This is a genomic window from Nocardiopsis coralliicola (assembly GCF_054779695.1).
Genome location: NZ_BAAGXT010000039.1, coordinates 1 through 57,671, shown reverse-complemented (window position 1 = coordinate 57,671; position 57,671 = coordinate 1). Strand labels below are relative to the sequence as shown.

The 57,671-nt window shown below is 73.9% G+C and carries 44 protein-coding genes and 1 pseudogene (1 of these 45 running past the window's edge); 31 read left to right on the top strand and 14 right to left on the bottom strand.

Annotated elements, in window-relative coordinates; all coding sequences use genetic code 11:
• Positions 1-24 carry the final stretch of a cupin domain-containing protein gene (locus ACYVGT_RS21855; protein ID WP_460861553.1) on the top strand. It extends 1,194 nt beyond the left edge of the window, so 24 of the gene's 1,218 nt are visible here — the last part of the coding sequence; its start codon lies beyond the left edge, outside the window; it ends in the stop codon at positions 22-24.
• A gap of 580 nt (positions 25-604) precedes the next feature.
• Here the strand turns inward: ACYVGT_RS21855 and ACYVGT_RS21850 are convergent.
• Positions 605-1,480: a 4'-phosphopantetheinyl transferase family protein gene (locus ACYVGT_RS21850; RefSeq protein ID WP_460861547.1), complete on the bottom strand. Its 876-nt coding sequence runs from the start codon at positions 1,478-1,480 to the stop codon at positions 605-607.
• Positions 1,481-1,582: 102 nt separating this feature from the next.
• Here ACYVGT_RS21850 and ACYVGT_RS21845 point away from each other — a divergent pair, with 102 nt between their 5' ends.
• From ACYVGT_RS21845 to ACYVGT_RS21835, 3 genes are all read left to right on the top strand, one after another.
• The gene (locus tag ACYVGT_RS21845; protein WP_460861544.1) at positions 1,583-1,783 is read left to right on the top strand and encodes a hypothetical protein; all 201 of its coding nucleotides are present in this window, start codon (positions 1,583-1,585) and stop codon (positions 1,781-1,783) included.
• A 96-nt stretch (positions 1,784-1,879) separates the two neighbouring features.
• A complete protein-coding gene (locus tag ACYVGT_RS21840) occupies positions 1,880-2,683 on the top strand; it encodes a DeoR/GlpR family DNA-binding transcription regulator (RefSeq protein ID WP_460861542.1) in 804 nt (267 codons plus the stop codon).
• A 76-nt stretch (positions 2,684-2,759) separates the two neighbouring features.
• Entirely contained in the window at positions 2,760-3,530 is a 771-nt protein-coding gene (locus ACYVGT_RS21835; RefSeq protein WP_460861539.1) for a polyprenol monophosphomannose synthase, read from the top strand.
• 293 nt (positions 3,531-3,823) lie between these two features.
• Here ACYVGT_RS21835 and ACYVGT_RS21830 read toward each other — a convergent pair whose 3' ends face one another.
• The 3 genes from ACYVGT_RS21830 to ACYVGT_RS21820 form a co-directional block, all read right to left on the bottom strand.
• Positions 3,824-5,317, bottom strand: coding sequence for an MFS transporter (locus ACYVGT_RS21830; protein WP_460861535.1), 1,494 nt, complete (start codon positions 5,315-5,317; stop codon positions 3,824-3,826).
• Positions 5,318-5,935: 618 nt separating this feature from the next.
• On the bottom strand, positions 5,936-8,503 hold the full coding sequence (locus ACYVGT_RS21825) for an ABC transporter permease (protein WP_460861533.1): 2,568 nt from the start codon (positions 8,501-8,503) through the stop codon (positions 5,936-5,938).
• A gap of 3 nt (positions 8,504-8,506) precedes the next feature.
• On the bottom strand, positions 8,507-9,277 hold the full coding sequence (locus tag ACYVGT_RS21820) for an ABC transporter ATP-binding protein (protein ID WP_460861531.1): 771 nt from the start codon (positions 9,275-9,277) through the stop codon (positions 8,507-8,509).
• A 380-nt stretch (positions 9,278-9,657) separates the two neighbouring features.
• Here ACYVGT_RS21820 and ACYVGT_RS21815 point away from each other — a divergent pair, with 380 nt between their 5' ends.
• Together ACYVGT_RS21815 and ACYVGT_RS21810 are read left to right on the top strand one after the other, a co-directional pair.
• Entirely contained in the window at positions 9,658-11,100 is a 1,443-nt protein-coding gene (locus tag ACYVGT_RS21815) for a sensor histidine kinase (protein WP_460861529.1), read from the top strand.
• Positions 11,101-11,330: 230 nt separating this feature from the next.
• On the top strand, positions 11,331-11,978 hold the full coding sequence (locus tag ACYVGT_RS21810; protein ID WP_460861525.1) for a response regulator: 648 nt from the start codon (positions 11,331-11,333) through the stop codon (positions 11,976-11,978).
• A gap of 168 nt (positions 11,979-12,146) precedes the next feature.
• Here the strand turns inward: ACYVGT_RS21810 and ACYVGT_RS21805 are convergent, their stop codons facing one another.
• Entirely contained in the window at positions 12,147-13,418 is a 1,272-nt protein-coding gene (locus ACYVGT_RS21805) for a heparan-alpha-glucosaminide N-acetyltransferase domain-containing protein (RefSeq protein ID WP_460861522.1), read from the bottom strand.
• 364 nt (positions 13,419-13,782) lie between these two features.
• On the opposite strand from ACYVGT_RS21805, the gene ACYVGT_RS21800 reads away from it, so the two are divergent.
• Both ACYVGT_RS21800 and ACYVGT_RS21795 read left to right on the top strand, forming a co-directional pair.
• Positions 13,783-14,433, top strand: a complete 651-nt coding sequence (locus ACYVGT_RS21800; RefSeq protein WP_460861517.1) for a TetR/AcrR family transcriptional regulator — start codon at positions 13,783-13,785, stop codon at positions 14,431-14,433.
• A 291-nt stretch (positions 14,434-14,724) separates the two neighbouring features.
• Positions 14,725-16,041: an MFS transporter gene (locus ACYVGT_RS21795; RefSeq protein ID WP_460861513.1), complete on the top strand. Its 1,317-nt coding sequence runs from the start codon at positions 14,725-14,727 to the stop codon at positions 16,039-16,041.
• 119 nt (positions 16,042-16,160) lie between these two features.
• On the opposite strand, the gene ACYVGT_RS21790 is transcribed toward ACYVGT_RS21795, so the two are convergent.
• On the bottom strand, positions 16,161-17,804 hold the full coding sequence (locus ACYVGT_RS21790) for a glycoside hydrolase family 10 protein (RefSeq protein WP_460861509.1): 1,644 nt from the start codon (positions 17,802-17,804) through the stop codon (positions 16,161-16,163).
• 217 nt (positions 17,805-18,021) lie between these two features.
• Here ACYVGT_RS21790 and ACYVGT_RS21785 point away from each other — a divergent pair, with 217 nt between their 5' ends.
• The 4 genes from ACYVGT_RS21785 to ACYVGT_RS21770 all read left to right on the top strand — a co-directional run bounded on the left by ACYVGT_RS21785 (position 18,022) and on the right by ACYVGT_RS21770 (position 21,773).
• Positions 18,022-19,062: a phosphotransferase family protein gene (locus ACYVGT_RS21785; RefSeq protein WP_460861505.1), complete on the top strand. Its 1,041-nt coding sequence runs from the start codon at positions 18,022-18,024 to the stop codon at positions 19,060-19,062.
• Positions 19,063-19,236: 174 nt separating this feature from the next.
• On the top strand, positions 19,237-19,941 hold the full coding sequence (gene fabG / locus ACYVGT_RS21780) for a 3-oxoacyl-[acyl-carrier-protein] reductase (RefSeq protein WP_460861503.1): 705 nt from the start codon (positions 19,237-19,239) through the stop codon (positions 19,939-19,941).
• A 110-nt stretch (positions 19,942-20,051) separates the two neighbouring features.
• Entirely contained in the window at positions 20,052-20,816 is a 765-nt protein-coding gene (fabI, locus tag ACYVGT_RS21775) for an enoyl-ACP reductase FabI (RefSeq protein ID WP_460861500.1), read from the top strand.
• A gap of 204 nt (positions 20,817-21,020) precedes the next feature.
• Complete coding sequence (locus ACYVGT_RS21770) at positions 21,021-21,773, top strand: SDR family NAD(P)-dependent oxidoreductase (RefSeq protein ID WP_460861498.1); 753 nt, start codon at positions 21,021-21,023, stop codon at positions 21,771-21,773.
• Between the two features lie 187 nt (positions 21,774-21,960).
• On the opposite strand, the gene ACYVGT_RS21765 is transcribed toward ACYVGT_RS21770, so the two are convergent.
• Positions 21,961-23,601, bottom strand: a complete 1,641-nt coding sequence (locus tag ACYVGT_RS21765) for an AMP-binding protein (protein ID WP_460861495.1) — start codon at positions 23,599-23,601, stop codon at positions 21,961-21,963.
• Positions 23,602-23,820: 219 nt separating this feature from the next.
• Between ACYVGT_RS21765 and ACYVGT_RS21760 the strand changes: the two genes are divergently transcribed.
• From ACYVGT_RS21760 to ACYVGT_RS21750, 3 genes are all read left to right on the top strand, one after another.
• Positions 23,821-24,672, top strand: coding sequence for a helix-turn-helix transcriptional regulator (locus ACYVGT_RS21760; protein WP_460861491.1), 852 nt, complete (start codon positions 23,821-23,823; stop codon positions 24,670-24,672).
• A gap of 116 nt (positions 24,673-24,788) precedes the next feature.
• A complete protein-coding gene (locus tag ACYVGT_RS21755; RefSeq protein WP_460861490.1) occupies positions 24,789-25,100 on the top strand; it encodes a Uma2 family endonuclease in 312 nt (103 codons plus the stop codon).
• 20 nt (positions 25,101-25,120) lie between these two features.
• Positions 25,121-25,360 (top strand): hypothetical protein, encoded by a 240-nt coding sequence (locus tag ACYVGT_RS21750; RefSeq protein ID WP_460861488.1) that lies wholly within the window; start codon positions 25,121-25,123, stop codon positions 25,358-25,360.
• A 67-nt stretch (positions 25,361-25,427) separates the two neighbouring features.
• Here the strand turns inward: ACYVGT_RS21750 and ACYVGT_RS21745 are convergent, their stop codons facing one another.
• Both ACYVGT_RS21745 and ACYVGT_RS21740 read right to left on the bottom strand, forming a co-directional pair.
• Positions 25,428-25,844, bottom strand: a complete 417-nt coding sequence (locus ACYVGT_RS21745; RefSeq protein ID WP_460861487.1) for an SSI family serine proteinase inhibitor — start codon at positions 25,842-25,844, stop codon at positions 25,428-25,430.
• Positions 25,845-26,012: 168 nt separating this feature from the next.
• Positions 26,013-27,140, bottom strand: coding sequence for a baeRF2 domain-containing protein (locus tag ACYVGT_RS21740; protein WP_460861485.1), 1,128 nt, complete (start codon positions 27,138-27,140; stop codon positions 26,013-26,015).
• Between the two features lie 260 nt (positions 27,141-27,400).
• Between ACYVGT_RS21740 and ACYVGT_RS21735 the strand changes: the two genes are divergently transcribed.
• The gene (locus tag ACYVGT_RS21735; protein WP_460861483.1) at positions 27,401-27,733 is read left to right on the top strand and encodes a DUF2795 domain-containing protein; all 333 of its coding nucleotides are present in this window, start codon (positions 27,401-27,403) and stop codon (positions 27,731-27,733) included.
• Between the two features lie 116 nt (positions 27,734-27,849).
• On the opposite strand, the gene ACYVGT_RS21730 is transcribed toward ACYVGT_RS21735, so the two are convergent.
• The gene (locus ACYVGT_RS21730) at positions 27,850-30,042 is read right to left on the bottom strand and encodes a helix-hairpin-helix domain-containing protein (protein ID WP_460861481.1); all 2,193 of its coding nucleotides are present in this window, start codon (positions 30,040-30,042) and stop codon (positions 27,850-27,852) included.
• A 515-nt stretch (positions 30,043-30,557) separates the two neighbouring features.
• Positions 30,558-31,508, bottom strand: a complete 951-nt coding sequence (locus ACYVGT_RS21725) for an aldo/keto reductase (RefSeq protein WP_460861479.1) — start codon at positions 31,506-31,508, stop codon at positions 30,558-30,560.
• A 384-nt stretch (positions 31,509-31,892) separates the two neighbouring features.
• Between ACYVGT_RS21725 and ACYVGT_RS21720 the strand changes: the two genes are divergently transcribed.
• The 4 genes from ACYVGT_RS21720 (at position 31,893) to ACYVGT_RS21705 (ending at position 35,659) form a co-directional block, all read left to right on the top strand.
• A complete protein-coding gene (locus tag ACYVGT_RS21720) occupies positions 31,893-33,083 on the top strand; it encodes an undecaprenyl-diphosphate phosphatase (protein WP_460861476.1) in 1,191 nt (396 codons plus the stop codon).
• Between the two features lie 52 nt (positions 33,084-33,135).
• The gene (locus ACYVGT_RS21715) at positions 33,136-33,909 is read left to right on the top strand and encodes an MSMEG_4193 family putative phosphomutase (protein ID WP_460861473.1); all 774 of its coding nucleotides are present in this window, start codon (positions 33,136-33,138) and stop codon (positions 33,907-33,909) included.
• Between the two features lie 203 nt (positions 33,910-34,112).
• Positions 34,113-34,685: a DUF3090 domain-containing protein gene (locus ACYVGT_RS21710; RefSeq protein WP_460861469.1), complete on the top strand. Its 573-nt coding sequence runs from the start codon at positions 34,113-34,115 to the stop codon at positions 34,683-34,685.
• Between the two features lie 134 nt (positions 34,686-34,819).
• Complete coding sequence (locus ACYVGT_RS21705; RefSeq protein WP_460861551.1) at positions 34,820-35,659, top strand: SCO1664 family protein; 840 nt, start codon at positions 34,820-34,822, stop codon at positions 35,657-35,659.
• On the opposite strand, the gene ACYVGT_RS21700 is transcribed toward ACYVGT_RS21705, so the two are convergent.
• Positions 35,547-38,093, bottom strand: coding sequence for an HAD-IC family P-type ATPase (locus ACYVGT_RS21700; protein WP_460861467.1), 2,547 nt, complete (start codon positions 38,091-38,093; stop codon positions 35,547-35,549). The two genes, ACYVGT_RS21705 and ACYVGT_RS21700, sit on opposite strands and share 113 nt — an antisense overlap.
• Before the next feature lie 453 nt (positions 38,094-38,546).
• Between ACYVGT_RS21700 and ACYVGT_RS21695 the strand changes: the two genes are divergently transcribed.
• From ACYVGT_RS21695 to ACYVGT_RS21685, 3 genes are all read left to right on the top strand, one after another.
• A complete protein-coding gene (locus ACYVGT_RS21695) occupies positions 38,547-38,756 on the top strand; it encodes a hypothetical protein (RefSeq protein ID WP_460861465.1) in 210 nt (69 codons plus the stop codon).
• Between the two features lie 124 nt (positions 38,757-38,880).
• Entirely contained in the window at positions 38,881-40,113 is a 1,233-nt protein-coding gene (gene mshC, locus ACYVGT_RS21690; protein WP_460861462.1) for a cysteine--1-D-myo-inosityl 2-amino-2-deoxy-alpha-D-glucopyranoside ligase, read from the top strand.
• Between the two features lie 440 nt (positions 40,114-40,553).
• Positions 40,554-40,988, top strand: coding sequence for an ABATE domain-containing protein (locus ACYVGT_RS21685; RefSeq protein ID WP_460861459.1), 435 nt, complete (start codon positions 40,554-40,556; stop codon positions 40,986-40,988).
• Positions 40,989-41,072: 84 nt separating this feature from the next.
• On the opposite strand, the gene ACYVGT_RS21680 is transcribed toward ACYVGT_RS21685, so the two are convergent.
• Positions 41,073-41,921: a PAC2 family protein gene (locus ACYVGT_RS21680; protein WP_460861455.1), complete on the bottom strand. Its 849-nt coding sequence runs from the start codon at positions 41,919-41,921 to the stop codon at positions 41,073-41,075.
• A 306-nt stretch (positions 41,922-42,227) separates the two neighbouring features.
• On the opposite strand from ACYVGT_RS21680, the gene metH reads away from it, so the two are divergent.
• From metH to ACYVGT_RS21640, 8 genes are all read left to right on the top strand, one after another.
• Positions 42,228-45,692 (top strand): methionine synthase, encoded by a 3,465-nt coding sequence (metH, locus tag ACYVGT_RS21675; RefSeq protein ID WP_460861452.1) that lies wholly within the window; start codon positions 42,228-42,230, stop codon positions 45,690-45,692.
• Between the two features lie 293 nt (positions 45,693-45,985).
• On the top strand, positions 45,986-47,755 hold the full coding sequence (locus ACYVGT_RS21670; RefSeq protein WP_460861451.1) for an ABC transporter substrate-binding protein: 1,770 nt from the start codon (positions 45,986-45,988) through the stop codon (positions 47,753-47,755).
• A gap of 299 nt (positions 47,756-48,054) precedes the next feature.
• Complete coding sequence (locus ACYVGT_RS21665; RefSeq protein WP_460861449.1) at positions 48,055-49,866, top strand: ABC transporter substrate-binding protein; 1,812 nt, start codon at positions 48,055-48,057, stop codon at positions 49,864-49,866.
• Positions 49,867-50,053: 187 nt separating this feature from the next.
• Positions 50,054-50,569 carry a cellulose synthase gene (locus ACYVGT_RS21660; protein ID WP_460861445.1) on the top strand — a complete coding sequence of 172 codons (516 nt, stop codon included), beginning with the start codon at positions 50,054-50,056 and terminating at the stop codon, positions 50,567-50,569.
• Positions 50,570-51,377: 808 nt separating this feature from the next.
• Positions 51,378-52,403: an ABC transporter permease gene (locus ACYVGT_RS21655; protein ID WP_460861441.1), complete on the top strand. Its 1,026-nt coding sequence runs from the start codon at positions 51,378-51,380 to the stop codon at positions 52,401-52,403.
• A gap of 71 nt (positions 52,404-52,474) precedes the next feature.
• Positions 52,475-54,229, top strand: a complete 1,755-nt coding sequence (locus ACYVGT_RS21650) for an ABC transporter substrate-binding protein (RefSeq protein WP_460861438.1) — start codon at positions 52,475-52,477, stop codon at positions 54,227-54,229.
• Positions 54,230-54,331: 102 nt separating this feature from the next.
• Complete coding sequence (locus ACYVGT_RS21645) at positions 54,332-55,345, top strand: ABC transporter permease (RefSeq protein WP_460861434.1); 1,014 nt, start codon at positions 54,332-54,334, stop codon at positions 55,343-55,345.
• A gap of 76 nt (positions 55,346-55,421) precedes the next feature.
• Positions 55,422-57,281: a dipeptide ABC transporter ATP-binding protein gene (locus ACYVGT_RS21640; RefSeq protein ID WP_460861432.1), complete on the top strand. Its 1,860-nt coding sequence runs from the start codon at positions 55,422-55,424 to the stop codon at positions 57,279-57,281.
• Positions 57,282-57,419: 138 nt separating this feature from the next.
• Here the strand turns inward: ACYVGT_RS21640 and ACYVGT_RS21635 are convergent.
• A pseudogene (locus ACYVGT_RS21635) lies at positions 57,420-57,671 on the bottom strand (hypothetical protein); the annotation flags it as partial.

Here is a 57,671-nt window from a genome sequence, read left to right as displayed (position 1 = left end):
CACCTCGTCACCCTGCGCGGCTGACCCGTCCGCCTCCGGCCCGTGGCCACATCTGACCGCACCACATCGCGCTGCGGTAACGCCACCACTCCACCCGGGTCGCCTCTTGTGGCCCCCGCACAGGCGGGGATGGACCAGCCCGGGACGGCAGCGCGTTCATCGCGCCGAGGTGAGCCCCCGGATGAGCCGGGGACGCAGGCGGTCCGCGTCGGGCGTGATCGTGACCCCGGCGGACCGGACGCGATCTGCACGTTGACGACACCGAGGACGTGACGCCGGCGTAGGCGGGGATGGACCGCGGGTTAGGCAGCGGTGCTCGGTGAGTGCGGCGCATCCCCGGCAGGCGGGTACGGACCCGTCCGGTGGGCTGCCGGAGCCGCGGCGCGGGTGAACCCGTGCGGCCAGGGGAGGGGCCTCACCGCTCGGGGGCCGGAGAGTCGCGGTGTGATTCCCGCGCAGGGGTGATCGGCCGTCCGGACCAGCCCCGTGGCGGCGCTCCCGGCGTGCACCCAGCGCGGGGGACTGCGCCAGCTCATCCGCGAGGCCCGGGACGGGCCGTGCCCCCGCGCAGGCGGGATGGGCCCCGGGCGGTCGTCCGCGACGGTTACCCGCGCCGTGTGCCCCGCTCAGGCGGGGACGGGCCGTCACCGTTGCGGCGGGGACCGCGGGAGTCCCCCGCAGGAGAGGGGCGGCCGCTCTGCAGGGGTTCCGGCGGTGCGGGGCCGGCGGCCGTCCCGGGGGCGGGGCCGGCCAGGAGCTCCGCCGCGTCGTGCGCCGCCACGGTGACGTCGGCGGGGGTGAGGACGGCCAGCGCGGCGCGGTGGCGGGGGCCGGCGTCGAGGGGGTGGAGGCGGACGGTGCCGGCCGGCGGCGCGGACGGGGTGGTCCAGGAGCGGACGGCCGGGGGGAGGTGCGGCGGGGCCAGCGAGACACCGGTCAGGCCGGCGTAGACGCCTTCGCCGGTGGCCTTCAGCAGGGCCTCTTTGCGGGACCAGTAGTCGAAGAAGGCGGCGGGGCGGAGGTCGGGGCCGACGGCGGCGAGGTCGGCCTGCTCCTGCGGGGTGAGGACGGCTGCAGAGAGCCCGTCGAGGTCGCGGCCGGGGGCGATGTGCTCGACGTCGACGCCGACGCGGGCGCCGCGGGCCAGGGCGACGGCGACGCGGTCGCCGGAGTGGCTGAGTGAGACCTCGATGCCCGCCGCCGCACCGGTCGGCCGCGGTTTGCCGTGCGGGCGGCCCTCGGTGCCGGCGCAGTGCGGGCAGTCCAGGGCGAAGGTGACGCCGGCCGGCGCGGTGCCGGACGCGGCGCCGACCGCGAGGCGCAGCAGCGCGTGGCCCACGGCGTAGCGGTCGCGGTCCGCGGCGAGGCGGAACCGGGCGTGCCGCTCGCGCTCGGCGGGGTCCAGCAGCGCAAGCAGGTGCGGCGCCGCCAGCGCAGGCGTCGCCCACCACACGTCGCAGTGCACCGTTTCGGCTTGCATCGTCCCATTGTGCTGCACCGGAGCGGCATACCGGCCCGCCCGGACAGGTGTAGACCAGGAGCGGGGCGGGAATTCGTCAACTGACCCCGTAAGGAGGCCCCCGTGTCCCTCATGGTCCTCTTCGGTTTCGGCTCCCTCGCCGTGCTGGTGCTTCTCGCGGCCCTGTTCACCGGCGCGATGGTGCTGAGTGCCCTGCGGGAGCGCTCGCAGGCGCCCGCGCACCCCGCCCGCCCCTCCGACGATCCGCCCGACGACGCGGCGATCAGCGCCGCGTTCCAGGCCCACGGAGTCCATATCCGCTGACCCGCCGGTAAGGTCGCCGCAGTGCCATCGCGCTGCAGGTCCCCAGGGCCGGCCCCGGGCGGTGCGCACGCCGGCACCGCGAGGCAGGGAGGACCCATGGGCGAGGACGGCCGTGCCGCGTTCGCGGCCGAGCGCCGCGGGCGCATCCTGGAGCTCGTGCGGGCCAACGGCGCCATGGCGCTGCGCGACATCGCCGGGCAGGTCGGCGCCTCCGAGGTGACCGTCCGCCGCGACGTGCGCGCGCTGCAGGCCGAAGGGCTCATCGACCGCCGCCGCGGTGGCGCCGCCCTGCCCGGCCGCCTCGGTCCTGCCGCGGCAGACGCTCCCGCCGACGGCAGCTCCGCCGCCAAGCGCGCCATCGCCGCGGCAGCCGCCCGCCTGGTCAGCGACGGCGAAACCGTCGCGCTGGGCCCCGGGACCACCGCCGAAGCGCTCGCCTGGGAACTCACCGGCCGCCGGCGGCTGACCGTCGTCACCCCGTCCCTGCCGGCCGCGGCGGTCCTCGCCGAAGCGCCCGGCGTCGACGTGGTGATGCCCGGCGGCACGCTGGACGGTGCCGCCCGCTCGCTGGTCGGCGCGGCCGCTGAGCAGTTCCTCGCCGGACTGCGCGTGCACCGGGCGTTCCTCTCCGGCAGCGGCGTCACCGCCGAGCGCGGCGTCAGCCACCCCCGCGCCGCCCTGGCAGCCGTGGACCGGGCCCTCGTCGCCGCCGCCGAGGAGGCCGTGGTGCTCGCCGACGCGTCCAAGGTCGGCGCGGACACCATGGTGCAGACCATCCCGCCGGAGCAGATCGCCCATATCGTGACCGACACCCGCGCCGATCCCGAAGTGCTGATGACCTTGGAGGACACGGGCACCCTGGTCCATGTGGCGGTTCTCGACACCGACCGTGGAGAATGACCCCTTCGGCGGCCGACGCGCCGCGGACCCGACGGACCGCGCCGCCGCGGCGGCGCTGGAATCAGGAGGCCCGACCATGCCGACCCCGGTAGCCCTGCCCGACCCGTGGGCGCAGGCGAAGGTGAACGTTGTGGTGCCCACCTACAACGAGGCCGACAACCTGCCGGTCCTCGCCGCCGGGCTGCTCGGCCTGGGCCTGCCGAACCTGCGCGTCACCGTCGTCGACGACGACTCGCCGGACGGAACCGGCGAGGTCGCGGAGAAGCTCGCCGCCGAGCATCCGGGCCGTGTCGCCGTCGTCCACCGCACGGTCAAGGACGGCTTGGGCCGCGCCTACGTCGCGGGCATGGAGCGGGCACTGGCCGACGGCGCCGACCACGTCGTGCAGATGGACGCCGACCTCAGCCACCCGGTCGGCTACGTGCCGCAGCTGCTCGGCACCCAGCTGTCGACCGGTGCGGGCGTGGTCATCGGCAGCCGCTACGTGGCCGGCGGCAGCCTCTCGGAGCGCTGGAACCTGCGCCGCCGCCTGCTCAGCGGATGGGCCAACACCTACGTGCGGGCGATCCTCGCGATGCCGGTGCACGACGTCACCGCCGGCTTCAAGATCTGGACGGCCGACGCGCTGCGCGCCGTCGACCTGCAGTCGGTGCGCAGCACCGGGTACAGCTTCCAGGTGGAGATGCACTTCCGCGCCTACCGGCGGGGGCGCAAGATCGTGGAGATCCCGATCCACTTCGAGGACCGGCAGGAGGGCGTCAGCAAGATGGACGTGGCCGTCCAACTGGAGTCGGCCCTGCGTCCGTTCCGCCTGCGCGCCGACGAGCGGTCCGCCCGGCGCGGCTGACGGAGAGCGGCCGCCCCTGGTGCGCCTCGCCGAAGCCCCGGCGGGCTCGCGGCGCGCGGAGGCGCAGCGGGGCCGCGCTGCCCCGCGGCGCCCGCCCGGAAGCACGGAGGGTGCGGTAGCGCCGGGCCCGGCGTGCGCCGCTGGTGGCTGTCTCCCGGCCGGTCAGGCTCACCGCCGGGGCTGCTGCTGCGCACCGGTGGGGTACAGGTGTGCGCGCTTGCGCGGGGAGCGGTGCCGGGTACCGGGCGGATCGCTGTCTCCGGCCAGGATGGGAGCGGGGTGGGCAGCGGTGGTCAGTCCCGGCGGGCGGGGCCCGCCTGGGAGCCCGGGCACTGGGACAGCGGCGGGCCGGAGACGCCGCAGAACATGCGGTCCAGCTCCGCGGGGCGGGGCCGGCCGCGTTCGCGCAGCAGGAAGAAGGCGAGGATGCCGCCGCCGGTGCTCACCGCGGCGATGATGAGCATCGCCGGTCCGAAGCCGCCGCTGACGCCGGCCGCGCCGCTGACCCCGGCCGCCGCCGGGACGGCCGCCACGCCGATCAGCTGCGCCGCTCGGGCGAGGGTGTTGTTGACGCCGGACGCGATGCCGGCGTGCCGCTCCGGTGCCGAGCCGAGCGCCGTCGCGGTGAGCGGCGCCACCGCCGTCGACAGCCCGAGGCCCACCACGAGCACCCCGGGCAGTACCCCGGTCAGATAGTCCGAGTGCGGGCCGATCCGTGCCAGCAGCACCATGCCCGCCGCCACGAGCAGCGGGCCCAGCGTCATCTGCACCCGCGGGCCGATCCGCTCGGCCAGCCGGCCCGACTGCCCGGACAGCGCCAGCATCAGCACCGTGATCGGCAGCGAGGCGGCGCCGGCCTGGACCGCCGAGTAGCCCAGCACCTCCTGCAGGTAGAGCACCAGCAGGAACAGCAGCGGCCCCAGCGCGCCGTACATCAGCACCGTCACCAGGTTGGCGCCGGTGAACCGCGCCGAGCGGAAGATGTCCAGCGGAAGCATCGGCTGGCGCTCGCGCCGCTCCACCATCGCGAAGCCGGCCAGCGCCAGCACGCCGATGGCCGCGGTGACCGCGACCGCCGGCCCGGTCCCCGGTGCGCCCGCCTCGATCAGCGCGTAGGTGATGCCGGCCAGGGCCAGCATCGCCAGGAGCGCGCCGCGGTAGTCGAGCCGGTGCGGTGCCGCTTCGTCGCGGGTCTCCGGCAGGTGCCGCCATGCGATCCAGAGGACGGCGGCCGCGAGCGGCAGGTTGATCAGGAAGATCAGCCGCCAGGAGCCGATGTCGACCAGCCAGCCGCCGACGAACGGCCCCACCGCCGAGGCGACGCCGGTCAGCCCGGACCAGGCGCCGATCGCGCGCGAGCGGTCCTCTTTGCGGAAGCCGGCCTGGAGGATCGCGAGGCTGCCCGGTGTCAGCAGAGCGCCGCCCACCCCCTGCAGTACGCGTCCCGCCACCAGCAGCTCCAGTGTCGGCGCGAACGTGCACAGCGCCGACGCGGCCGCGAACCAGGCGACGCCGGCGGCGAACACCTTCACCCGGCCGAAGCGGTCGGCGAGCGATCCGCTGAGCAGGATGAGCGCCGACAGCGTCACCATGTAGCCGTTGGCGATCCACTGCAGCCCGGTGATGCCGGTCCCTAGGTCGGACTCGATGGCCGGCAGCGCCACGTTGACGACGGTGGAGTCGAGGAAGGCCATGCCCGAGCCGAGCACCGTCGCCGTCATCATCCACCGCGCCGCCGGTGTCCCCCAGGCGATCCCGCCCGCCTGCGGCGGTGCCCCCTCGGCCATACCGCACCTCTCCCCGAACGCTCCGCCGAGCGGGGCCTGCGCGTGCCCGCAGGCCGTCCCCCTACCGTACGGGCGGAGCCGGCCGGCGCCCGGGAGCGCGCTGCTGTGTCGGATGCGGCGGGCGGCGGCCGGCCTGCCGCGGCGGTGCGGAGGATGCACCGGGTCCGGCGCCGGAGCGCGGCCTCTCCGGGGCAGGGCCGGTGCTGGACCGCGTGTCCGCACTGCGCCCCGGAAGCCGGGCCGCGGGCAGTCCGCACGCAGCGGCACCGCAGGACCCCGCAGTTCGGGGAGCATCCCGATGGCGCACCGCTGCTCACCGCAGCCGCGGCAGCACTGCGTGCCGGGGGCGGACGGCCGGATCCCGCGGCGCACCGCTGCGGTGCCTCGGCCGGAGGGGTACGGCCTGCTGCTCGGCCCCCCTCCCGCGTTCTTCCCGCCCCGCCCGCGGCTCTCGCGCCCAGCCGCGCACAGCGCCGGCAAGGCCGGCACCGCCGCCGGAGGAGCCGCACTCCGCAGCACCGCGGGGCGGCGCCGTTCCCGGCGCCGCCCCGCGGCCGTGTCGTCCTCCAGTTCTCTGCTGCCTCGGCCCGCACCCCTCAGCGGACCGGGCCAGCTGGGTCACTCCGCTGCGAGCGACCCGCTGATCGACGTGCGCGTCGCGGTGCGCGCCGGCAGCAGCGACGCAAGGAGTCCCGCGACGACGGCCACCGCGACGAACGCCGCGATCTGGCTGGCCGGCATGCCCGGCATCATGCCGGGCAGCACCGACGCCGCGGCCGCCCAGCCGAACGCGATGCCCAGCGCGACGCCCAGTCCCGCGCCGATCAGGCAGAGCAGCACCGCTTCTATACCCAGCATCCGGCGCAGCTGGCGGCGGGTCAGGCCCATGGCGCGCAGCAGCGCCGATTCGCGGCTGCGCTCCAGCACCGACAGCGCCATCGTGTTGGCGATGCCGAAGACCGCGATGAGCACCGACAGCCCGAGCATCGCCGCGATGGCGACGAACGCGATCCCCAGCATGTCGTCGAACTGGCTGCGCATCTCCACCGTCGAGTCGACCATCAGCATCGGTTCGTCCTCCACGGACGCGTACACCGCGTCGCGCAGGTCGGCCGGGTCGGCGCCGTCGGCTCCCTGCACGCCGATCTGGCGCGGGCCCTCCACCGAGGGGAACGCCTGGTCGAAGTCGTCCGGCGCCATCGTCAGGCCCCACAGGAAGCCCATGTCGGCCAGCACCGCGGCGACCTCGTACTCGCGCACGCCGTCCTCGGTCGCCACCGGGATGGCGTCGCCGACGCCGCGCCCGCCGCCGTAGCCTTCGGTCACGGCGACCCGGCCCGGACCGACGTCGGCGAGGTCGCCGTCGAGCACGTCGACGCTGATGTCGGTGCCGAGGTCGGCGCCGTCGACGGTGCGCACCGGCATCGCGCCGGCGGCGTCGTCGGTGTCGATCGAGCTCTCCCGGATCTCCAGGACGCGTCCGGTCTCCGGAGCGGAGCGCAGCTCGCCGGCGATATCCCCGGGCAGCGGCTCGCCGTCCTCGGCGTCCAGCGGCATCGACACCTGGTAGTCCACCGGGAACTGCTCGTCCAGCTGGTGGTCGAGCGTCCGCTCCAGGGAGGCGCTGACCACCGCGTAGCCGGTCATCAGGGTCGCGCCGACCGCGAGCGCCACCATCGCGGTCGCCGAGCGCCGCGGGCTCCGCCGCGCGTTGTCGGCGGCCAGCATGCTCGGCACGCCCGTGCGGCGCAGCAGCGGCGCCACAGCGGCGACGCAGCCGCGCACCAGCAGCGGCGCGAGGAGGACCACGCCGACGAAGGCGACCAGGCCGGCGCCGACGGTGACGACCATTGCGAGCGGGTCGGGGGAGAACTGCAGGCCGAGCGCCACGAGCCCGGCCGAGACGGCGAGGACGAGCCCGCCGGCCACCGCGCGCAGCCAGCTCGAGCGCTTCTCCATGCCCTCGGCGGTGGCGCTGGTGCTCAGCGCCGCCAGCGGGGCGACGCGGGTCGCCCGCACCGCCGGGACCAGCGCGGACACCAGCGTCACCAGCATGCCCACGGCCAGCCCGGCGGCGACCGGCGCGGCGCTCACCACCAGGTCGGCCGCTACGGCGCCGTCCCCGGCGGTGTCGAGTATGCGCCCGCCGCCGAGCCGCACCGCGGCCCAGGCCAGGCCGATTCCGGCGGCGATCCCGACCAGGGAGCCGGCCAGGCCGATGGCGGCGGCCTCCACCAGGACGCTGCGGAACACCTGCCCGCGCCGGGCGCCCACGCAGCGCAGCAGCGCCATCTCGCGCTGCCGCTGCGCCATGAGGATCGCGAACGTGTTGTAGATGACGATGCCCGCGACGAAGACGGCGACGAGCGCGAACAGCATGAGCGCGACGGTGAAGGCGAAGGTCTGGGTGCCGGCCTGCTCGGCTAGCTCCTCGCCGACGGCGGTCCCGGTCGCCACCTCCGCGTCGGCCCCGCTGCCGGCGAGGGCTTCGGACGCGGCCTCGCGCACGGTCTCGTCCGGCGTCCCGGTGGTGCCGGTCAGGTCGATCTCGGTGTAGCCGTCCGCGCCGGTCATGCTGCGCGCGGTGTCCGGCTCGAAGACGACGGCGCCGCGCTGCGCGATCGACGGATCGACGCCGAAGTCGACCAGCCCGGACACGGTGAAGGTGTGCTCGCCGCCCTCGGCGTCGAGCACGCTCACCCGGTCACCCACCTCGAATCCGGTGGTCGAGGCCGACGTCGAGGCCAGTGCGACCTCGTCGGGCGCTGCGGGCAGCGCGCCTTCGGAGGCGCTGTAGCGGACCGGGCCGTCGAAGCCCATGCCGAGCGTCGGCACCATGCCGAGGGCGCGCCCGTCGGCATCCAGCAGCGGGGCGCTGCCCGCCACGACGCCGCCGGCGGTCTCGACCTCGTCGAGGCCGCGCAGCTCCGCCAGGCCCGCTGCGGGCAGCGCCGGCGGCGGCGCCGCCGGGTCGGGGGCCTGCTCGGATTCGTCCGGCTCGGCCGCTTCGGCGATCGCCGCGAAGTCCGAGGCCGAGCCCATCACCTTCTCGGAGAAGGCCCGCTCCAGGGTGCCGGTGAACACCAGTGTCCCGGAGACGAACATGACACCCAGCGCGATCGCCAGGACGGTGGTGGCAAGCCGGGCCTTGTGCAGCAGCAGGCCGGCGAGTGCGGTGCGCAGCATGGCTCAGGACTCCAGCTTCAGCAGGCGGTCCGACACGGCCGCCGCGGTGGGCTCGAGCACCTCGTCGGCGAGCCGGCCGTCGCGCAGGAACACGACGCGGTCGGCGTAGGAGGCGGCCACCGGGTCGTGGGTCACCATCACGATGGTCTGGCCGAGGTCGCGCGCCGAGGTGCGCAGGAACCGCAGCACCTCCGCGCCGGAGCGGGAGTCGAGGTTGCCGGTGGGCTCGTCGGCGTAGACCACCTCGGGCGCGGTGAGCAGCGCCCGCGCGACCGCGACCCGCTGCTGCTGTCCGCCGGAGAGCTTCGACGGCAGGTGGCTGAGGCGGTCGCGCAGCCCGACCACGTCGACCATCTGGTCGAAGCGGGCGGCGTCCACCTTGCGGCCGGCGATCTTGGCCGGCAGCAGGATGTTCTGCTCGGCGGTGAGCATCGGCAGCAGGTTGAACGACTGGAAGATGAAGCCGATCCGGTCGCGGCGCAGCAGTGTCAGCTCCCGGTCCTTGAGCCGGGTGAGGTCGGTGCGGCCCAGGTGCACGCTGCCGCCGGTCGCGGTGTCCAGGCCGGCCAGGCAGTGCATCAGTGTCGACTTGCCGGACCCGGAGGGGCCCATGATCGCGGTGAACGCGCCGCGCGCGAACGCCACGTCGACGCCGTCGAGCGCGTGCACCGCGGAGTCGCCGCTGCCGTAGGTCCGGGTCAGGCCGCGCGCGACCACCACGGGTGGTGCGCCGATCCCCTCGGGCGCGGGTGCCGTGGCCGGCTGCTGGCTCATGGTGTCCTCCTCGGTGGCGCGGCCGGGCCGCCCGGTCCCCCGGCAAGGGGCCGGCCGCGCTGGTAGCGGTGCGGTTCAGTGCTGTCGGTCTGCGCAGCTGACGGGTGCTGCGAAGGGCGAATGCCGAAACGCTACGGTCGGGGCGCCGGCCGCGTCGTCGCCCGCCAGAGCCAAACCCGAGGCGCTCTTCGGAGGTAGTGCGACCGGTCGCGCGTCTTTTCGGCGGGGCGGCCGCACCGACTTTCGGCGGGGGTGCGCGGGCCGCCGCCGGCGTCGCGCCAGCTCGGCCCCGCCGACGATCGTCGGTGCAGGCCACTGCGCGCGCGGGGGCCGCCCGATGGCGCGGGGAGCGCGGTGCGGCGGCACCTACAATCGCGGTCATGGCCGAAATGGGGGACGACGAAGTGCGGCTGCGCGCCGCGTTCGGCAACGGACTGGTGAACGTGGCGCGGACGGTCTGGCGGCACCGCCACCGCGTCGCCGACTGGCTGGTGGCCGCCGCCGCGTTCCCCTGGACCGCGTTCTTCGGGATCGCCTCGCCGGGCGGGGTGCTCAACCCGGTGATGAACAGCGTGCTGGACTTCGGCGCGGAGGGCCCGTCCCTGCCGCCGTGGGGGATGGCCGCCTTCTTCAGCGTGTTCCTGCTGGTGATCCCCTCAGCCGTCTCGATCCTGCTGCTGTTTAGGCGGCGGACCACCCTGCCGCTCCTCGTGGTGGCCCTGGCGCTCCTCGTTCTGCTGGGCAATCCGGTTCCGGCGGGGTTCGCGCTGTACGCCCACGCCTCCTGGTACGCGGACCGCAAGGGGCTGGCGGCGTGGGCGCTCACCCTCTCGGCGGCCTTCGTCGCCGCCTATCTCACCGGCGAAGGCGGGGTCCTGGGCGCCTTCTTCATGCTGATGCTCTGCTTCGGCCTGCCGCTGGTCCTCGGACTGTGGACGGGCACCCGCCGCGAGCTCGTTGGCAACCTGCGCGAGCGCGCCCAGCGGCTGGAGCGGGAGCAGCACCTGCTCGCCGAGCGCGCCATCGGCTCCGAGCGCACCCGGATCGCCCGCGAGATGCACGACGTGGTCGCGCACCGCGTCAGCATGGTGGTGCTGCAGGCCGGCGGGCTGGAGGTGTCGGCGCCGGACGACCGCACCGCCGAGATCGCCGGACGGATCCGGACCACCGGCCGGGAGGCGCTCGCCGAACTGCGCGAGATCCTGGGTGTGCTGCGCGGCTCAGAGGACGAGGCCGGCAGCAGCGCCGGGGGCGCGGCACCGGCCGGCGCCGCTGACGGGGCCGCGCCGACTGCGCCGCAGCCCGTGGTGGCCGACGTGGAGCGCATCGTGCAGGAGTGGCGGCGCGCGGGGATGGACATCGGGTGGAGCGTGGACGGCCGGCCGCGGCGGCTGCCCGCGCAGCTGGAGCGGACCGCCTACCGGGCGGTGCAGGAGGCGCTCACCAACGCCGGCAAGTACGCGCCCGGCGCCGCGGTGCGGGCCCGCATCGACTACGGGGCCCGCGACCTGGAGGTCGTGGTGGCCAACGGGCCGCGGCCGGTCGGGCCGTCGGCCGACCCGCCGCCGGGGAGCGGGCACGGCCTGCTCGGGCTGCGTGAGCGGGTGGCGCTGGCCGACGGGCAGCTCAGCGCCGGCCCGGATTCGGACGGCGGCTGGCAGGTCCGCGTCGTGCTGCCGATCCCCGGAGCGGAGGAGCCTGCGGGAGGGGGCGCCGCGGTGCCGGCCGCGGGGCGGCCCGCCGGCAGTCCGCCGGCGCCGGAGTACCCCGCGGGCAGCGCACCCGGGGGAGTAGAGCCCGGCGGAGACCCGGCCGCGGGTTAGCCCCCGCTCGCGGAACCGTTCGGCCCTCCGCCCCGTCGGAGGAGGGCAGCTCTCCTCGCCGGCACCGTCCAGGAGTGCGGCTGCCAGGTCCGCGGCCGGGCCGCCGCGCGCACCCCGGTGCGGGTCCGCCGGCGGGGGTGCCCGGTGCCGCAGCGCAGTCTGCCGGGGCCGTAGGGTGATGGGGCTGCAGCCAGCAGCACCGCAGGGTAGGGAAAGGACGGATCCGCTGCATGATCCGCACGGTCCTGGTGGACGACGAGCAGCTGGTGCGCTCGGGCCTCACGATGATCCTGGGTTCGGCCGAGGACATCGACGTCGTCGGCGAAGGCGCCGACGGTGCGGACGCGGTCCGGCTGGCCCGGGAGGCCTCGCCTGACGTCGTCCTGTTGGACGTCCGCATGCCCGGCATGGACGGCCTGGAGGCCACCGCCAAGATCACCGCGCTGCCCGACGGTCCGCGGGTCGTCCTGCTCACCACCTTCGACCTGGACGAGTACGTGCACGCCGCGCTGCGGGCCGGCGCGGTCGGCTTCCTGCTCAAGGACACCCCGCCGCGCGACCTGGTCGCCGCGGTGCGGACCGTTTACAACGGGCACGCGATGCTCGCGCCCAGCGTCACCATGCGCATGCTGGAGCGGTTCGCCGCGCCGGTGTCGCCGACCGGGGCCGAGGCGGCCCGCCGGCTGGAAGTGCTCAGCGGGCGCGAGCGCGACGTCCTGACCGCGGTCGCGCGCGGCCGCTCCAACGCGGAGGCAGGCCGCGACCTGGGCATGCGCGAGGCCACCGTCAAGGCGCACGTCAGCAGCATCCTCGCCAAGCTCGGCATGGCCAACCGCGTCCAGGCGGCCATCCTCGCCCACGACGCCGGCTGGGTCTGACAGCGCCGGCCGGAGCCGGCGGAGGGCGGTTTCCCGCGCTGCGTGCGCGAGCGCGGGTGCCCGGGCCTGCGTGCGGTGTGACGCCCGGCCGCGCCGCGGCCCGTGCGGGCGCCGCAGGGCCATCCGGCGCCTGCGGCGCACCCCGCGAAGAGTCCCGCCGGTGCCGGCTCAGCGCCTGCGTGCGTGGGCCGGGGAGCGGCGGCCCGGAACCGCGGCCTTCGCGACCTCGGAAACGCCGGCCTCCAAGGGGCCGCGGCCGATCAGCGTCCGCCAGAGCAGGGCTGCCGCTGCGGAGCCGACCAGGTAGACCTCCGCCATGGAGGCGTCGAGGAGGCCGGGCAGGCCGCCGGTGCCCTCGGGGAGCCAGGCCTGCCAGGCCATCACCAGGGCGTGCAGGGCGTACACCGTCAGCGCCATCGCGCCCGCCGCGGTGAACGGTGCGACCGTGCGGGGGAACCGCTCCGCGCACCACAGGCAGCCCGCCAGGACCGCCATCGCGACCCCGATGCCGCCGAGCAGCTCCGGCGTCGTGGCGGTGTGCGGCATGCTCGTCAGCAGCCAGCGCGCGTCGTGGGTGGGGACCGCGTCGGCCACCTCCTCGCGCGCGCCGAGCTCGCCGAAGAGCCCGTAGCTGTACCAGGCGTGCCACGACGTCCGGTAGGCGAGGAACGCCAGCAGCACGCCGCCGAGCGCGATCTTCAGGCGCACCGCGGGGCTGCGCAGGTCGAGCCGGCCCACCGCCAGTCCGGCGAGGACCGCCGCCATGTAGGCCAGCGCCGGGTAGTAGCCGAACACCCCCAGCTCCATCAGCCCCTGCTCGGCGAGGAGGTGGCCGGGGTCGAACCGGTCCACGGCCGGGCGCAGGTGCGCCATCGTGCCGCCGATGTCGGCCGAGCGGCGCAGCAGCCAGAGCAGCTGGGGGCCGGTCAGCAGCAGCGCGGCGGCGGCTGCGGCGGCCCAGCCGGCGCTCAGCCGCAGGAACGGGATCGCCAGGAGGAAGTAGAGGCCGTAGAAGGTGATGATGACCGTGAGGTTGCTGTCGGCCGCGAGCACGGCCAGGTTCAGCCCCCAGCCGACCGCGATCAGGCAGCCGCCGCGCACCGCCGTGCGCAGTGCCGCGGTGGTGCCCGCGGCCCCGCGGTGCGGTTCGGCCCCGCCGGACACCAGCGCCAGGGAGATCCCGGCGAGGAAGGCGAAGAGGATCGTGGAGCGCCCCCACGCGTACGTCGACACCAGGCCTGCGGTCGGGCTCTCCGGGTCGAGGAACGGCACGCCGAAGTGGATGGCGAGCATCCCCGCGACGGCCAGCCAGCGGGCCAGGTCGACGCCGTGCAGGCGCCCGCGCGCAGGGGGCGTCGCAGCCGTCCGCTCCGGGCGGGGAACGGGGGCGGGCGCAGCGGGGCCGGCCGCGGGCGGGGCGGCCGCAGAAAGGTACGGCATGGGCCTTTTCGGGAGTGGGGGACGCGAGCGGGGTGGGGTCGTCCCGCCTCCACTATTAACACCCGGTTACGCAACGGCGCCAATCGGTGTGGCCACGGCCCTGCCCGGGCGGCCGCGGCGCCGGGCCCGGTACGCCCGGGCCGCGGCGGGCGCACGCGGAGGCGCCCCGCGTGCGCGACGTGAGCACCGTCACGCGCGCGCCCGCCGCGAACGGCGCCGACCGGTCTATTGTGTGGGGCGAGAGCGGCGGCCGCTGCGCCGGCCCGCTCCGCGACAGCCACGGCGGCGCGCCCGCCGCGGCGGACCCGTGACCGCTGGTCCGCTGCCGGTCCGCCCGCCCCCGCATGGAGAGGAAGGCCGTGTTGTGGCCGTGCGAACCCGCGGTCGGGGGACCGCAGCACCGGAGGCCGACACCGCGCTGCCCACCGCCGCCCCGCCGGACGGGCCGGTGCCCCGCCGGCTCCTCGCGGTAGCGACCCGGCTCTTCGCGGAGAAGGGCTTCGACCGCACCTCGGTGCAGGAGATCGTCACCGCGGCCGAGGTCACCAAGGGGGCGATGTACCACTACTTCGACTCCAAGGACGATCTTCTCGCCGAGGTCTACGCGCGCGTCCTGCGGATGCAGATGCAGCGCCTGGAGGAGATTGCGGCCGAGGGCGGACCGGTGGCGGACCGGGTGCGCCGGGCGGCGGCCGACGTGGTGGTCACCACGATCGACAACCTGGACGACGCCACGATCTTCTTCCGCTCCCTGCACCAGCTCAGCGACGCCAAGCAGCGCCAGGTCCGCGCCGAGCGCCGCCGCTACCACGAGCTCTTCCGCAGCCTGGTCACCGAGGGCCAGCGCGCGGGCGTCTTCACCGCCCGCGTGCCCGCCGACATCGTCGTCGACTTCTACTTCGGCTCCGTCCACCACCTCAGCACCTGGTACTCGGCCGACGGCCCCCTCGCCCCCTCCGCCATCGGCGCCCACTACGCCGACCTCCTCCTGCACGCGCTGGCGCCGGAGAGCTGAATACCGGGGCCCGTGCCCCCTCCGCCCGGCGCGCCGCCGCCCGGGTGCGCAGGCGGGGTGCGCCGGTACCGCCCGGCAGCCGCGCGGTACCGGGCCCTCGGGTGCAGGCGCGCCGGTTTCCGGCGGCGCTGCGCCGGCTGGGGCCGGTCACGGTCGGGCGACGAAGGGGAACGGGGGCGTTGACGTACCGAACGGTCGGTTCCAGGGTGAGTGCGATGTGATCCGAGTCACCGCGACGGTCCGGCGGCGCAGCGGAGCGCGGGCGGGCCGGCTCGACCCCCCGGAGGACGCATGTCCGAGCCCGCACCGACCGGTCCCGCCGCCGACGTCCCGCTGCGCACCCGACGCATCGTCGCGGGGGCGGCCGCGGCCACCGCGACCGTCGAGTGGTACGAGTTCTTCGTCTTCAGCGTCGCCGCCGCGCTCGTCTTCGGCACGCTCTTCTTCCCCGAGTTCAGCCCCGTCGCCGGAGTCCTCGCCTCGTTCGCGACGTTCGCCGTCGGCTTCCTCGCCCGCCCGCTCGGCGGGATCATCGGCGGGCACCTCGGCGACACCCACGGACGCAAGCCCGTCCTCGTCTGGGCGCTGGTCGTCATGGGCACCGCGACCTTCCTGATCGGCGTCCTACCGTCGTACGCCGTGCTCGGCGTCGGCGCGCCGCTGATCCTCGTGGTCCTGCGCATCGTGCAGGGCATCGCCGTCGGCATGCAGTGGGGCGGCGCCGCGCTGCTCGCCACCGAGTACGCGCCGCCCGGCCGACGCGGCCTCTACGGCAGCCTGGTCCAGATGGGCGTGCCCATCGGGCTCGTCCTGGCCTACGCGCTGTTCTTCCTGGTCAGCTTCCTCACCGGGGACGGCGCGTTCCTCGCCTGGGGCTGGCGGATCCCGTTCCTGCTCGGCGGGCTGGTGCTGGTCCTCGCCTGGCTGATCCACCGCGGTGTCGATGAGACGCCGGACTTCCGCGCGGCCGCCGAGACGGACGCGACGCGCTCCTCGCCGGTGCGCGACATCCTCCGGCACCACATGGGCACGGTGCTGCTGGCTGCGGCGTCGTTCGCGGTCAACACGGCGACCTTCTATATCCTGGTCACCGGGATCCTGGACTACGCGACCCGCGAGCTCGGGGTGGAGTTCGAGGCGATCCTCGCCGTGGCGCTGGGCCTGAGCCTGCTGCAGCTGCCGCTCATGCCGTGGGCCGCATCGGTCTCCGACCGGATCGGGCGCATCCGGGTGTACACGTTCGGCATCGCCGGGCTGTGCCTCTGGGCGGTGCCGCTGTTCCTGCTGGTCGACACCGGCGAGATCTGGATCATGGCGATCGGCATGTTCGTCGCCGGGATCTTCCTCAGCATCATGTACGCCCCGCAGGCGGCCCTGTTCGCCGAGCTGTTCGAGGCGGAGGTCCGCTACACCGGCGCCTCGCTGGGATACCAGATCGCCTCGGTGCTCGGCGGCGGACTCGCGCCGATCATCATGGTCGCACTGCTCAGCGCCACCGGAACGTCCATGGCGGTGTCGGCCTACCTGATCGTGCTGGGGCTGGCCGCCCTCGGCTCCGTCTGGCTGCTGGTCCGCGCCCGCGCCCGGCGGCAGCAGCGGGCCCTCTGAGGCGCCCTCCCGCCTGCCGTGTGCCGCGTGCCGCGCCAGGCGGCGCCCCGCCCGAGGGGATCTGGGCGGGGCGCCGCTGCTCCGGCGCGGCCGCGGTGCGGAGCGCGGCCGCGCCGGTGTCAGGGCAGGTGGACGGGTTCGGCCGGAGCGCTCTCGTGGTGCAGGCGGTCCAGGGCCGTCACGTAGTAGGTGCGGTCGCCGTCCGGCACGGGGACCGACGCCGTGCCGTCCGCGCCGGCGCGGACCGTGCCGACCAGGTTCCGCGGATCCTCCAGGCCGCACAGCTGGGTGTCCGGGTCGGGGGCGCCGTCGAAGCCGTACACCGCGTAGGACGCGGTGCCGTCTCCGCCGCCGTCGCCGCCGGCCGTGACCGCCAGTCCGCCGCCCCCGTCCGCCGCGGCTGCCGACGGCGCCTCCGGGGCGCCGCCGCCCAGGTCCTCCTTGACCGGGATGAGCGCCGGGTGGGCGTAGTGCTCCTGCTTGACGACCTCCCACGCCTCGGCGGCGTTGCCGGTCAGGCTGGACGCGGAGAAGTAGACGTCTCCGTGCACGCCCGGATGGTCCCGGTTGAAGTCCAGGTGCGCGCTGAGCTCACCGGGATCCGACCAGGCGCCCTCGTTGCCCACCTTGTAGGCGGCCTGGCCGATGTAGAGCTGCACCCCCGCGTCCGCGGCGACCTGCTCCCACCAGGGCACGAGCTTGGCGTAGTCGGCGACCGGCAGGCCGATCTCCCAGTAGACCTGCGGGTTGATGTAGTCCAGCCAGCCCTCCTGCACCCACTTGCGGGTGTCGGCGAACTGGTCGTCGTAGGACTCGCTGCCGGAGGTGTCGGAGCCGTCCGGGTCGGTGGAGGCGTTGCGCCAGATGCCGAACGGGCTCACGCCGAACTTCACGTGCGGCTTCGCGGCGTGCACCGCGGCATCCATCTCCTGCACGAGCAGGTCGACGTTGTCCCGCCGCCAGTCGCCGATGTCGGCGATGCCGCGGTTGTGCTCGGCGAAGGTGTCCTCGTCGGGCAGCTCCTCGCCCTCGACCGGATAGGGGTAGAAGTAGTCGTCGAAGTGGACGCCGTCCATGTCGTAGCGCTCCACCGCGTCCATCATCGCCTCGACGACGAACGCGCGCGCCTCGGGGATCCCGGGGTCGTAGTAGAGCTTGCCGCCGTAGGTGAAGGTCCAGTCCGGGTTCTGCCGCGCCGGGTGGTCCTCCACCAGCCGGGAGGGATCGTCGTGCATGGCGATCCGGTACGGGTTGAACCAGCCGTGGAACTCCAGGTTGCGCTCGTGCGCCTCCTCGACGGCGAAGGCGAGCGGATCGTAGCCGGGGTCGGTGCCCTGCTCTCCGGTGAGCCACTCCGACCACGGCTCGTGCGGCGAGGGCCAGAACGCGTCGGCGGTCGGCCGGACCTGCACGAACACCGCGTTGAGGCCGTCGGCCTCAGCGCGGTCGTACAGCTCGGTCAGCTCCGCCTTCTGCTCCTCCGGGGAGAGCCCGGGGGCGCTGGGCCAGTCGATGTTCTCCACCCCGGCGATCCACTCGGCGCGCATCTGCCGCTTCGGCGGCGCCTCGGGGTCGGGGGTGCACTCGCCGCCGGGTTCGGCTCCGGTGCCGCCGCGGTTCCCGGGTGCGGGGGCGGCGTGGGCGGCCGGGGCCGACAGCAGCGCGCCCGCCAGCACCGCGGCAGACGCGGCGGCGGCAGCGGGGAGCAGGGGGCGGCGGGTCCGGGCGGGGCCCGGGGGCGAGGAGCGGGGGATCGAGGCCAAGACGGCTCCTTCCAGCGGTGTCGCGAGTCACCTTAGAAGGAAACCTTCATCATTATCGGGAGAAACGCAATACTCCTACGCATCCTCGGCGCGCCCGGGCCGCCGCGGCCCGGCGGGCGGCCGCTCCCGCCCGCAGCCACCGACAAACCGGGTGGTATGTTGGCCCGCGCACCCGATCCGGCCGCCCGCGCGGCCCCCGACACCCCGTGGAGACGCCGTGGAGCACGCCGGCAGCAACCCGCCCGGACTCGACCCGGTCCGGCTCCGCGCCTACCTGGACGCCGAGCGTCCCGGGATGGTTGCCGGCGGCCTCACCGCGCGGCTCATCGCCGGCGGCCGGTCCAACCTCACCTACGAGCTGACCGACGGCCGCTCCCGCTGGGTGGTGCGCCGCCCGCCGCTCGGCCACGTGCTGCCGACCGCGCACGACATGGGCCGCGAATACACCGTGATCTCCGCGCTCGCCCCCACCGCGGTCCCGGTGCCCGCCACGCGGCTGCTGTGCCGGGACCCCGACGTCCTCGGCGCCGACTTCTACATCATGGACTTCGTCGAGGGCACCCCCTACCGCACCGCCGGCCAGCTGGCCGAGCTGGGGCCGGAGCGCACCCGCGCGGTCGTCCTCGACCTGGTCGACACGCTCGTCGCGCTGCACGGCATCGACCCGGCTGCAGTCGGGCTGGCGGACTTCGGCCGCCCCGAGGGGTTCCTGGAGCGGCAGGTCCGCCGGTGGGGCAAGCAGCTCGACGCCTCGCGCAGCCGCGACCTGCCCGGCGCCGAGGAGCTGCGCGCCGGCCTCGCCGAGCGGCTGCCCGCCTCGCCCGCGCCGGCCGTCGTGCACGGCGACTACCGGCTCGACAACGCGCTGGTGCGATCCGGAGGCGGCGGCGACCGCATCACCGCGGTGCTCGACTGGGAGATGTCGACGCTCGGCGACCCGCTCACCGACCTCGCCCTCATCGCGGTCTACAGCGGCAGCGAGCGCACCGAGCTGCCCGGCGTCGGCGACGCCGCCCGCGCCCCCGGGTTCCCGCCCGTCGACGAGCTGGTGCAGCGCTACGCCGAGGGCTCCGGCCGCGACCTGTCGTCCTTCGACTGGTACGTGGCCTTCGCCTTCTTCAAGCTCGCCGTCATCCTGGAGGGCATCCACTACCGGTTCAGCCAGGGCAAGACCGTCGGCGCCGACTTCGAGAAGATCGGCGAGGCGGTCCCGGGCCTGGTCGCCGCCGGCCGGGAGCGGCTGGCCCAGGCCGGCTGATCCAGGGAAGCGCCGCCGCGCTCGCCGGCCGGTTCCCGCTCCGGACGGCCGGCCCGGTGTGCGGATCCGCGCAGTGCCCGCGGTTCTTATACCAGCGGGTAGGTCTGTACGCTGCTGTCCGTTCCGACCTGCATCTCACCGCGCCCGCAGCGCGCATTCGGAGGTATCCAGCACATGACCCGCTCGGCACTGGTCACCGGCGGCAACCGGGGGATCGGCCTGGCCATCGCCCGCGAGCTCGCCGCCGCCGGCGACGCCGTCGCCGTCACCCACCGCTCCGGCGAGCCGCCCGAGGGGCTGTTCGGCGTCCGCTGCGACATCACCGACTCCGCCCAGGTGGACGCCGCCTTCAAAAGTGTCGAGGAGGAGCAGGGCCCGGTCGGCGTCCTCGTCGCCAACGCCGGCATCACCAAGGACCAGCTCCTCGCCCTGATGAGCGAGGAGGACTTCTCCTCGGTGCTGGACACCAACCTCACCGGCGCGTTCCGCGTCGCCAAGCGCGCCGTGCGCGGCATGATGCGCCAGCGCACCGGGCGCATCGTGCTCGTCTCCTCGGTGGTGGGCCTGCTCGGCTCCGGTGGCCAGGCCAACTACGCCGCCTCCAAGGCCGGCCTCGTCGGCTTCGGCCGGTCCCTCGCCCGCGAGCTGGGCTCCCGCAACATCACGGTCAACGTCGTCGCCCCCGGCTTCATCGACACCGACATGACGGCCCAGCTGCCCGAGGAGCGCCAGGCCGAGATCAAGAAGAACATCCCGCTGGGCCGGTACGGCTCCACCGCGGAGATCGCCGCGACCGTGCGCTTCCTGGCGAGCCCCGACGCCGCCTACATCACCGGCGCCGTCATCCCGGTCGACGGCGGCCTCGGCATGGGCCACTAGCGCACCGCCCCCAGCTCCGCAGCGCTCCGCGCGGCGGCACACCAGCTCCCCGCCGCGGTCCGCCGCCTCCCCGGGCCCGGCGCCGGCGCAGAACAGTGAGAAGGACGTTCATGGGAATCCTCGACGGCAAGCGCATCCTGGTCACCGGCGTACTCACCGACGCCTCGATCGCGTTCCACGTAGCCCGCCTCTGCCAGGAGCAGGGCGCCACCGTGGTGCTGACCGGCTTCGGCCGGCTCAGCCTGGTCAACCGCATCGCGCAGCGGCTCCCCGAGACGCCGCCGGTGCTGGAGCTCGACGTCACCGACGGCGAGCACCTGTCCACCCTCGCCGAGCGGGTCAGCGAGCACGTCGACGGCCTCGACGGCATCGTGCACGCCATCGGCTACACCCCCCAGGAGGGGCTGGGCGGCAACTTCCTGGAGACGTCCTGGGAGGACGTCGCCACCTCGATGCACACCTCCGCCTTCTCCCTGAAGTCGGTCACCACGGCGGTGCTGCCGCTGCTCAAGGGCGGCGGCTCGGTCGTCGCCCTCGACTTCGACAACAGCCTCACCTACCCGGTCTACGACTGGATGGGCGTGTCCAAGTCGGCGCTCGCCTCCACCGCCCGCTACCTGGCCCGCTACCTCGGCAGCGAGCAGGTCCGGGTCAACCTCGTCTCCGCGGGCCCGCTGCGCACCATGGCCGCGCGCAGCATCCCCGGCTTCGACGAGCTCGCCGGCAGCTGGCCCGAGCGCGCGCCGCTCGGCTGGGACGCCGCCGACCCGGAGCCGGCGGCGAAGGCCGTGGTGGCCCTGCTGTCCGACTGGTTCCCCGCCACCACCGGTGAGATGGTCCACGTCGACGGCGGGTTCCACTCCACCGGCGCCTAGGGCGCCGGAACCGCGCCCCGGCCGCGCACCTGCGCGCCCGGGGCGCACCCGTGTCCGGCGTCTCCCGCCCGGCGCGGATGGGCCCGGGCCGATCGGGAAAGGAACGCCCCCGGGGGACAGGCGGCGCCGCGGCTCCGGAAGGGCACCCGCAGCGGGGCAGCGCACCGGCCGCCGCGCCGCAACCAGTCGCAAAGGAGAGCAGGCATGGACCTCGGACTCAAGGGCGCCCGCGTCGTCGTCACCGGAGCGAGCCGCGGCATCGGGCGCGCCACCGCGCAGGTCTTCGCCGACGAGGGCGCCGACCTCGCGGTGTGCGCGCGGACGGCAGAGCCGCTGGAGCAGGCCGCCGGCGAGCTGCGCGCGGCCGGCGGGCGGGTCGCCGCCCGCGCCGTCGACGTCGCCGACCCCGGCGCGCTGCGCGGCTTCCTCGACGCCGCCGCCGACGAGCTCGGCGGCATCGACGTCCTCGTCTCGAACGTCTCCGCGGGCAGCTCAGCGCCATGGCAGACCTCCTTCGACACCGACGTGATGCCGTTCGTGCACATGACCGAGCACGCCCGCCCCCATCTGGCGGCGTCGGCGCTGGGCGGAGCCGTGGTGCTGGTGTCCACGACGTCGGCGCTGCACGTGGCGCGGCCGTCCGGCCCCAAGCCCTACGGCCCGGTGAAGGCAGCGCTCAACCACTACGCGGCCTCGCTCGCCCGGACGCTGCCGGCCGAGGGGATCCGGGTCAACACGGTCTCGCCCGGGCCGATCGAGTTCCCCGGCGGCGGCTGGGCGCGGCGCAGGGAGAGCGATCCGGAGTTCTACACCGAGATCCGGGACGCCATTCCCGCCGGGCGGCTGGGCCGGCCGGAGGAGGTCGCCCGCGCGATCGCGTTCCTGGCCAGCCCGGTGTCGGCGTTCACCAGCGGCGCCAACCTCGTGGTGGACGGCGGCTTCCTCGACCGGGTCTGAGCGCTCCCGCGGCGCAGGGGGGCGGAGCACCGGCCCCGCGCCGAGGCCCGGGCTGCGGCAGCCGGCCTGCGTTCCGCCTGCCCGGCGCCGCACCGCAGGACGGCGGCCGCGGCGCCCCCTGCGGGGAGCGCCGCGGCCGCCCGGTACCCGGCCGGTTCACCCCCCCCTTGAGGAACCGGCCGGGAGGTCAGGCGGGGGCGGACAGGCCCAGCTCCTCGGCCGCGGTGGCGCGCAGCTCGACCTTGCGGACCTTGCCGCTCACCGTCATCGGGAAGGACTCCACGACCCGCACATAGCGCGGGATCTTGTAGTGGGCGAGCTCGCCGCGGCAGAACCGGACCACGTCGTCGGCGGTGGGCGGGTCGGCCGGGTCGGCCGCGACGACGCAGGCCAGGATCTCCTCGCCGTACACCTGGTCCGGGACACCGACCACCTGTACGTCCGCGATGGCGGGGTGGGTGTAGAGGAACTCCTCGATCTCGCGCGGGTACACGTTCTCGCCGCCGCGGATGATCATGTCCTTGATCCGGCCGACGACCGCGACATAGCCGTCCTCGCGCATCACCGCGAGGTCGCCGGTGTGCATCCAGCGGCCCGCGTCGACCACCTCGGCGGTCCGCTCGCTCTCGTCGAAGTAGCCGAGCATCACCGAGTAGCCGCGGGTGCACAGCTCACCGGACTCGCCGCGGGGCAGCGTGCGGCCGCTCGCGGGGTCGACGACCTTCACCTCCAGGTGCGGCAGGACCCGGCCCACCGTGCCGGTGCGCCGCTCCAGGTCGTCGTCGACGCGGGTCATCGTGGACACCGGCGAGGTCTCCGTCATGCCGTAGCAGATCGCCACCTCGCCCATGTGCATCTCGGCGACGACCCGCTTCATGATCTCCACCGGGCACGGCGAGCCCGCCATGATTCCGGTGCGCAGGCTCGACAGGTCGTAGTCGGCGAAGTCCGCCAGCCCCAGTTCGGCGACGAACATCGTCGGCACCCCGTACAGCGAGGTGACCCGCTCCTGCTCCACGGCGGCCAGCGTCGCGGCCGGCTCGAACGACGGCGCGGGGATGACCGTGCACGCGCCGTGCGAGGTCGCCGCCAGGTTGCCCATCACCATGCCGAAGCAGTGGTAGAAGGGCACCGGCAGGCAGATCCGGTCCTGCTCGGTGTAGCTGAGCAGCTCGCCCACGAAGAAGCCGTTGTTGAGGATGTTGTGGTGCGACAGCGTCGCGCCCTTGGGGAACCCGGTCGTGCCGGACGTGTACTGGATGTTGATCGGGTCGTCGCAGGACAGCGAGGCCGACCGCGCGGCCAGCTCCTGCGGCGCCACCGAGGAGGCGCCGGCCAGCAGCCGCGTCCAGGACGGGTCGTCGAAATAGGCGATGCCGTGCAGCTCCGGGGCCGCGCCGCGGACCGCCTCCGCCATGGCGCGGTAGTCGCTGGACTTGTGGCTCAGCGCCGACACCAGCAGCGCCGCACCCGACTGGACCAGCACGTACTCCAGCTCGTGCCGCCGGTAGGCCGGGTTCACGTTGACCAGGATCGCGCCCATCTTCGCGGTCGCGTACTGCAGGATCGTCCACTCCGGCCGGTTCGGTGACCACAGCGCGACCCGGTCGCCGGCGCGCAGCCCGGCCGCCATGAGCGCGCGGGCGGTGGTGTCGACCTCGCGGCCGAACTCGGCGTAGGTCCACCGCCGCCCGGACGGGACGTCGACCAGCGCCTCCCGGCCGCCGTGCGCAGCCACGGTCCGGTCGAGGTTCTCGCCGATCGTGTCGCCGAGCAGGGGAGTGGTGGAGGGGCCGCTCGCGTAGGAGCGCGCCGGGGGTGCCGTCAAGGTGCCCTCCTCGGGTCGTGGCGCTTCATCGCGTGCGCCGGTTGTCAGACGGGCCCGGTGGCGGGCCGCTGGCGCGCGGGCCCTCGCGCGCACGCGGCCGGGCGGGGACGGGTTCGGCCGACCGCATGGCCGGGGGTGCCCGCGCCCACTAGGATCGTGACCGGTGTGAGGCACGTCTCATCACCCCCGAACGGGGGGATTCGCGATGCGGAGGGCGGCATGAGGTCCGAGGCGGCGCGCGACGACAGCGCGGAGATCCGGGCAGCCCTGCCGGTGCTGCGCCGCGGCACCGGCCTGCCGGTGGTGTTCGGCGGCGCGGTCCGCGCGTCCGGCCGGCTGCACTACAGCGAGCTCTCCGGCGCCGGGACCGACGCCATCCGCGGGCTCGTCGTGCAGCCGGGCCGCGGCCTCGGCGGCCAGGCCCTCACCTCGGCCCGTCCCGCCTGGGTGCCCGACTACCTCGCGGCCGGCGGGATCAGCCACGACTACGACGAGGCGGTCCGCGCCGAAGGGCTCAAGGCGATCGTGGCGGTGCCGGTCGTCGTGGAGGGGCAGACCCGCGGCGTCGTCCTCGGCGGGCTGCGCCGGTCGCTGGCGCTGGGCGAGCGCACCGTGGACGCGTTCGCCCGGGTGGCCGACCGGGCCGCCGGCCGGATCCGGGCGCGCGACGAGGCGCGGCGCAGCGCCCTCGACCTCGCCGACGCCCGGGACGCCGCAGCGGCCGGCGGGGCCGCCGCACCGCCCTGGGCCGAGGTCCGCGCACTCAACGCGGAACTGCGCTCCCTGGCCGGCGCCCTCGGCGACTCCGACCTGCGCGACCGCCTGCTCGACGTCTGCACCCGGATGGACGCCGCCGCGGCCCCGCCCCAGTCCGCACCCGCCCTCCCGCCCCGCGAACTCGACGTGCTCAGCTGCGTCGCCCTGGGCTGCACCAACGCCGACACCGCCTCCCGCCTCCGCCTGGGCCCCGAGACGGTGAAGTCCTACCTCCGCTCCGCCATGCGCCGCCTCGGCGTGCACACCCGTACCGAAGCCGTCGCCGAGGCCCGCCGCCGGGGCCTGCTGCCGTAGCCGCGAGCCCTGCATGCGCGCCCGGCCCGCGATATCCGCAGGCAAGGGCGGAATTCCGGCCGTTCGCGAGCGCCGCTGCGTACGATGGACTCCCCAAGAGCGGAGGGGGTGCCTTGATGTCTGCGGTGCTCGACCACGCGCACTCCTTGCTGCGCCGCTTCGATGGTGAATTCGACGGCTACAAGGTGGAGATCATCCGCGGGGACATCATGATGAGCCCGGTCCGCCCGGTGCACACCAAGACCATGGTGCGCCTCTGGCGGCAACTGGAGACGATGGTTGGTCCGGAGTGGGAGTTCATCAGTGATGTGCGGTCGCCGTTCCCCGAGTACGACAGTGAGCTCTGCCCCGACCTGGCGCTGATTCCCCGCACCGAAGCCGACCGGAACCTGCCCGAGTACCCCCCGACCTCATTGAGCTGGCCGTAGAGATCGCCTCGCCGAACAGCGTGCGCCGCGGCTCTGCGGACAAGCCCGGGTTCTACGCGTCGGCAGGCAACGGCCTGTACGCGCTCTTCGATCCCTACCGTGCCGCGGTCCGGTGGATGTGGGAACCCCGGGACGGCGTGTACACCCGTCGCGGAGAGGTGCCTTACGGGGGCGCCGTTGAACTCCCCGGCCCGCTGGGCGTGCTGGCCGTCGATACCGATGAGCTACCGGTCGACCCGGGCGGGGCAGGCCGCCGGTAGCCGCTGGAATGCGGCGCGCCCGCCTTCGCTCGGGGCGAGGGCGGGCGCGGGGTTCAGTGGCGCGGTCTCAGAAGTCGAACACGGGGCCCTTGGCGGCCTGCAGCGTGCAGGGGTTGGAGTACTCCTCGGTGAACCGGTCGGTGTCGGGGCCGGAGCCGGAGAGCTTGCGGCCGTCGGCGGTTGCGGTGACCGGGCGGTACTCCATGGTGCAGGCGCCGCCGCGACCGGCAATCGCGCCGACCGATCCCGCTTCGGCGATGGCGGCGCAGGCGTCGGCGGCGCTGGGGTGGCTGCCCCCGCTGCCGGCCGGGCTGCAGTGCAGCGTCACGGACCGCTCCGCAGAGTGCGCATCGGTCACGGTGAGGTCGTAGGCCCACACCGATCCCCGGGTCGGCTGTTCGGCCAGGGCGGCCGGGGCGAACGCCACTGCGGCTGCGGCGCCGGCCGCGAGGAGCGCACTGAGCGGGCGGAGGACACGGATCACATCGACTCCCGTCGGATCGCGGTTCCCAGCGGGGAAGGAACCCGGGTTGCTGGCAGGGAAATCGTAGCCAGGCGATCACTATCTGTATCGAAAACGCGGGAATCCGCCCCGATATGCACCGCGTGGCGCACCCGGGCCGCCCGGCCCGGGTGCGCTGGACCCACCGCCTCAGAGGGCGACGGGGTGGCGCAGGAGCGCGCCGATGCTCTCGGTGAGCAGCAGGCGGCTGCGCGGCACGAACACCACCGAGGCCCCGGTCCCGGCGGCGGCGCGCAGCACCGCGGCGTCGACCCGCTCCGGGCGCGGATCGTCGACGCCGAGGTCGCGCAGTTCCTGCTCGGTGCGGGCGATCTGCTCGGGAGCGGGGCCGATCCACACCTCGTCGTCGCGCTCTTCGAGGTCGTCCGGCCACAGCAGCGTCTCCACCGCGCCCGAGCGCAGCGCCGCGACCACCGCGGCCACCCCCTCGACCGCGTCGCTCTCCACCGAGCCGCCGGCCGGGCCGCGCCCGTGCTCGAAGCGCTCGGCGGCCTCGTCGACCCGGCGCTGCGCCGCTTCGCCGCGGAGGCGGGACACCTCGTCCTGCAGCGGAGCGTCGTCCAGGCCGGCATCCCGCGAGCCGGCTTCGACGTCGGCCGCGATGTCCTGCAGCGCCGCCGGGAGCCGGTCCCGCAGCTCGCCGCGGACCTGGACCTCGCCGGCGATGAGGACCAGTTCGGGGTCCGCCTCGCCGGCGACCTCCGCGACGTCGTCGGCGACGGACTTCATGTTGTGCTTGACGGCCTCGTCGACCGAGCGCTGGATCTGGTTGTGGTGGTATGCGCCGCCGCGCGGCTTGTGCAGCGGCCCCTCGCCCTCCCCGGTGCTGGTCCGCAGCCAGCGGCCGTCGGCGCCGACCGCGGCGATGTCGGCGCCGGACCCGTCGGCCAGCACCAGCACGGTCGGCACGTCCTCGCCCCTGCGCCGCAGGTAGGAGACGGCGTCGGGGAGCGGGCCGACTCGCGCGGAGTACTCGCGGGGCGGCGTCGCGACGGTCCGGTCCAGCAGGACCCGGCCGTCCGCGGCGACCACCGTCTGCCCGTGCGGGCCGGGCGCGCCGCGGGTGGCGCCGACCACCTCGTCGAGCGCCACCACGGTCTCCTCTCCGGCGCCCTGGTCGAGCAGGTCGGCGCGGGCCTTGCCCCACCGGATGCGGACCTCCTCGTCCGCATCGGCGGCGTCCCGGGAGACGTCGATGTGCACGGTCGCTACCGGTCCCTCGGCCGCGTAGATGTCGCGGAGAAAAGAGAGGTCCATGATGTCTGTCCTCGCAATCCGGGTGCGGGTGCGCGGCAGGCGCGAGCCGGTGTCCTCCTGGCTCAGCGGTCACTGCGGCCTCACCCGGGCCCTGCCCGGTGGCGGCGCGTCCATGCAGGTCCGTGCGCTCAGTTTGGCGAGAATACGGATCGGCGGTGCAGCCTTTGCCCGCAGCAGAGGGTGCGCGGGGATGATGGGTGGTCCGGCGCTGATCGGGTAGCGCACCCGTGAGGCACCCGATGCGAGGGGGGATGAGGACGATGACCGTCAAGCGCGGAGTCGACGGCCTGCAGGAGATCCTCGGCGGGATCCCGTTCCCGGCGGACAAGGACGCCATCGTCGCCGGGGTCCAGGACGCCGGCGGCGACCGGGAGATGCTGAGCGCGGTGCAGGCCATGCCGCCCGCCCGGTACGACGAGCCGAACGAAGTGCTCCGCTCGGTACCGCTGCAGCCCGAGGGCCAGTCGCGCACCGAGTCCGCCAAGGCCCAGCAGCAGCACGGCCACACCACGGGCGGCGCGTCGGAGAAGGACCAGCCCACCCGCCCGGTGAACCCGATCGAAGAGGAACTCGGCGAGAACCGCAAGGCCTGACCGCCGCGTGCCCGGCCGGGAAGAGCGCCGGGCGCCGCGGTGCGGACCTGCGGGCGGGCACCGCGGGTGCCGCGGGCGCCGGCGGCCGGCGCCGGGGGTGCGCCGCTGCCGCCCGGTCAGCCCTCGCGGACGACTGCGGTGAGGCGGGTGGTGCGGGGGAGTCCGGGGCGCTCGGCGACGGCGCGGGACAGTCCGGGGCCCGCGGCCTGGACGATCGACAGGTGGCGGGTGGCGCGGGTCAGCGCGGTGTAGACCTGCGGACGGGAGCCGCGGGTGTCCGGACCGAACACCGCCACCACGGCCGGCCAGCGGCCGCCGTGCGCTGCAGCGATCGTGACCGCCCAGCCCGGCCGCAGCACGGCCGGGTCGACCGCCGGCTCGGTGCCGTCGGCGAGCGCGACCCGGGGCCGGCCGTCGCCGCCCGGTTCGCGCAGCACGCCGGTGTCGCCGGCCGTGTAGCCGGGGCCGTCGCCCGCCAGCGCCACCCGGTCCCCCGGGTCGAGGCCGCCGATCGCACCGGGTCCGGGGTTGAACCGCTCCTTGCAGGCGCGGTTGAGGGCGTCGGTGCCCGCGTCGCCGCCGCGCGCCGCCGCCACGATCTGGATGTGGCCCGCCGCGATGCCGACGGCCCGCGGAATCGAGTCTCCGATCAGCTGCACCGCGCGGTGCACTGCCTCGGCGCCCGATTCGGCCGGCACCACGACGACCTCGCGGTCCGGCGCCGTGGCCGGCGCCAGATCCCCGCCGGCGACCGCCGCGGCGAGGTCGGCCAGCGGACCGCCGCCATCGGAGGGCAGCTCGGCCACCGCGACCTGACCCGACTCGGCAAGGTCGGCCGGAACCCGGCCGGGCCGGGCCGACGGCGCCTCGGCCGGGTCGGCCAGCAGCACGAGGTGCGTGCCGTCGTCGCACGCCTCGACCAGTTCCGCCGCGCGCTCCACATCCAGCGCCATCGCCGCTGCCACGACCACGATGCCGGCGCGGACGGGGGAGCCCGCGTCGAGCAGCCGCGCCAGCGGGACCGGCGCCGACAGGTCGGCCGCTGTGCCCGCCGAGTGCTCCCGCAGGCGGCTGCGCGCCGGCCGAGGCTCGGACCCGCGCCCGCCCGCCGGCCCGGTCTGGCGCTCCGGGGCGGGCGGCGGAGGGGCGGAGAGCCCGGAAAGGGACGCGGCGAACGCCCGGTCCGGCGCCGGTACCGGCGCGCCGCCGAGCAGGCGCTGCAGGTCGGCGGCTGCCTTCGCGGTGGCGTCGACATCCGAAGGCACGCGGTCCGTGCGCGGGGGCTTCGCGGGCGCAGCGCTGCCGCCCGCCGCCTCCGCGGCGGTCGCACTGCCTGAGTCCGCTGCGCTGCCGCCCGCAGCAGCGGAGGTGCGGGCCGGTCCAGCGGCTCCCTCCGCTGCATCGGAGCCGTCCGCGCCGGCGCCTTCCGGGGCGGGGCCGGGGGCGGGGTCCGGCGTTGGCGTCTCCGCGGCGCCATCGGCCGGGAGGGCGGCACCGGGGACCGCCATGGCGTCGCCCAGGACCGAGGTGAGATGGGCGGTCGCCTGCGCGGTCGGAGCCGTGACGGCGAGGCCGACGCCGCTGTCCGCCGCGGCCTGCGCGAGCACCGCGACCGTCTGGCGCACCGCGGCGGCGTGCGCGGAGCCGTGGTGGAGCACGGCCACCCCGTGCCGGAGCGCGGTGACGGCGGCCGCCGCGGTCTCCGCGGGGATCGGCGCGCCGAGCCGCGCGCCCGCCGCCGCAACGGCCTCCGCCGCGGTTGCCGGGTCCATCACCGCTTCGGCCGTGCCGAGCAGCCGGGCCGCCCCCTCGCCGAGGTCCTGCTCGGCGAGTCCGGGCCCCTCGGACGCGTAGAACCGCTCGGGCTCGGGCAGCTCGGCGGGCGGCTCGTCCTCATCGCCGGCGCCGTCCTCGGCGGGCAGCGCCTCGAAGACGAGCGCGGTGCCGTCGTCTACGGCCGCGGCGATCGCGGGGTCGGTATCGGTGATGCGCACCGCATGCAGCGCGCGGACCAGGTCGGCCTCTGCGACGGCGGTCGACCCGCTCCGCGCCGCGCGTGCCAGCACCCGCGCGACGACCGCCCGCCCGCGCCGCGGGTCGCCGGGCGTCGCCGCCTCTCCCAGGGCCTGGCGCGCGCAGTAGTCGGCCTGGTCGAGGGTGACACCGGGCAGCGCCAGCAGCCGCCACGGATCGGCGGCGAGCTGCTCGGCGGCGTCCGGGCCGAGCGCTGCGGCCAGCGGCGCCGCGAGCGTCTCCGGCGCGCCCATCCCTGCGAGCGCCGCGCGCGTGCGCTCTGCGTCCTCGGCCATGCGGTGGGTTCCTCTCGGTACTGCGCATCGGTACTGCACGCGCCGGGGCCCGGTTGCAGCGGGCGCCGGCTGGCTGGTGCCGCCCGCGGGGGAGGCGTACAGGAGTCCGACCCTAGCGCTCGCGGCCGACGCCCACCGCCCGCACCGCACGGGCTGGGGACGCACCCCGGCGCTGGGGCGGGCCTGTGCTGCCGGCCGCCGCGGCGCCGTGCGGCAGGCGGGGGCGGTGCTGCCCGGCCGGGCAGCACCCTCGGTGGAGCACCGTTCCGGGGCGATCGGACGCCGGCTTTTGCGGAGGGCCGCGGAGCCGGGCGAGGTGAGCGCGCGGCTGCGCGAGGAGCCTGGCCCGGCGGTCGGCCCCGGCGCCCGGACGCCCCGCGGGGCCGCGCCGGATGAATTCTGCGCGGCGGAACGGAAGCCGCGCGCCAAGCGCCGGTGAACTCCTGCGGACGGCTTGCGGGCGCGCCGGCGGAACCCCGGCGCGGTCCGGACCGGTGCCGCCGCGGGCGGAGGAGTCAGCGGCGGCGGGCCGAGGACGCGTCGTCCAGGGCGTCGCGGATCTCGCGGGGGAGGCGGACGTCATCGGCGGCCAGGATGTCCTCCAACTGCGCCGGGGTGCGGGGGCCGGCGGCCGCGGAGACCACGCCCGGTCGGTCGCGCACCCAGCTCAGGGCCACCGCCAGCGGGGAGACGCCGAGCCCGTCGGCCGCAGTGCACACCGACTCCACCACGCGCCGCCCGTGGTCGGTGAGGTAGGGCTCCACGTAGGACGCCATGTCCGGGCGGCCGGCCCGCGATCCTGGCGGGACCCCGTTCCGGTACTGGGCGCTGAGCACGCCGCGGCCCAGCGGGGCCCACGCGATCAGGCCCGATCCGCGGGACAGCGCCGCCGGAAGCAGGTCCCGCTCCGGTGTGCGGCGCAGCAGCGAGTACTCGGCCCCCGCCGTCAGCACCCGGGTCGCGCACCGCGCCTCCTGCCAGGCCGCATACGTCGCGAACTGCCACGCCGCCATGTTGCCGACGCCGATGTAGCGCACCTTGCCCGACGCCACCGCCGACTCCATGGCGGACAGCGTCTCGTCCGGCGGCGTCGCCGGATCGTGCACGTGCAGCTGCCACAGGTCGATGTGGTCGGTCTGCAGCCGGTGCAGCGACGCATCGAGCGACGACAGCAGGTGGCGCCGCGACGTGTCGAACGGCCGGTGGCCGTCCGTGGCGTGCCCCGCCTTGGTGGCGATGATCACATCGCTGCGCCGCACCACCCCGTTGAGCAGCCGCCCGAGGATCCGCTCGCCCTCACCGCCGTTGTAGATGTCGGCGGTGTCGATCAGCGTCCCCCCGGCATCCACGAACGTGGTGAGCAGGTCCGAGGCGTCGTCCTGCCCTGTGTCGTTGCCCCAGGTCATGGTGCCGAGGGCGACGGAGGAGACCCAAAGCCCCGACCCACCCGCCTGTCGCTGTTCCATGGCGTCGGAGGTTACCTGCTTGCGGGCTGGTGGGCGCGGACATGTCGGGAGGTTTGGGGTGGGGACCAGGGCAGCGGAGCGGCGCCGGGAGCCCCGGTCCGCCCGTCCGCCGCGGGTTCCGGTGCCGGGGGCTGTCCGCGTGCGGGCGGGCACGCGGCCCCGGCGCGGCCGCAGAGCCGGGCGGCCGGGAGGGGCCCGCCGCGGGTGCCCGGCGCGGCCGCCCGAGGGCGGTCCGGGGCGGGAGGGTAAGGAGTAAGCTGCCCAGGGCCGCCGGACGGCCCCGCCCCCTCGTGCCGACCGGTGCTCCCGACACCGCCGGAGGCCGCGCGGTGTCCCCCCGCGCACTCGCCCGCAGCACGACGCCATCCAGGAGCCGAGCCCACCGTGTCCATCATCGAGGCCATCATCCTTGGAGTCGTCCAAGGCCTGACCGAATTCCTGCCGATCTCCTCCAGCGGGCACATCCGGGTGATCTCCGCGTTCTTCGGCTGGCCCGACCCCGGCGCGGCGTTCACGGCGGTCAGCCAGATCGGCACCGAGCTCGCGGTACTCGTCTACTTCCGCAAGCGCATCTGGGCGATCCTGACGATCTGGACCCAGTCGCTGTTCAAGAAGGACCTGCGGCGCGACATCCACGCCCGGCTCGGCTGGTACGTCATCATCGGCACCATCCCGATCGGCGTCCTCGGCCTGCTGTTCGAGGAGCAGATCGACACGGTCTTCCGCGACCTGCGGATCATCGCCCTCACCCTGATCATCTTCGGCGTCATCCTGGGGATCGTCGACCGCTACACCCGCAAGCACCGGGTCATCGCCGATCTGACGATGGGCCGCGGCCTCGCCTTCGGCCTCTTCCAGTGTCTCGCGCTGATCCCCGGCGTGTCCCGCTCCGGCGGCACCATGACCGGCGGCATGCTGCTCGGCTTCAAGCGCACCGACGCCGCCGAGTTCTCCTTCCTGCTCGCGATGCCCGCCGTGTTCGCCTCCGGGCTGTACAAGCTCACCGACATCGGCGGAAACGAGTACGCCGGCTGGACCGCCACCATCGTCGGCACCGCGGTCGCCGGAGTCATCGGCTACGCCTGCGTCGCCTGGCTGATGAAGTTCATCTCCACGCACAGCTTCATGCCGTTCGTCTACTACCGGGTGGCGATGGGCATCCTCATCCTCACCCTGGTGAGCTTCGGCGCCCTCGACCCCGCCGGCGGCCCGGAGAAGGCGGAGGCCGAGCAGAGCGAGCAGGGCCGGGAGGCGGAGGCGGCGCCGGAGCCCAGCCCGTCCCCGGAGCACTCGCCCGAACCCTCGCCCTCGCCGAGCACCGACCCGGCCACCGGCTGGGAGATCGACCCCGAGGTGGGACTGCCGCGCAACCCCGAGACCGGGCTCTACCACGACCCGGAGCTGGGGATGGACGTCGACATCGACGAGCAGAGCGGACTGCCCGTCAACCCGGTGACCGGCCAGACCTACGACCCGGCCGAGACCGCCGGCGGCGCCCAGGAGGGGGGACAGAGCGGGCAGCAGGGCGGCGCCGGGACCGGCGCCGGAGAGCCCGGCGCGGCCCCCGCCGGCTGACCGCCGGCAGCGCCGCGCGCCCTGCCCGGCCGACACGGCCTAGGGTGCTCCCATGGCCACCCCACCTCAGTCCTCCACGACCGTCCTGCTCCTGCGGCACGGCCTCACCGGCGCCACCGGAAGCGTCCTCGCCGGCCGTGCGCCAGGGCTGCACCTCGACGACCGCGGCCGCGCGCAGGCGGCCGGCGTCGCGCAGCGGCTGGCCGGGCTGCCGGTCGGCGCGGTCGTCACCAGCCCCCTGGAGCGGTGCGCCGAAACCGCCGCGCCGCTCGCCGAGGCCGTCGGCGCGCCGCTGCACACCGATGACCGGTTCATCGAATGCGACTACGGCGACTGGACCGGCCGGGCGCTGGCCGACCTCGCCGGCGACCCCCTCTGGCCGGTCGTGCAGGCGCATCCGGCCGCCGCCCGCTTCCCCGGCGGCGAGTCCATGGCGGCGATGGCCGCCCGGGCCGCGGCCGGCATCGCCGACTGGACCGCGGCCGCCGAACCGTCCGCAGCCGCCCCCGCCGGGGACCGGCTCATCGTGGTCTGCAGCCACGGCGACGTCATCAAGGCGCTGCTCGCCGACGCGCTCGGACTCCACCTCGACCTGTTCCAGCGCATCCAGGTCGACCCGGCCTCGGTGTCGGCGGTGCGCTACACCCCGCTCCGGCCGTTCGTACTGCGCCTCAACGACGTCGGCGCCACCGCGGAAGGGCTGGCGCCGCCCGCTGAGCCGGCCGGCGACGCCGTCGTGGGCGGCGGCGCCGGCGCGGTGGGGGAGGCGCCGGGGGAGCAGGCGCCCAGCGGCCCCGCGGAGGGCGCGGGACGCACCGCCGGCTGAGCCGGCGCCCCGCTGCGCCCCTCCGCCCCGCCAGCGGGGACACACCGGTCCGGCACCGCATCTGCGCTGGTCCCCGGAAGCGCGGCTCCGCCCGCACCCCCGATCGGCGCCGCGCGGATCCGGCCCTCCGGCTCCGCGCGGGAGGCCGGCCGCCCCCGCCCGCTGATGCGGTTCGCGGCGCCGCAATCCTCTAAGGTGCAGGCATGTCCGTCTATCTGTACGACCCGCCCGCCCGCTTCGTGGCGGGGACCGTCGGCCGGCCCGGGGAGCGCACCTTCTTCCTGCAGGCCAGCGGCGAGCGGCGCGTCACCTCGGTGGTTCTGGAGAAGCAGCAGGTTTCGGCGCTGGCGGAGCGCATCGAGGAGCTGCTGGAGGAGGTCCGGGTCCGGTTCGGCGAGCCGCCGGAGCAGGAGGCATCCGCCGATACCGACGACGGCCCGCTGGAACAGCCCATCGAAGAGGATTTCCGGGTCGGCACGCTGGCGCTGGCCTGGGACTCGGAGTCGTCCCGGGTGATCGTCGAGGCGCAGGAGGCGGTCCGCGACGACGAGGACGCCGACGACGAGGAGGAGGTCGAGGTCTTCAGCGACACCGGCCCCGCCGACCGCGACGTGCTCCGCGTCCACCTCACCGCGGGTGCCGCACGCGCCTTCGCCGGGCGCGCCATGCGCGTCGTCTCGGCCGGCCGCCCCGACTGCCCGCTGTGCGGACTGCCGCTCGACCCGGCCGGACACATCTGCCCGCGGCAGAACGGCTACAAGCCCATCGGGCAGTGAGCAGCGACCGCGCGCCCGGCACGCCGGGCCCCCCGGACCCCGCCCTGCACCACGGCGCCCCCGCCCCTGGCGGCACCGCCCCGCGCGGTGCCGCCCGGAGCGGTGCCGCTCCCGAGCCGGCCGCAGGCACTGCGGTGCCCGGCTCCGCCGTTCCGGACGGTGCCGCGGACCTGCTGCACCGCGGCCGGATCGACATCGTCGGCCGGCTGACGGCGGCCTCCAACGCCACCTTCTACTGCACCGTCACCGACCCCGCGGCCGGCGGCCTGCCCGACCCCGCGGCCGACCCGGCCGGCGCCGCCGACGCCGCCTCGGCGGCCGAGCTGCCCGGCGCCGTACCCGTCCTCGACCCCGCCACCGGCGCGCCGGTGCGCGCCGCGTGCGTCTACAAGCCCGTCGAGGGCGAGCGGCCGCTGTGGGACTTCCCGGACGGGACGCTGGCCGGCCGCGAGACGGCGGCCTTCCTCGTCTCCGAGGCGCTGGGCTGGTCGGTGGTGCCGCCGACCGTGCACCGGGACGGCCCGCTCGGCCCCGGGATGGTGCAGTGGTGGATCGGCGGCGACGACTCCGCCGACCTGATCGGCCTCGCGCAGCGCACCGACCACCCCGCGCTGCGGCGGATGGCGGTGTTCGACGCCGTCATCAACAATTCCGACCGCAAGATCGGCCACCTCCTGCCGGTGCCCGGCGGCCACCTCTACGGCTGCGACCACGGTGTCGCGTTCGCCGCCGAGTACAAGCTGCGCACGGTCCTGTGGCAGTGGCAGGGCGAGCCGCTGCCCGCCGGGGCGCCGGAGGCGCTGGAGCGGCTGCTCGCCGGGCTCGGCGAGGGCGCGCTGGCCGCCGCCCTCGCCGAGCACCTCACCGGGCCTGAGCGCTATGCGCTCCGCCGCCGGGTGGAGCTGCTGCTGCAGCACCGGGTCCATCCGTATCCGTCCCCGGCGTGGCCGTCCGTTCCCTGGCCGCCCGTGTAAGCGCGGCGTGCTCGGCGTCCTCGCGCTCGCGGCGCCGGCGGATGAACCCGTCGTCGACCACGCGGACGACGGTGATCAGCGCTGCCGCGCCGGCAGCGACGGTGAGTGCGGTGGCGACCGTGCCCGGCTCGCTCACGTCGAGCGCGAAGAAGTCCTGGCCGAAGGGGGTGAGCAGGGCGAGCAGCAGCAGCCCGACCATGGCGCCGACCAGCACGACCTTCCACCACACATACGGTTTGGCGACGAGCAGCAGCACCCACAGCGTGGTGGCGCACAGCGTGATGACGACGGCGGTGCGGTCGGCCACCGTGGGCATGCTGGCGCCGTCCAGCACCAGCAGGTAGGTCGTGATCGCCGCCAGTCCGCTGATCAGGCCCGATGGGATCGCCAGGCGCAGCGTGCGGCCGACGAACCCGGGCCGCGCCCGCTCGATGTTGGGTGCCAGCGCCAGGAAGAACGACGGGATGCCGAAGGTGACGGCGTTGATCAGCGTCGCGTGCCGGGGGAAGAACGGGTAGGCCACCGCCAGCATGCTCACCACCGTCGCCATCGTCATCGAGTAGACGGTCTTGGTGAGGAACAGGTTGGCGACCCGCTCGATGTTGCCGATGACCCGCCGCCCCTCGGCCACCACCGCCGGCAGCGCCGAGAACCTGTTGCCGAGCAGCACGATCTGCGCCACGGCGCGCGAGGCTGGGCTGCCCGAGCCCATCGCCACGCCGATGTCGGACTCCTTCAGCGCCAGCACGTCGTTGACGCCGTCGCCGGTCATCGCCACGGTGCGGCCGCGGGCGTGCAGGCTGCGCACCATGCCGCGCTTCTGCTCGGGGGTGACCCGGCCGAACACGGTGGCCCGGTCGACCTCGTCGGGGCCGGGGCCGCTGCGCGCGTCCACCGGGTCCTCGGCGCCGGGCACGCCGACCCGGCGGGCGACCGCGCCCACGGCGGCCGCATTGTCGCCGGACACGATCTTGACCTCGACACCCTGGTCGGCGAAGTAGTCGAGGGTGTCCTTGGCATCGGAGCGCAGCCGCTGGTCGAGCACGACCAGCGCGGCCGGCCGCACCGGTCCGGGCGCGCCCTCGGCGTCCACCCGGTCCGCCGCCTCGGCGAGCAGCAGCACCCGCAGGCCCTGCCGGCCGATCCGCTCGGCCTCGGCGGCCTCCGGCCCGTCCGGGTCGGACAGCACGTCGGGGGCGCCCAGCACCCAGTGCCGCTCCCCGCCCGGCGTGGCGAACGAGGTCCCGCTCCACTTGCGCGCGGAGGAGAACGCGGCCTGCGCGATCGGCTCCCACCCCTCGGGCAGCTCCGGGACCGCCTCGGCGATGGCCTGCATACTCGGGTTGGGGTGCGGGTCGGCGGCGGCGAGCGCGGCGAGTACCGCGCGCGGGCCGGCCGCGGCCCCGGGCGCGTCCGCGCCGCCCAGGTCGCGCACCTCGGCCAGCGCCATCCCGTTCTCGGTCAGCGTGCCGGTCTTGTCGGTGCACACCACGTCGACGCGGGCCAGGCCCTCGATGGCGGGAAGCTCCTGCACCAGGCACTGGCGCCGGCCCAGCCGGATCACCCCGACGGCGAAGGCGATGCTGACCAGCAGCACCAGGCCCTCCGGGATCATCGACACGAGCGCGGCCACCGTGCCGCGCAGCGCGTCGGCCACCGGCCCCGGAACCGCGCCGGAACCGATCGACTCGCGGATGCCGACCTCGCCGTTGAGCACCAGCTGGCTGTAGACCAGCAGGCCGCCGATGGGGAACAGCGCCCAGGTGATGAAGGTCAGGATCCGGTTGATGCCGGACCGCAGCTCGGAGCGGACCAGGCTGAACCGGCTCGCCTCCTCGGCCAGCCGCGCGGCGTAGGCGTGCCGGCCGACCTTGGTCGCGCGGAACATGCCGCCTCCGGCGACGACGAAGCTGCCCGACATGACGGTGTCGCCGGGCTGCTTCAGCACCGGGTCCGACTCGCCGGTCAGCAGAGACTCGTCGATCTCCAGCGCGGTCGCCGCGACCACTTCGCCGTCCACCACCACCTGGTCGCCGGGCGCGCAGGAGATGATGTCGTCGAGCACGATCTCCTGCGGCGTCACCTCGGCGGTCGCGCCGTCGCGCAGCACCCGCGGATGGGCGGCGTTGACGATCGCCAGCCGGTCCAGGGTCCGCTTGGCGCGCAGCTCCTGCGCGATGCCGATCAGCGTGTTCACGACGATGACCAGGGCGAACAGGCCGTCCTGGATCGGGCCGATCACCGCGATGATCGCGAACAGGACCGCGATCATCGCGTTGATCCGGGTGAACAGGTTGCCGCGGATGATGGCGGCGACGCTGCGGCTCGCCCGCACCGGCACGTCGTTGCTCTGTCCGCCGGCGATCCGCTCGGCGACCTCGGCCGCCGTCAGTCCGCGGACACCGGCTCCGCTCCGGTCGGCATGGGTCGTCATCCGCACTCCCGCTCAGAAGGGTCGAGAACCGGGACACAGCGCTTGACCCTGGCTGCCGCGGCGCCGGCGCGGACGGGGTCCGCCGCCGGCAGCAGTCGGCAACCAGGACCGGGGGATTTCCCCCGTGGCGTCGGGTCCATCGGGGAGTCGCGCGGCCCGTGGCACAGAAGCCTAGGGGACCGCAGGTACTGGTGCGATAAGGGCCACACCACGGGCGGCCGGGGTGCGGCCGCACCCCGGCCCGCAGGTGCTGGCCCCCGCGCGGGCCCCGCGGGAGCAGCGGCTGCCGCGCCCCGGCGACACGCGCGCGGTGCGGGGTGCGGCCGGAGCGGGCTGCGCCGGGGTAGGTTTGCACGGCGGTGCGGCCGGTAAACCCGGCACCTCCCTCCGACGTCTGAACAGCAGTACCGCCGCTGCGGCGGGCTGCCGGAACGCGAAGGGAGGGGCCGCGGTATGGGCGACACGCCCGGGATGCCCGGGGGGCGGACTGCTCTGGAGCCGGGGCCCCTGCTCAGGTCGGCCTGCTACTGGCTGCTCTACCTCGTCGGACTCTCCGGCGCCTACCTGCACTGGCAGACCGGCAACACCGGACTGGCCGCGCTCTGCGCGGTGGCGGTCGCGGCCGCGGTCGGCGGCATCGTGCGCGGCTCCCGCCGCGGCTGAGCCGGGGTCCGCCCGGCACGGCGGGCCGGTCCCGGGTATTCCCGCTGCGGCGAGGGAAAACCTCTCGCCGCCCGCGCCCCTCCCGGAGCGGCCCGAGCGCGGGCGGCCGGATACTCTCAACACCATGCGTTCTTGGTCTGCGCCCGAAATCATCCGCCTGCCCGGGAGCGGCGGCCCCCTCAGCGTCCACGACACCGCCACCCGGTCCCGGCGGACCACGGACCCGGGCCGCCAGGCGCGGATGTACGTCTGCGGCATCACGCCCTACGATGCCGCGCACATCGGGCACGCCTTCACCTACCTCACCTTCGACCTGGTCAACCGGGTGTGGCGGGACGCAGGCCACGAGGTGCACTACGTGCAGAACACCACCGACATCGACGACCCGCTGCTGGAGCGGGCCGACGCCAACGGCGAGGACTGGCGCGACCTTGCCGCCCGCGAGATCGAGGTGTTCCGCCGCGACATGGAGGCGCTCCGCATCCTGCCGCCGCGCGCCTACGTCGGCGTCGTCGAGTCGGTCGGCCTCATCGCCGACTTCGTGGCGCGGCTGCGCGACGCCGGAGCCACCTACGAGCTGGACGGCGACATCTACTTCGCGGTCGAGGCGGCCGCCGAGTTCGGTGCGGTGGGCCACCTCGACCGGGCGGTGATGCTGGAGCTGTTCGCCGAGCGCGGCGGCGACCCGCAGCGCGCCGGCAAGAAGGACCCGCTCGACTGGCTGCTGTGGCGTGCCGAGCGCCCCGGTGAGCCCGCCTGGGACACCGTGCTCGGCCGCGGCCGCCCCGGCTGGCACGTCGAATGCAGCGCCATCGCGCTCAGCGAGCTCGGCACCGCCTTCGACCTCAACGGCGGCGGCAGCGACCTCGTCTTCCCGCACCACGAGATGGGCGCCGCCGAGTCTGCCAAGGCCACCGGGGTGCACCCGCAGGCGCAGAACTACATGCACGTCGGCATGGTCGGCCTGGACGGCGAGAAGATGTCGAAGTCCCGCGGCAACCTGGTGTTCGTGTCCGGGCTGCGCGAGCGCGGCGCCGACCCGATGGCGATCCGGCTGGCCATGCTGGCGCACCACTACCGCACCGACTGGACCTGGACCGAGCAGGTCCTGGACACCGCCGCCGCCCGGATCGCCCGCTGGCGCTCGGCCGCCGCACTCCCGGCCGGCCCGGACGCCGCGCCGGTGCTCACCGCGGTCCGCGCAGCGCTCGCCGACGACCTGGACACCGCCGCAGCGCTCGCCGCGATCGACGCCTGGGCCGAGGCGGCCCACGCCGACCCGTCCGGCGACCCCGCCGCGCCGGCGCTGGTCGCCGACACCGCGGACGCGCTCCTCGGCATCGCACTGCGGCCGTAGAGCGTGCCGGGCGGACATCGGCCGCCATCCGCCCGGCACGCCCCGGCCCTGCTCGCCGAACGGGGCAGACCCCGCAGCCGGATCCGGATCGCGGCGCCCGGGGGACGGTCCCGTCAGACCGCGGCCCGCCGGCCGCAGCGGAGGGATGGAGCGCAGGACGCGGGCGCGGACCGGGGTGCAGGGGTATGCCGCGCCGCCCGGCAGGCGCCCGGCAGGCGCCCGGCGTCCGCCCGGACCCGCAGGGGAGGGCGGCGCCCCGCGCAGCACCCCCTGCGCTCCCGCGGGCCGGGGTGCGCCGGGGGTGAAACGCATCCGGGGCGGCCGACTGTATGCGGAACGGGCGCTGCGGTGTATACCGCGCAGAGTTCCCGTACGGCCGGTCCCGGACCGAAATCAGCGCAACGCCACCAGTGGGTGGCGTTCCGTGGTGGGATGGCCGCATGACGAGCTCCACCCGAACCACGCCGGACGCCCCGGCGTCCACCGCCGCCGCCCTCGTGCGGACGTTCGCCTCCTCCGTCGGCGACTTCGGCGACCGCGCCGACCTGGCCCGCTTCCTGCGCGGGCACGGCCTGGTCACCGACGGGGCCATCCCCATCACACTGGCCGACTTCGACGAGGCCCTGGCACTGCGCGACGGGATCCGCGCGGTGCTGCTGCAGGCCCGCGGCCGCACCCCCGACCACGACGCGCTCGCCCGCGGCCAGCGGGTCCTGGACGGCCTGCGGGTCACCGTGCGGCTGCTTCCCGAGGGCGCTGACGGCGGGCTGCTCGCCCCGGCCGTCGTCGACGAGGTGCGGCGCGGCCTGGCGCGGATCGCCGCCGCCTGGGCCGCCGTGTGCGCGACGGGGGAGTGGCGCCGCATCCGCCTGTGACGGCGCGGCGGCACGGCCGGTCTGGGCCGGGGAACCGCCGGGCGCGCCCCGGCAGGAAAGCAGCGCGCCCGCCTGCGGCCCGGTTCAGCTGTTGCGGCGGCGCCGCAGGTAGCGCTCGAACTCCTTGGCGATCGCCTCGCCGCTGGCCTCGGGGAGCTCCGCGGCGTCCTTGGCCTCCTCCAGGCTGCGCACGTAGCCGGCGATGTCCTCGTCCTCCGACGCCAGCTCGTCGACGCCGTGCTCCCAGGCGCGGGCGTCCTCGGCCAGCTCGCCGAGCGGCACCTCGCGGTCGAGGACGTCCTCCACCCGGCGCAGCAGCGCGAGTGCGGCCTTCGGATTGGGCGGCTGCGCCACGTAGTGCGGCACCGCGGCCCACAGCGTCACCGTCTCGATGCCGGCCCGGGCGAACACGTCGTGCAGGATGCCGACGATGCCGGTGGGGCCGTCGTAGCTGGTCGGCTCCAGCCCCAGCTCGGGCCCGAGCTCGGTCGGGCTGGCGACGCCGGTCACCGGCACCGGGCGGGTGTGCGGCGCGTCGGCGAGCAGTGCGCCCAGCAGGACCACCCGGCGCACGCCCAGCTCGCGGGCGGTCGCGAGCAGGTCGGCGCAGAACCCGCGCCAGCGCATGTTCGGCTCCGAGCCGGAGACCAGCACCACGTCAGCGCCGCCGCTGCCGCCCGGGCGGGCCACCGAAAGCCGGGTGGAGGGCCACTCCACGCCCTCGTGCCGGCCCTCGGTGACGGTGATGCGCGGCCGCGAGACCTGGAAGTCGTAATAGTCGTCGGTGTCGATGGCGGCGAGGTCCTCGGCGTCCCAGGCAGACGCCAGGTGGGCGATGGCGCTGCTGGCCGCGTCGCCGGCGTCGTTCCAGCCTTCGAACGCGGCCACCATGACGGGCTCGACGAGCTCGGGAACGCTGTCGAGCTCAGGCACGGGCCGCCTCCTCTGCACCGGGCCGCCCGCGCGGGCAGGCCCGTCGTCGTTGCCGTTGCCGCGCCCGCGAGGGCGCGCCGCCACCACCCTACGGGTTCGCGGCCGGATCCGCGCGGCCCCTCCCGTTGCGAGACACGGTGCGCTATCGTGCACACCACAACTGATTCCACGCAGCGGCCATTCCGCCGGTTTCCGGGCGAGAAGGGCCTTGCCCCCGGCGTGCGACCTGGGCTGTTACCCCCCAGTGCGTTCCGGGGCCTACCCGTGCGCCCACACGCAGACCCGCGCGCACTACAGTGAACTCCTATGAGTTCTCGACTCTCCTTCCGCGATGCCCTCGCTCAGCGCGTCATTGTTGCCGACGGCGCGATGGGTACCATGCTGCAGGCCCACGATCTCGACCTCGATGACTTCGAGGGCCATGAAGGCTGCAACGAGATCCTCAACATCACCCGCCCCGACGTCGTGCGCTCCACGCATCAAGCCTTCTTCGACGTCGGCGTGGACTGCGTCGAGACCAACACCTTCGGCGCGAACTTCGGCAACCTCGGCGAGTACGACATCGTCGAGCGCACCTACGAGCTGGCCGAGTCCGGTGCCCGCATCGCGCGCGAGGCCGCCGACTCCTACACCGACGGCCGGGACCGCTACGTCCTCGGCTCCGTCGGCCCCGGCACCAAGCTCCCCTCGCTGGGCCACGCGCCCTTCGCCACCCTGCGCGACTACTACGAGCAGTGCCACCGCGGCCTCATCGAGGGCGGCGCCGACGCCATCCTCGTCGAGACCTGCCAGGACCCGCTGCAGACCAAGGCCGCGGTGATCGCGGCGATGCGGGCCCGCACCGCGCTGGGCTCGGACATCCCGGTGATCGCCCAGGTCACCATCGAGACCACCGGCACCATGCTGATGGGCTCCGAGATCGGCGCCGCGCTGACCGCGCTCGAGCCGCTCGGCATCGACATGATCGGCCTCAACTGCGCCACCGGCCCGGCCGAGATGAGCGAGCACCTGCGCTATCTCGCGCAGCACTCGCGGGTGCCGATCTCCTGCATGCCCAACGCCGGCCTCCCCGAGCTGGGCGCCGACGGCGCGGTCTACCCGCTGCAGCCGAGCGAGCTCGCCGACGCCCACGACACCTTCACCACCGAGTTCGGCCTGTCCATGGTCGGCGGCTGCTGCGGAACCACGCCCGAGCACCTGCGCCAGGTTGTGGAGCGCGTCGGGGGCCGGGGCGTCACCGACCGCTCTCCGCTCTCGCCGACCGCCGCCGCCTCGCTCTACCAGAGCGTGCCGTTCCGCCAGGACGCCTCCTACCTGGCCATCGGCGAGCGCACCAACGCCAACGGCTCCAAGAAGTTCCGCCAGGCGATGGTCGAGGAGCGCTACGACGACTGCGTCGAGATCGCCCGCGAGCAGATCAGCGACGGCGCCCACCTGCTCGACCTCAACATCGACTATGTCGGCCGGGACGGCGCCCAGGACATGCGCGAGCTCGCCTCGCGGCTGGGCACCGCCTCCACGCTGCCGCTGATGCTCGACTCCACTGAGCCCGAGGTGCTCGAGGCCGGCCTGGAGCTGGTCGGCGGGCGCGCCGTGGTGAACTCGGTCAACTACGAGGACGGCGACGGCCCCGACTCCCGGTTCACCCGGATCATGCGGCTCGTCCGCGAGCACGGCGCCGCGGTGGTCGGCCTCTGCATCGACGAGGACGGCCAGGCGCGGACCGCCGACTGGAAGCTGCGGGTGGCCTCGCGGCTCATCGACGAGCTCACCGGCAGCTGGGGCATGCGCACCGGCGACATCATCATCGACTGCCTCACCTTCCCCATCACCACCGGGCAGGAGGAGACCCGGCGGGACGGCATCGAGACCCTGGAGGCCATCCGCGGCCTCAAGGAGCGCTACCCCGAGGTGCAGACCACCCTGGGCCTGTCCAACCTCTCCTTCGGCCTCAACCCGGCCGGCCGCATCATCCTCAACTCGGTCTACCTCGCCGAGGCGGTCGAGGCGGGCCTGGACTCGGCCATCGTGCACGCGTCCAAGATCCTGCCGATGAACCAGATCCCCGAGGAGCAGCGCAAGGCCGCCCTCGACCTGATCTATGACCGGCGCGACGGCGACTACGACCCGCTCGCCACCTTCATGGAGCTGTTCGAGGGCGTCGACGCCGCTGCGATGAAGGCGTCCCGCGCCGAGGCGCTCGCCGCCCTGCCGCTCTGGGAGCGCCTGGAGCGGCGCATCGTCGACGGCCAGCAGGTCGGCATGGAGGAGGACCTCGACGAGGCCCTGCAGGAGCGCCCCGCGCTGCAGATCGTGAACGACTCGCTGCTGGCCGGCATGAAGACCGTCGGCGAGCTGTTCGGCTCCGGCCAGATGCAGCTGCCGTTCGTGCTCAAGTCCGCCGAGGTCATGAAGTCGGCGGTGGCCCACCTCGAGCCGCACATGGAGAAGACCGACGACGACGGCAAGGGCCGCATCGTGCTCGCCACCGTCAAGGGCGACGTCCACGACATCGGCAAGAACCTCGTCGACATCATCCTCTCCAACAACGGCTACGACGTGGTCAACATCGGCATCAAGCAGCCGGTGAACGCGATCCTGGAGGCGGCCGAGGAGAACAAGGCCGACATCATCGGCATGTCCGGCCTGCTGGTGAAGTCCACGGTGATCATGCGGGAGAACCTGGAGGAGATGAACTCCCGCGGGATGTCCGAGCGCTTCCCGGTGCTGCTCGGCGGCGCCGCGCTGACCCGCTCCTACGTGGAGGAGGACCTCGCCTCGCTGTTCACCGGCGAAGTCCGCTACGCCAAGGACGCCTTCGAGGGCCTGCGGCTGATGGACGCGTTCATGGCCGTCAAGCGCGGCGAAGAGGGCGCCGAGCTGCCCGCGCTGCGCACCCGCCGCGTCAAGAGCAAGGCCAAGCTGCAGGTGACCGCGCCCGAGGACATGCCCGAGCGCAGCGACACCGCCATCGACAACCCGGTGCCGAAGCCGCCGTTCTGGGGCGACCGGATCAGCAAGGGCATCCCGCTCGCCGACTACGCCGCGTTCCTGGACGAGCGCGCCACCTTCATGGGCCAGTGGGGCCTGAAGGGCGCGCGCGGCGGCGGGCCCACCTACGAGGAGCTCGTCGAGACCGAGGGCCGGCCGCGGATGCGGATGTGGATGGACCGGATGCAGACCGAGGGCCTGCTGGAGGCGGCCGTCGTCTACGGCTACTTCCCCTGCTACAGCGAGGGCGACGACCTGGTCATCCTGGACGAGGCCGGCGGCGAGCGGACCCGGTTCAGCTTCCCCCGGCAGCGCCGCGACAAGCACCTCTGCCTGGCGGACTACTTCCGGCCCAAGTCCTCCGGCGAGACCGACGTCGCGGCCTTCCAGATCGTCACCGTCGGCTCCGGAATCAGCCGCGCCACCCAGGAGCTGTTCGAGAAGAACGCCTACCGCGACTACCTCGAACTGCACGGACTCTCGGTGCAGCTCACCGAGGCGCTCGCGGAGTACTGGCACACCCGGATCCGCTCCGAGCTGGGCTTCTCCGGCCAGGACCCGGCCGAACTGGAGGCGTTCTTCAAGCTCGGCTACCGCGGTGCCCGCTTCTCGCTCGGCTACGGTGCCTGCCCCGACCTCGAGGACCGCGCGAAGATCGTGCAGCTCCTGGAGCCCGAGCGGGTCGGCGTCACCCTGTCCGAGGAGTTCCAGCTCGTCCCCGAGCAGGCCACCGACGCCATCGTGATCCACCACCCCGAGGCGAAGTACTTCAACGTCTAGCCGCGGCCGCATACGGCAGCAGCGGAATCCGGGGGCGCCGCGCACTGCGCGCGGCGCCCCCGGCGCGCTGCCGACGCCGCTGACGTGCGCTGGCCTACCGTGCGTATCAGCCGCATCGCATGGTGCGGTGGCGCACACTATTTACCGCAACTTAGACGAATTGTGACTTAACTTCGCCTAAATTGGCCGCTACGTGCATCAGGTGTGACGTACCGGCCTCATCCGTCCGCTCAGGGGGGTGGGCGCCTGCTCTGCTGATGCCCCCACCAGTAGTGCTGATGAGAGGCTGAACATTGAGAAGAACAGCGCTGGGCAGCGTTGCGGTGGCCGCGTCGGCCACGCTGCTGCTGTCGGCCTGCGGCTCCGGCGGCGATGACGGCGCCGGCGGCGACGTCGCCTTCGACCAGGGGATCGAAGAGGTCGTCAACGCCTCCGACGAGCAGGGCGGCACGCTCCGGTACGCCATGGCGTCCAACATTGAGAGCACCGACCCGGGCAACACCTACTACGGCTACGTCTGGAACTTCAGCCGCTACTACGCCCGCACGCTCTACACCTACAACCCCGCACCCGGGGAAGAGGGCCGCGAGGTCGTTCCCGACCTGGCCGAGGGCGAGCCGGAGGTGAGCGACGACGGTGAGACCTACACCGTCAAGCTCAAGGAGGGCCTGAAGTACGAAGACGGCTCCGAGATCGTGGCCGAAGACGTCAAGTACGCCATCGCGCGCTCCAACTTCGGCCCCGACGCCCTGCCGAACGGCCCGAAGTACTACAAGGAGCACCTCGCCGAAAGCGACGACTACGAGGGCCCCTACGCCGACACCGACGACCCGCTCGACGGTTTCGACGGTATCGAGACGCCGGACGACCACACGCTGGTCTTCAAGCTCAAGGGCGCCTTCTACGACTTCCCCTACGTGCTCGCGCAGCCGCAGAGCGCCCCGGTCCCGGCCGACGCCGACACCGGCGAGCAGTACCAGGAGAAGGTCGTCTCCTCCGGCCCCTACAAGTTCGAGGACAAGTGGACGCCGGGCAACGGCTTCACCCTCGTGCGCAACGAGGAGTGGGACGCCGAGTCCGACCCGATCCGCACGGCGCTGCCGGACGAGATCACCATGGAGGAGAGCGTCGATCAGAACGAGATCGACAACCGCCTCGCCAACGGCGACCTCGACGTCGACCTCGGCGGCACCGGGCTCGGCCCGGCGAAGAAGGGCGAGCTGCTGCAGGACGAGGAGGCCAAGACCCTCCTGGACAACCCGCAGAACGGCGCGCACTACTTCCTGAACGTCAACACCAAGGTCGAGCCGTTCGACAAGCTCGAGTGCCGCCAGGCCGTGCAGTACGGCCTGAACCGGGACGCCGTCTGGCGCGCCTGGGGCGGTGCCGCCGGCGGCGACATGGCCAACACCATCCTGCCGCCGGTCGTGCCCGGCCACGACAGCGAGAGCGACCTCTACCCGCCGGCCGACGCCGAGGCGCAGGAGGGCGACCCGGCCAAGGCCGAGGAGATGCTCTCCGAGTGCGGCGAGGACGGCATCAGCACCAACCTGGGCGTCCGCAGCGACCGCCCCGCCGAGGTCGCGGCAGCCGAGGCCATCCAGGACGGCCTCGGCCGCGTGGGCATCGACGTGTCGATCGAGCAGTACCCGTCCGACACCTTCACCAACACCCAGGCCGGTTCGCCGAGCTTCGTGCACGAGAACGAGCTCGGGCTGAACATCTACGGCTGGATGCCCGACTGGAACACCGGCTACGGCTACATGAGCCAGATCCTGGACGGCGACGCCATCAAGGAGGCCGGCAACTCCAACATCTCCGAGTTCGACAACGACGAGGCCAACAAGCTCTTCGATGAGGCCGTCGCCGTCGAGGACGAGGACGAGCGGGTCCAGATGTACACCGACATCGACCGCATCGCGATGGAAGAGGCGGTCATCGTCCCGATGATCTACCACAAGGCCGTGCTCTACCGGCCGGAGAACCTCACCAACGTGTACTTCAACCCGAGCTGGAAGATGTACGACTACATGGCCCTGGGCACCACGTCCGGCGGCGAGTAGCCATCCGCGGGAGCGCCTGAGCGCCTCGGCGCACACGGGCAGCGGGCCCGGGACTCCGGCAGAACGCCGGGGCCCGGGCCCTTCCCATCGGCGCCGCCGTCCGGCAGGTCCGGTGCTGCCGCACCGTGCCGAGGCGTCGCCGTTATCCAAGTGATCGGTGATCGTGACGAAGCGGCGCGGGGCGCTCTCTAGATTGGCCTCCACGCGCATCACCGGCGATGGGCGGCTGCGGCCGCACCCGGGGGCGGCCCACAAGGCCGTGCCGGTGCTGCTTCCTTCAGCGACACTGAGGAGGCCGGATGGCATCACCGGCACAGGGACACCGCCCCGGAACCGCACGGCGGCGCCCCCGCGCGCTGCGCGGAGCGGCCGCGGCCGCTGCGGCGCTGCTCGCGCTCACCGCCTGCGCCACGGGCGGCGAGGACGGCGGCGGCGCCGGCGCGGAGTTCGACCAGGGCTCGACGGAGGTCGTCAACGCCTCCGACGAGCAGGGCGGCACGCTCCGCTACGCGATCACGGCGAACGTCGAAAGCACCGACCCGGGCAACAGCTACTACGGCTACGTCTGGAACTTCTCCCGCTACTACGCCCGCACGCTCTACACCTACGACACGGCACCCGGCGAAGAAGGGCGCGAGGTCGTTCCCGACCTGGCGGAGGGCGAGCCGGAGGTCAGCGAGGACGGTGAGACCTACACCGTCAAGCTCAAGCAGGGCCTGAAGTATGAGGACGGCGAGGAGATCGTCGCCGAAGACATCAAGTACGCCATCGCGCGCTCCAACTACGGGCCGGACGCCCTGCCCAACGGCCCGAAGTACTACAAGGAGCACCTCGCCGAGAGCGACGACTACGAAGGACCGTACGAGGACGCCGACGACCCGCTCGCCGGCTTCGACGGAATCGAGACGCCGGACGACCACACACTGGTCTTCAAGCTCAAGGGCGCCTTCTACGACTTCCCGTTCGTCCTTGTCCAGCCGCAGAGCGCGCCGATTCCCGCCGACGCCGACACCGGCGAGCAGTACCAGGAGCGCGTGCTCTCCTCCGGGCCCTACAAGTTCGAAGAGGACTGGACCCCGGGGAACGGGCTCAGCCTGGTGCGCAATGAGGAGTGGGACCCCGCCTCCGACCCGATCCGCGAGGCGCTGCCGGACCGGGTCACCGTCGAAGAGGGCGTCGAGCAGAACGAGATCGACCAGCGGCTGATGAACGGCGACCTCGACGTCGACCTCGGCGGCACCGGCCTGGGCCCCGCGCAGAAGGGCCAGGTCGTCCAAGACGAAGCGGTCCGCCCGCAGCTGGACAACCCGCTCAACGGCGGCCACTACTACCTCTCGGTGAACACCCGGGTCGAGCCGTTCGACACGCTGGAGTGCCGCCAGGCCGTGCAGTACGGCCTCAACCGCAACGCGGTGTGGCGCGCCTGGGGCGGCGACGCCGGCGGGGAGATGGCCAACACCATCCTGCCGCCCGGCGTCACCGGCCACGACCCGGACAGCCAGGTCTACCCGCCCGCGGACCCGGAGGCGCAGGAGGGCGACCCGGCCAAGGCCGAGGAGATGGTCGCCGAGTGCGGCGAGGAGGGCGGCTTCTCCGCCAAGCTGGGCGTGCGCAGCGACCGCCCGTCCGAGGTCGCCGCGGCCGAGGCGATCCAGGAGAGCCTGGACCAGGTCGGCATCGACGTGTCGATCGAGCAGTTCCCCTCCGACACCTTCACCAACACCCAGGCGGGCTCGCCGAGCTTCGTGCAGGACAACGAGATGGCCCTGAACATCTACGGCTGGCTTCCGGACTGGGACAGCGGCTACGGCTACATGAGCCAGATCCTGGACGGCGACGCCATCAAGGAGGCCGGCAACTCCAACATCTCCGAGTTCGACAACGACGAGGCCAACAAGCTCTTCGACGAGGTCGTCGGAATGCCCGAGGAGGCGGACCGCAACGCGGCCTACACCGAGATCGACCTGCTCGCCATGGAGCAGGCCGTGATCGTGCCGATGGTCTACAGCAAGGCCGTGCTCTATCGGCCGGAGAACGTGACCAACGTGTTCTTCAACCCGAGCTGGAAGATGTACGACTACATGTCCCTGGGCACCACCGAGACCGGGTAGCGCCGGCGGCGCCGGAGCAGCAGCCGCCCGGCCGCCCCGCTCGCCTGCGGGGCGGCCGGGCCCCGGCGCGGGCGGCGCTGCGCAGGCGGGCCCGGCGCCGCGGATTGCCCGCAGCATGCATTCCGAAGGGCAAACCCTAGGGGAACGGCCGGATGTGCGTCCGCGCGCCGGATGCGAGACTGGGGACATGCCGGAGACATTGCCGATCGCGGGTCCGATGCTGGGTGCGGCCATCACCATCGTGGGGCTGCTCATCTCCTGGGTGGTGTGGCGCCGCAAGGGCGCCGCAGCGGGGCTGCGCGGTGTCGCGTGGTCCCTCGTCCCCCTGGCCGCGGGCCTGCTCGGCCTGATGAACACGCTGTGGCGGACGGTCAGCGACGTCATCGGAATCCTGGCCGGGCTGCTGTTCAACCCGATGGTGTGGGCCGGTGTGGTCGTCACCGGGATCGCCGTCGTGCTGTTCGTCGCCTCCGGGGTGATGCGCTCGCGCGGCGTCGGCGTCCGCACCAAGGCGGCCAAGGCCGGCGCGAGCGCCCCCGCCGCCGACGCCGGCGGATCCGGGGCCCAGATCCCCGCCGCAGCTGCAGGCGCGGGTACGGGCGGAGCCGCCGCGGGCGCCAAGGGCGCCAAGCCGGGCAAGGGCTCCGGCGACGACGACTTCGGCGACATCGAGGACCTGCTGCGCAAGCACGGCATCGAATAGCCGCGGCCTGCCGGGTGCGCCCGGCAGGCCGCCCGGCTGCGTCCGTGCGGCCCGAGAGCGCCCTCTGCGGAGGGCGCTCTCCGTCTGGGCACCGGGCCCCCTGCGGCCTGAGCGCCTCGGCGTGCACGCGCTCAGGCGCAGCTCCCCGTGCGCCCGGCCCGCCGGCCCCCTCCGGCCGCGGCCGTTCAGGCCCACTGCGCCCGCCGGGGGAACCCGGCTGAATTCCGCTGCCGGGCGGCCGGCAGAATCCGCCGGCAGGGCGCCCGGCGGCCGCGGAGCGCCGCAGGTTCCGCGGACCGCTGCGCGGTACAGGGCAAGAGCTGCGAATTTTGCCCGTTTATGTGTACTTATGCTCCCGACATCGCCATAGTATTGCTGCAGCCGGAGGCGGAATCGGGGTGCAGGGCGCGCCTCGAAGCCGTCGGCGGCCGCATCGGGCAGACTCGGTGACGATGAGTGACGACTGTGATGTTCAGCGTGATATGACGGAAACGTCGGATAGCCGTCACGATTCAGCCACAACGGCTGCAATTGGACGTTCAGGCATATGACCCGGCGTACATTGATCGCCGTGCATACCCGTCTGCACGAAACCTGTTAGCCACGTCGAGTGTCGCGTCGGCTGCGTCGGCAATGTCGGCCGCCGGCTGCCGGCGGCATCCGCGCGGAGCAACCCTCCGCCGGAGCGGTGTCCGGACCAACCGGTACGGCCCGATCGGCCGGCACGGCGGGGGCGGTCGCACCGCGCCGGCCGACGCGACACGCGCCGGCCGCGATACCAGCGGAGTAGTGGGGGAGTAGTGGTGCCATGAGCGCGCCTTCGCACGCACCCGACCAGGCGGACGGCGCTGCCGAAGCTGCCGCCGCCGGCGGCGGGAAGGTCGCCGCGGAGCGGTCGCTGCGGCAGATCGCCTGGCAGCGCTTCCGCCGCGACCGGGTCGCCATGGCCGGCGCCGTCGTCGTGGTGCTCCTGTGCCTGATGGCGCTGTTCGCGCCGCTCCTGGCGCGCTGGTTCGGCTTCCCGCCCAACGAGTTCCACCAGGACCTGATGGACCCGCTGACCGGCGGCGTGCTCAACAACCCCGACGACCCGGTCTCCGGGATCGACTCCTGGGGCGGCATCTCCGGCCAGCACCTGCTCGGCCTGGAGCCGGTCACCGGCCGCGACCTGTTCAGCCGCGTCGTCTACGGCGCGCAGATCTCCCTGCTGGTCGCCTTCGGCGCCACCATCCTGTGCGTCGTCATCGGCACCGTGCTGGGCATCGTCGCCGGCTACTTCGGCGGCTGGGTGGACACCGTGATCAGCCGGGCGATGGACATCTTCCTCGCCTTCCCGCTCCTGCTCTTCGCGATCGCGCTGGCCGGCGTCATCCCCGACGGCGCCTTCGGCCTCCAGGGCAACGGACTCCGCGTCGCGCTACTGATCTTCATCATCGGCTTCTTCAACTGGCCCTATATCGGACGCATCGTCCGGGGCCAGACGCTCACCCTGAAGGAGCGCGAATTCATCGAGGCGGCGCGCAGCCTCGGCGCCGGCAGCGGACACATCCTCTTCCGCGAGATCCTGCCGAACCTCATCACGCCGATCCTCGTCTACTCGACCCTCCTCATCCCGACCAACATCATCTTCGAAGCCTCCCTCTCCTTCCTCGGTGTCGGAATCAACCCCCCCACCCCGAGCTGGGGCGGCATGTTGTCCAATTCGCTGGACTTCTACACCACGTCGCCCCATTACGTGATCATCCCGGGTCTGGCCATCTTCATCACGGTGCTGGCCTTCAACCTCTTCGGTGACGGCCTGCGGGACGCATTCGACCCCCGCTCCTCCGATTGAGCCGACCGGACCGTCCGGGGGCGACCCTCCCGGCGCGGCGATGGGCACGCGCACACGAGAAAGGCAAGAAATTGAGCATCCGAGCACTGGGGCTGGCGGCGCTGGGCGTGTCCTCCGCGCTGCTCCTCAGCTCCTGCGGGACCGGCGGGGGCGGCGACTCTGCGTCGGGCACCTTCGACCAGGGCACCACGGAGACGGTCAACGCCTCTGAGGAGACCGGCGGCACGCTGCGCTATGCGATGTCGTCCAACATTGAGAGCACCGACCCGGGCAACACCTACTACGGCTACATGTGGAACTTCAGCCGGTACTACGCCCGCACGCTGCTGTCCTACAGCACCGAGCCCGGTGAGAAGTCCACCGAGGCGGTGCCGGACATGGCCGCCGAGATGCCCGAGGTCACCGACGAGGGCCGCACCTACACGGTGAAGCTCCGCGACGGCATCAGGTTCGAGGACGGCACCGAGGTGACCTCCGAGGACATCAAGTACGGCATCGCGCGCTCCAACTTCGGCGAGGACGCCCTGCCCAACGGGCCGAAGTACTTCGCCGAGCTGCTCGCCGACAGCGAGGACTACGAGGGCGTCAACGCCAACCCCAGCGACCCGCTGGCGGGCTTCGACGGTGTCGAGACGCCGGACGACAAGACCCTGGTGTTCCACCTCAAGGAGCCCTTCGCCGACTTCCCCTACGTCCTGCTGCAGCCGCAGACGGCGCCGGTTCCGGCCGACTCCGACACCGGCCAGCAGTACCAGGAGAACGTCGTCTCCTCCGGGCCCTACAAGTTCGAGGGCGGCTGGACCCCGGGCAACGGCCTGAACCTGGTCCGCAACGAGGAGTGGGACGCCGAGTCCGACCCGATCCGCAGCGCGCTGCCGGACAAGGTCACCGTCGAGGAGAGCGTCGAGCAGAACGAGATCGACCAGCGCCTGATGAACGGCGAGCTCGACGTCGACCTCGCCGGCACCGGTCTGGGCCCCGCCAAGAAGGGCGAGGTGCTCAGCAGCGAGGACGAGAAGGCGTTCGTCGACAACCCCGAGACTGGGGCGCTGCGCTACATCGCCGTCAACACGGTGATGGAGCCGCTGGACAACGAGGCGTGCCGGCAGGCCATCATGTACGCGGCCGACCACGACTCGATGCAGCGCGCCTGGGGCGGCTCCGCCGGCGGCGCCATCCCCAACGACGTCATTCCGCCGACCATCCCCGGCCACGACCCCGACATCGACCTGTACCCCTCCGAGGGTGACAAGGGCGACGTCGCCAAGGCCGAGGAGAAGCTCGAGGAGTGCGGCGAGCCGGACGGCTTCAGCACCAACATCGGTGTCCGCTCCGACCGGCCCACCGAGGTCGCGGTCGCCGAGGCCGTCCAGCAGAGCCTGGACCGCGTCGGCATCGAGACCAGCATCAAGCAGTACCCGTCCGACTCGTTCACCAACACCCAGGCCGGCTCGCCGGACTTCGTCGCCGAAGAGGAACTGGGCCTGAACGTCTACGGGTGGATCCCGGACTGGCCCACCGGCTACGGGTTCCTCAGCTACATCATCCACGGCGACAACATCAAGCCGGCCGGCAACTCCAACATCTCCGAGCTGGACGACCCCGAGATCAACACGATGCTCGACGACGCGGTCGCCAACGAGGACCCCGCGGAGCAGGAGCGGCTTTACAAGGAGATCGACCGCCGCGTGATGGAGACCGGAGCGATCCTGCCGGCCGTGTTCGAGAAGTCGGTGCTGTACCGGCCGGAGAACCTCACCAACGTGCACTTCACCGCCGGCTACGCAATGTACGACTACATGCTGCTGGGCACGAGCGGCTCGTAGTCAACCGGACCCCCGAACCTTCGAGCCGAGAGTAAGGCAGGTGAAGGCCGCGGGGGCGGCCGGGCCCCGACCGGGCCCGGCCGGCCTCCGCGGCCGGACACGTTGGTCACATACATTCTTCGTCGCCTGGGCGCCGGCGTCCTGCTGCTCGCCATCGTCACCCTCGTGACGTTCATGATCTTCTACGTCGTGCCCCGGATGGCCGGGCAGACCACCCAGCAGCTGGCCACGATGTACGTCGGCAAGGCGCCCACCGCCGAGGCGATCGAGGCGACGATCGACCGCCTCAACCTGGACCAGCCCGTCGCGCTGCAGTTCTGGGAGTTCATCAAGGGCATCTTCGTCGGCGCCACCTACACGTTCGGCGGCCGCGAGGTCGCCTGCAACGCGCCGTGCTTCGGCTACTCCTTCCAGAACTACACCGAGGTCTTCCCCCAGCTCGTCGAGCGCCTCCCGGTGACGTTCTCCCTCGGCCTGGGCGCCGGCGTCATCTGGCTGATCGGCGGCGTCGCGGTGGGCGTGCTGTCCGCCGTCAAGAAGGGCAGCATCTTCGACCGCCTCGCGATGACCGTCGCGCTGGCCGGCGTCTCCCTGCCGATCTTCTTCACCGGCCTGCTCGCCCTGGCGTTCCTGGTGCACGCCTGGGGCCTGTTCGAGACTCCGACCTACACCCCGCTGATGGAGAACCCGATCGCCTGGGCAGCCGGGCTCTTCCTCCCGTGGGTGACGCTCGCCTTCCTGCACGCCGCGCAGTACGCCCGCCAGACCCGCGCGGGCATGCTGGAGACGATGGGCGAGGACTACATCCGCACCGCCCGGGCCAAGGGCCTCAAGGAGCGGACCGTCATCCTCAAGCACGGCCTGCGGCCGACGCTGACCCCCATCGTCACCATCTTCGGCCTCGACATCGGCCTGGTGCTGGGCGGCGCCGTCCTCACCGAGCAGGTGTTCTCGCTGAACGGCATCGGGCGCTACGCGGTCCAGGCGATCATCTCCCAGGACCTCCCGGTGATCCTCGGGGTCACCCTCTTCGGCGCCTTCTTCATCGTGATCGCCAACCTCATCGTCGACATGCTCTACGCCTGGGTCGACCCCCGGGTGCGAGTGGCCGGCTGATGCACGCCCGCGCGACGTACTCCCGCTCGCCGCGCCGCCCAGCGGCGGCGGGCCCGATCCGAAGGAAGAACCCGCAATGACGACCCCGGAAAACGGGCAGGAACCCGCACCCGCGGCGGTCCGGGTCCAGGATCTGTCCATCACCTTCCCCACGATGGACGGCGACGTGCACGCCGTCGCCGGCCTGTCCTTCGAGGTGCCCCCCAGCGGCGCCCTCGGCATCGTCGGCGAGTCCGGATCCGGCAAGAGCGCCACGTCGCTGGCGCTGATGGGCCTGCACCGCGGCACCAGCGCGGTCATCACCGGTGAGATCTCGGTCAACGGCACCGACATCGTTTCGGCGAAGAACGAGCGGATCCGGGAGATGCGCGGCAACGACATCGCCATGGTCTTCCAGGACCCGATGTCCTCGCTGCACCCGCAGTACACGGTGGGCAACCAGCTCATCGAGGCGTACCGGACGCACCGCCCGTCGGCGTCCAAGGCCGAGGCGAAGAAGCGCGCGGTGGAGTCGCTGGAGCGGGTGGGCATCCCCAACCCGGCGCAGCGCGTCAACTCCTACCCGCACGAGTTCTCCGGCGGCATGCGGCAGCGCGTCGTCATCGCCATGGCGCTGATGTGCGACCCGAAGGTACTGCTCGCCGACGAACCCACCACGGCCCTGGACGTCACGGTCCAGGCGCAGATCCTCGACCTCCTCGACGACCTCCGCCGCGACCTGGGCATGTCGCTCATCCTCGTCAGCCACGACCTGGCCGTGGTGGCCGGCTCGGTCGACGAGGTGCTGGTCATGCAGAAGGGGAAGGCCGTCGAGTACGGCGACGTCCGCCAGGTGCTCTCTGCGCCGGAGCACGCCTACACCCGGGCACTGCTGGACGCGGTGCCGCGGGTCGAGGTCTCCCGCGCCCAGCGCCGCGCCGAGATCCGCGCCGACCGCGCGCGGACCAGTGGCGGGACGGCAGGCGAACAGGCGGAGACCGCCGCCGGGGACGCCGGCGGCGAGGCGAAGGGCACCGGGGCCGAAGAGGGCGCCGCGGCCGCTGAGCCGGCCTCCGGAGCCGGATGGGAGACCGGCAGCGAGCCGCTGCTGCGCGCCGAGAACCTCTTCATGAAGTTCAAGGTCCGCGGCGGGAAGCTCGGCGGCTCCTCGGACTTCTTCGCCGTCAACGACGCCTCCTTCGACCTGTTCAAGGGCGAGACGCTGGGCATCGTCGGCGAGTCCGGCTCCGGCAAGTCGACGCTGTCCCGGATGGTGATGCGGCTGCTCCAGCCCACCTCCGGCACCATCACCTTCGAGGGCCGCGACATCACCTCGATGGGCGAGCGGCAGCTCCGGCCGCTGCGCCGCGACATCCAGATGGTGTTCCAGAACCCCTACTCCTCGCTCAACCCGCGGCTGACGATCGGCGACACGATCGGCACCGCGCTGCGCGTCCAGGGTGAGAAGGACGGCAAGGAGATCAAGCGCAAGGTGCAGGCGCTGCTGGAGCGGGTCGGCCTGGAGCCGACGCACTACAGCCGCTTCCCGCACGCGTTCTCCGGCGGCCAGCGCCAGCGCATCGCCATCGCCCGCGCGCTGATCCTCCGCCCCAAGCTCGTCATCTGCGACGAGCCGGTCTCCGCGCTGGACGTCTCGACCCAGGACCAGGTGCTGCGGCTGCTGTCGGAGCTGCAGGACGACTTCGACCTGACCTACATCTTCGTCGCGCACGACCTCGCGGTGGTCCGCCAGGTCAGCGACCGCGTCGCGGTCATGCGCAAGGGCGAGATCGTGGAGATGCGCACCAGCGACGAGGTGTACGAGGACCCGCGGGACGAGTACACGAAGTCGCTGCTCAACGCGGCTCCGCTGCTCGACCCCGACGAGGCGCGCGCCAACCGCGCCGAGCGGGTCCGGCTGCGCGCCGAGCGCTCCGGCGGCTCCCGCGCCGCCTAGGGGCCGGCGCACCGCACCGTACGGCGGCCGCAGCGGAGTCCTCCGCTGCGGCCGCCGTCCTTCTCCTTCGCTGAGCGGCCGGCCGGCACGGTCCGAGCCGGCGCAGGCCGGGGGAGAGCGGCGGGCCGGCGGCGCGCGTCAGCGGCCCGCGGACCGGGCGATGAGGCCCCAGGCGACCAGCGCCGCGCCGACGGTGGCTTGGCCGGCCTGGAGGGGGCCGGGCCACCCGGAGAACTCCACCGCGCCACCGGCGAGCGGGCCTGCGGCATCGGCGGCCCACGTCAGGACGGCGACGGCCAGGAGGGCCCCGCCGATCCACAGCTGCGCCGAGCCCGCCGGCCGCTCGCCGGCCGCCACCGCGCCCGCCGGAGCCGCCACTGCGGCCGTGCG

What these genes read in the sequence shown, in the direction of transcription:
- ACYVGT_RS21660 (WP_460861445.1), top strand. Translation starts at nt 50,054, where the DNA reads ATGCCGGAGACATTGCCGATCGCGGGTCCGATGCTGGGTGCGGCCATC.
- ACYVGT_RS21770 (WP_460861498.1), top strand. Translation starts at nt 21,021, where the DNA reads ATGGACCTCGGACTCAAGGGCGCCCGCGTCGTCGTCACCGGAGCGAGC.
- ACYVGT_RS21820 (WP_460861531.1), bottom strand. Translation starts at nt 9,277, where the DNA reads ATGAGCCAGCAGCCGGCCACGGCACCCGCGCCCGAGGGGATCGGCGCA.
- ACYVGT_RS21815 (WP_460861529.1), top strand. Translation starts at nt 9,658, where the DNA reads ATGGCCGAAATGGGGGACGACGAAGTGCGGCTGCGCGCCGCGTTCGGC.
- ACYVGT_RS21795 (WP_460861513.1), top strand. Translation starts at nt 14,725, where the DNA reads ATGTCCGAGCCCGCACCGACCGGTCCCGCCGCCGACGTCCCGCTGCGC.
- ACYVGT_RS21825 (WP_460861533.1), bottom strand. Translation starts at nt 8,503, where the DNA reads ATGCTGCGCACCGCACTCGCCGGCCTGCTGCTGCACAAGGCCCGGCTT.
- ACYVGT_RS21735 (WP_460861483.1), top strand. Translation starts at nt 27,401, where the DNA reads ATGACCGTCAAGCGCGGAGTCGACGGCCTGCAGGAGATCCTCGGCGGG.
- ACYVGT_RS21835 (WP_460861539.1), top strand. Translation starts at nt 2,760, where the DNA reads ATGCCGACCCCGGTAGCCCTGCCCGACCCGTGGGCGCAGGCGAAGGTG.
- ACYVGT_RS21710 (WP_460861469.1), top strand. Translation starts at nt 34,113, where the DNA reads ATGTCCGTCTATCTGTACGACCCGCCCGCCCGCTTCGTGGCGGGGACC.
- ACYVGT_RS21805 (WP_460861522.1), bottom strand. Translation starts at nt 13,418, where the DNA reads ATGCCGTACCTTTCTGCGGCCGCCCCGCCCGCGGCCGGCCCCGCTGCG.
- ACYVGT_RS21695 (WP_460861465.1), top strand. Translation starts at nt 38,547, where the DNA reads ATGGGCGACACGCCCGGGATGCCCGGGGGGCGGACTGCTCTGGAGCCG.
- ACYVGT_RS21755 (WP_460861490.1), top strand. Translation starts at nt 24,789, where the DNA reads ATGTCTGCGGTGCTCGACCACGCGCACTCCTTGCTGCGCCGCTTCGAT.
- ACYVGT_RS21840 (WP_460861542.1), top strand. Translation starts at nt 1,880, where the DNA reads ATGGGCGAGGACGGCCGTGCCGCGTTCGCGGCCGAGCGCCGCGGGCGC.
- ACYVGT_RS21640 (WP_460861432.1), top strand. Translation starts at nt 55,422, where the DNA reads ATGACGACCCCGGAAAACGGGCAGGAACCCGCACCCGCGGCGGTCCGG.
- ACYVGT_RS21760 (WP_460861491.1), top strand. Translation starts at nt 23,821, where the DNA reads ATGAGGTCCGAGGCGGCGCGCGACGACAGCGCGGAGATCCGGGCAGCC.
- ACYVGT_RS21685 (WP_460861459.1), top strand. Translation starts at nt 40,554, where the DNA reads ATGACGAGCTCCACCCGAACCACGCCGGACGCCCCGGCGTCCACCGCC.
- ACYVGT_RS21725 (WP_460861479.1), bottom strand. Translation starts at nt 31,508, where the DNA reads ATGGAACAGCGACAGGCGGGTGGGTCGGGGCTTTGGGTCTCCTCCGTC.
- ACYVGT_RS21830 (WP_460861535.1), bottom strand. Translation starts at nt 5,317, where the DNA reads ATGGCCGAGGGGGCACCGCCGCAGGCGGGCGGGATCGCCTGGGGGACA.
- ACYVGT_RS21740 (WP_460861485.1), bottom strand. Translation starts at nt 27,140, where the DNA reads ATGGACCTCTCTTTTCTCCGCGACATCTACGCGGCCGAGGGACCGGTA.
- ACYVGT_RS21730 (WP_460861481.1), bottom strand. Translation starts at nt 30,042, where the DNA reads ATGGCCGAGGACGCAGAGCGCACGCGCGCGGCGCTCGCAGGGATGGGC.
- ACYVGT_RS21700 (WP_460861467.1), bottom strand. Translation starts at nt 38,093, where the DNA reads ATGACGACCCATGCCGACCGGAGCGGAGCCGGTGTCCGCGGACTGACG.
- ACYVGT_RS21715 (WP_460861473.1), top strand. Translation starts at nt 33,136, where the DNA reads ATGGCCACCCCACCTCAGTCCTCCACGACCGTCCTGCTCCTGCGGCAC.
- ACYVGT_RS21850 (WP_460861547.1), bottom strand. Translation starts at nt 1,480, where the DNA reads ATGCAAGCCGAAACGGTGCACTGCGACGTGTGGTGGGCGACGCCTGCG.
- ACYVGT_RS21810 (WP_460861525.1), top strand. Translation starts at nt 11,331, where the DNA reads ATGATCCGCACGGTCCTGGTGGACGACGAGCAGCTGGTGCGCTCGGGC.
- ACYVGT_RS21665 (WP_460861449.1), top strand. Translation starts at nt 48,055, where the DNA reads ATGGCATCACCGGCACAGGGACACCGCCCCGGAACCGCACGGCGGCGC.
- fabG (WP_460861503.1), top strand. Translation starts at nt 19,237, where the DNA reads ATGACCCGCTCGGCACTGGTCACCGGCGGCAACCGGGGGATCGGCCTG.
- metH (WP_460861452.1), top strand. Translation starts at nt 42,228, where the DNA reads ATGAGTTCTCGACTCTCCTTCCGCGATGCCCTCGCTCAGCGCGTCATT.
- ACYVGT_RS21655 (WP_460861441.1), top strand. Translation starts at nt 51,378, where the DNA reads ATGAGCGCGCCTTCGCACGCACCCGACCAGGCGGACGGCGCTGCCGAA.
- fabI (WP_460861500.1), top strand. Translation starts at nt 20,052, where the DNA reads ATGGGAATCCTCGACGGCAAGCGCATCCTGGTCACCGGCGTACTCACC.
- mshC (WP_460861462.1), top strand. Translation starts at nt 38,881, where the DNA reads ATGCGTTCTTGGTCTGCGCCCGAAATCATCCGCCTGCCCGGGAGCGGC.